The sequence below is a fragment of the Achromobacter sp. D7-1 genome, from assembly GCF_059760445.1.
Genome location: NZ_JCBAMT010000022.1, coordinates 1 through 54274 on the forward strand (window position 1 = coordinate 1; position 54274 = coordinate 54274).

General features: G+C 64.1%; 57 protein-coding genes, 1 pseudogene and 1 riboswitch (1 of these 59 cut by a window edge). Of the genes and pseudogenes, 28 read left to right on the forward strand and 30 right to left on the reverse strand.

The annotated features are described in order from the left end of the window. The first annotated feature begins 643 nt into the window (after positions 1–643). From AC6LKD_RS11980 to AC6LKD_RS12010, 7 genes are all read left to right on the forward strand, one after another. Positions 644–1285 carry a hypothetical protein gene (locus tag AC6LKD_RS11980; protein WP_498116316.1) on the forward strand — a complete coding sequence of 214 codons (642 nt, stop codon included), beginning with the start codon at positions 644–646 and terminating at the stop codon, positions 1283–1285. A gap of 134 nt (positions 1286–1419) precedes the next feature. Then, the gene (locus AC6LKD_RS11985) at positions 1420–2349 is read left to right on the forward strand and encodes a DedA family protein/thiosulfate sulfurtransferase GlpE (RefSeq protein ID WP_498116317.1); all 930 of its coding nucleotides are present in this window, start codon (positions 1420–1422) and stop codon (positions 2347–2349) included. Between the two features lie 50 nt (positions 2350–2399). Next, entirely contained in the window at positions 2400–3326 is a 927-nt protein-coding gene (gene panE, locus AC6LKD_RS11990) for a 2-dehydropantoate 2-reductase (RefSeq protein ID WP_013390813.1), read from the forward strand. A 265-nt stretch (positions 3327–3591) separates the two neighbouring features. Continuing rightward, complete coding sequence (locus AC6LKD_RS11995) at positions 3592–4203, forward strand: NAD(P)-dependent oxidoreductase (protein ID WP_498116318.1); 612 nt, start codon at positions 3592–3594, stop codon at positions 4201–4203. 134 nt (positions 4204–4337) lie between these two features. Beyond that, on the forward strand, positions 4338–4796 hold the full coding sequence (locus AC6LKD_RS12000; protein ID WP_498116319.1) for a nuclear transport factor 2 family protein: 459 nt from the start codon (positions 4338–4340) through the stop codon (positions 4794–4796). Positions 4797–4806: 10 nt separating this feature from the next. Next, positions 4807–5376, forward strand: a complete 570-nt coding sequence (locus AC6LKD_RS12005; RefSeq protein WP_088143597.1) for a flavin reductase family protein — start codon at positions 4807–4809, stop codon at positions 5374–5376. A gap of 5 nt (positions 5377–5381) precedes the next feature. Then, entirely contained in the window at positions 5382–5891 is a 510-nt protein-coding gene (locus AC6LKD_RS12010) for a nucleoside 2-deoxyribosyltransferase (RefSeq protein WP_498116320.1), read from the forward strand. A 65-nt stretch (positions 5892–5956) separates the two neighbouring features. Here AC6LKD_RS12010 and AC6LKD_RS12015 read toward each other — a convergent pair whose 3' ends face one another. Then, positions 5957–6622 carry a TetR/AcrR family transcriptional regulator gene (locus tag AC6LKD_RS12015; RefSeq protein WP_498116321.1) on the reverse strand — a complete coding sequence of 222 codons (666 nt, stop codon included), beginning with the start codon at positions 6620–6622 and terminating at the stop codon, positions 5957–5959. Between the two features lie 149 nt (positions 6623–6771). Between AC6LKD_RS12015 and AC6LKD_RS12020 the strand changes: the two genes are divergently transcribed. Further along, entirely contained in the window at positions 6772–7971 is a 1200-nt protein-coding gene (locus AC6LKD_RS12020) for an arabinose transporter (RefSeq protein ID WP_088143600.1), read from the forward strand. A gap of 40 nt (positions 7972–8011) precedes the next feature. On the opposite strand, the gene ribB is transcribed toward AC6LKD_RS12020, so the two are convergent. After that, positions 8012–8731: a 3,4-dihydroxy-2-butanone-4-phosphate synthase gene (gene ribB / locus AC6LKD_RS12025; protein WP_088143601.1), complete on the reverse strand. Its 720-nt coding sequence runs from the start codon at positions 8729–8731 to the stop codon at positions 8012–8014. Between the two features lie 111 nt (positions 8732–8842). Next, positions 8843–8997, reverse strand: a riboswitch (FMN riboswitch). A gap of 112 nt (positions 8998–9109) precedes the next feature. Continuing rightward, a complete protein-coding gene (locus AC6LKD_RS12030) occupies positions 9110–9637 on the reverse strand; it encodes an SET domain-containing protein (protein ID WP_424240781.1) in 528 nt (175 codons plus the stop codon). Between the two features lie 105 nt (positions 9638–9742). Here AC6LKD_RS12030 and AC6LKD_RS12035 point away from each other — a divergent pair, with 105 nt between their 5' ends. Beyond that, on the forward strand, positions 9743–10663 hold the full coding sequence (locus tag AC6LKD_RS12035) for a bestrophin family protein (RefSeq protein ID WP_088143843.1): 921 nt from the start codon (positions 9743–9745) through the stop codon (positions 10661–10663). Between the two features lie 8 nt (positions 10664–10671). Here AC6LKD_RS12035 and AC6LKD_RS12040 read toward each other — a convergent pair whose 3' ends face one another. Beyond that, positions 10672–11142 carry an Lrp/AsnC family transcriptional regulator gene (locus tag AC6LKD_RS12040; protein WP_013390823.1) on the reverse strand — a complete coding sequence of 157 codons (471 nt, stop codon included), beginning with the start codon at positions 11140–11142 and terminating at the stop codon, positions 10672–10674. A 93-nt stretch (positions 11143–11235) separates the two neighbouring features. Here AC6LKD_RS12040 and ilvB point away from each other — a divergent pair, with 93 nt between their 5' ends. Continuing rightward, positions 11236–13056, forward strand: a complete 1821-nt coding sequence (gene ilvB / locus AC6LKD_RS12045; protein WP_498116322.1) for a biosynthetic-type acetolactate synthase large subunit — start codon at positions 11236–11238, stop codon at positions 13054–13056. Between the two features lie 95 nt (positions 13057–13151). On the opposite strand, the gene AC6LKD_RS12050 is transcribed toward ilvB, so the two are convergent. The 5 genes from AC6LKD_RS12050 to AC6LKD_RS12070 all read right to left on the reverse strand — a co-directional run bounded on the left by AC6LKD_RS12050 (position 13152) and on the right by AC6LKD_RS12070 (position 19504). Further along, positions 13152–13931 carry an SDR family oxidoreductase gene (locus AC6LKD_RS12050; protein WP_013390825.1) on the reverse strand — a complete coding sequence of 260 codons (780 nt, stop codon included), beginning with the start codon at positions 13929–13931 and terminating at the stop codon, positions 13152–13154. Between the two features lie 110 nt (positions 13932–14041). Beyond that, a complete protein-coding gene (locus AC6LKD_RS12055; protein ID WP_332016140.1) occupies positions 14042–14896 on the reverse strand; it encodes an ABC transporter permease in 855 nt (284 codons plus the stop codon). A gap of 13 nt (positions 14897–14909) precedes the next feature. Further along, complete coding sequence (locus AC6LKD_RS12060) at positions 14910–15680, reverse strand: ABC transporter ATP-binding protein (protein ID WP_013390827.1); 771 nt, start codon at positions 15678–15680, stop codon at positions 14910–14912. Beyond that, positions 15680–16738 carry an ABC transporter substrate-binding protein gene (locus AC6LKD_RS12065; RefSeq protein ID WP_498116323.1) on the reverse strand — a complete coding sequence of 353 codons (1059 nt, stop codon included), beginning with the start codon at positions 16736–16738 and terminating at the stop codon, positions 15680–15682. Before AC6LKD_RS12065 ends, AC6LKD_RS12060 begins: the two co-directional genes overlap by 1 nt. A 141-nt stretch (positions 16739–16879) precedes the next feature. Next, positions 16880–19504 (reverse strand): DNA topoisomerase III, encoded by a 2625-nt coding sequence (locus AC6LKD_RS12070; RefSeq protein WP_498116325.1) that lies wholly within the window; start codon positions 19502–19504, stop codon positions 16880–16882. Between the two features lie 62 nt (positions 19505–19566). Here AC6LKD_RS12070 and AC6LKD_RS12075 point away from each other — a divergent pair, with 62 nt between their 5' ends. Next, positions 19567–22197, forward strand: a complete 2631-nt coding sequence (locus tag AC6LKD_RS12075) for a GDYXXLXY domain-containing protein (RefSeq protein ID WP_498116326.1) — start codon at positions 19567–19569, stop codon at positions 22195–22197. On the opposite strand, the gene gluQRS is transcribed toward AC6LKD_RS12075, so the two are convergent. From gluQRS to AC6LKD_RS12095, 4 genes are all read right to left on the reverse strand, one after another. Continuing rightward, positions 22184–23080, reverse strand: coding sequence for a tRNA glutamyl-Q(34) synthetase GluQRS (gene gluQRS / locus AC6LKD_RS12080; protein ID WP_498116327.1), 897 nt, complete (start codon positions 23078–23080; stop codon positions 22184–22186). The two genes, AC6LKD_RS12075 and gluQRS, sit on opposite strands and share 14 nt — an antisense overlap. A gap of 66 nt (positions 23081–23146) precedes the next feature. Next, positions 23147–23605 carry a Smg family protein gene (locus AC6LKD_RS12085; protein WP_042795808.1) on the reverse strand — a complete coding sequence of 153 codons (459 nt, stop codon included), beginning with the start codon at positions 23603–23605 and terminating at the stop codon, positions 23147–23149. A 239-nt stretch (positions 23606–23844) separates the two neighbouring features. Then, on the reverse strand, positions 23845–25869 hold the full coding sequence (locus tag AC6LKD_RS12090; RefSeq protein ID WP_498116328.1) for a TRAP transporter permease: 2025 nt from the start codon (positions 25867–25869) through the stop codon (positions 23845–23847). A 222-nt stretch (positions 25870–26091) separates the two neighbouring features. Continuing rightward, positions 26092–27054 (reverse strand): TAXI family TRAP transporter solute-binding subunit, encoded by a 963-nt coding sequence (locus AC6LKD_RS12095; protein ID WP_498116329.1) that lies wholly within the window; start codon positions 27052–27054, stop codon positions 26092–26094. Between the two features lie 252 nt (positions 27055–27306). Between AC6LKD_RS12095 and AC6LKD_RS12100 the strand changes: the two genes are divergently transcribed. Further along, on the forward strand, positions 27307–28446 hold the full coding sequence (locus tag AC6LKD_RS12100; protein ID WP_498116331.1) for a DSD1 family PLP-dependent enzyme: 1140 nt from the start codon (positions 27307–27309) through the stop codon (positions 28444–28446). A gap of 69 nt (positions 28447–28515) precedes the next feature. On the opposite strand, the gene AC6LKD_RS12105 is transcribed toward AC6LKD_RS12100, so the two are convergent. The 3 genes from AC6LKD_RS12105 to AC6LKD_RS12115 all read right to left on the reverse strand — a co-directional run bounded on the left by AC6LKD_RS12105 (position 28516) and on the right by AC6LKD_RS12115 (position 30582). Continuing rightward, positions 28516–28644: an entericidin A/B family lipoprotein gene (locus AC6LKD_RS12105; RefSeq protein WP_332015454.1), complete on the reverse strand. Its 129-nt coding sequence runs from the start codon at positions 28642–28644 to the stop codon at positions 28516–28518. A 56-nt stretch (positions 28645–28700) separates the two neighbouring features. Further along, positions 28701–28886, reverse strand: a complete 186-nt coding sequence (locus tag AC6LKD_RS12110) for a CsbD family protein (RefSeq protein ID WP_207467078.1) — start codon at positions 28884–28886, stop codon at positions 28701–28703. 142 nt (positions 28887–29028) lie between these two features. Continuing rightward, positions 29029–30582, reverse strand: coding sequence for a helix-turn-helix transcriptional regulator (locus tag AC6LKD_RS12115; RefSeq protein WP_498116332.1), 1554 nt, complete (start codon positions 30580–30582; stop codon positions 29029–29031). Between the two features lie 181 nt (positions 30583–30763). On the opposite strand from AC6LKD_RS12115, the gene AC6LKD_RS12120 reads away from it, so the two are divergent. Beyond that, a complete protein-coding gene (locus AC6LKD_RS12120) occupies positions 30764–31015 on the forward strand; it encodes a hypothetical protein (RefSeq protein WP_207467074.1) in 252 nt (83 codons plus the stop codon). A 93-nt stretch (positions 31016–31108) separates the two neighbouring features. Here the strand turns inward: AC6LKD_RS12120 and AC6LKD_RS12125 are convergent, their stop codons facing one another. After that, on the reverse strand, positions 31109–32074 hold the full coding sequence (locus AC6LKD_RS12125; protein ID WP_498116333.1) for a Bug family tripartite tricarboxylate transporter substrate binding protein: 966 nt from the start codon (positions 32072–32074) through the stop codon (positions 31109–31111). Between the two features lie 212 nt (positions 32075–32286). Here AC6LKD_RS12125 and AC6LKD_RS12130 point away from each other — a divergent pair, with 212 nt between their 5' ends. Then, on the forward strand, positions 32287–33480 hold the full coding sequence (locus AC6LKD_RS12130; RefSeq protein WP_498116334.1) for an acetylornithine transaminase: 1194 nt from the start codon (positions 32287–32289) through the stop codon (positions 33478–33480). Between the two features lie 75 nt (positions 33481–33555). On the opposite strand, the gene AC6LKD_RS12135 is transcribed toward AC6LKD_RS12130, so the two are convergent. Further along, complete coding sequence (locus AC6LKD_RS12135; protein WP_498116335.1) at positions 33556–34926, reverse strand: Fic family protein; 1371 nt, start codon at positions 34924–34926, stop codon at positions 33556–33558. A 316-nt stretch (positions 34927–35242) separates the two neighbouring features. On the opposite strand from AC6LKD_RS12135, the gene AC6LKD_RS12140 reads away from it, so the two are divergent. Together AC6LKD_RS12140 and AC6LKD_RS12145 are read left to right on the forward strand one after the other, a co-directional pair. Next, the gene (locus AC6LKD_RS12140) at positions 35243–36121 is read left to right on the forward strand and encodes a restriction endonuclease (RefSeq protein ID WP_498116337.1); all 879 of its coding nucleotides are present in this window, start codon (positions 35243–35245) and stop codon (positions 36119–36121) included. An 82-nt stretch (positions 36122–36203) separates the two neighbouring features. Continuing rightward, positions 36204–36560, forward strand: coding sequence for a hypothetical protein (locus AC6LKD_RS12145; protein WP_498116338.1), 357 nt, complete (start codon positions 36204–36206; stop codon positions 36558–36560). Positions 36561–36627: 67 nt separating this feature from the next. Here AC6LKD_RS12145 and AC6LKD_RS12150 read toward each other — a convergent pair whose 3' ends face one another. Both AC6LKD_RS12150 and AC6LKD_RS12155 read right to left on the reverse strand, forming a co-directional pair. Continuing rightward, positions 36628–37779, reverse strand: a complete 1152-nt coding sequence (locus AC6LKD_RS12150; protein WP_498116339.1) for a putative phage abortive infection protein — start codon at positions 37777–37779, stop codon at positions 36628–36630. 204 nt (positions 37780–37983) lie between these two features. Beyond that, a complete protein-coding gene (locus tag AC6LKD_RS12155; protein ID WP_498116340.1) occupies positions 37984–38628 on the reverse strand; it encodes a hypothetical protein in 645 nt (214 codons plus the stop codon). A gap of 156 nt (positions 38629–38784) precedes the next feature. Here AC6LKD_RS12155 and AC6LKD_RS12160 point away from each other — a divergent pair. Beyond that, positions 38785–39474 (forward strand): annotated as a pseudogene (locus AC6LKD_RS12160) (DNA adenine methylase); the annotation flags it as partial. A gap of 523 nt (positions 39475–39997) precedes the next feature. Here the strand turns inward: AC6LKD_RS12160 and AC6LKD_RS12165 are convergent. Next, on the reverse strand, positions 39998–41326 hold the full coding sequence (locus tag AC6LKD_RS12165; protein WP_498116341.1) for a hypothetical protein: 1329 nt from the start codon (positions 41324–41326) through the stop codon (positions 39998–40000). A 394-nt stretch (positions 41327–41720) separates the two neighbouring features. Here AC6LKD_RS12165 and AC6LKD_RS12170 point away from each other — a divergent pair, with 394 nt between their 5' ends. Further along, positions 41721–42053: a hypothetical protein gene (locus AC6LKD_RS12170; RefSeq protein ID WP_498116343.1), complete on the forward strand. Its 333-nt coding sequence runs from the start codon at positions 41721–41723 to the stop codon at positions 42051–42053. 41 nt (positions 42054–42094) lie between these two features. Here the strand turns inward: AC6LKD_RS12170 and AC6LKD_RS12175 are convergent, their stop codons facing one another. The 3 genes from AC6LKD_RS12175 to AC6LKD_RS12185 are packed head-to-tail and all read right to left on the reverse strand — an operon-like array spanning position 42095 to position 43528. Beyond that, the gene (locus tag AC6LKD_RS12175) at positions 42095–42652 is read right to left on the reverse strand and encodes a sugar O-acetyltransferase (protein WP_498116344.1); all 558 of its coding nucleotides are present in this window, start codon (positions 42650–42652) and stop codon (positions 42095–42097) included. 60 nt (positions 42653–42712) lie between these two features. Beyond that, a complete protein-coding gene (locus AC6LKD_RS12180) occupies positions 42713–43138 on the reverse strand; it encodes a hypothetical protein (RefSeq protein ID WP_498116345.1) in 426 nt (141 codons plus the stop codon). 15 nt (positions 43139–43153) lie between these two features. Continuing rightward, positions 43154–43528, reverse strand: a complete 375-nt coding sequence (locus AC6LKD_RS12185; protein WP_498116346.1) for a glutaredoxin family protein — start codon at positions 43526–43528, stop codon at positions 43154–43156. Positions 43529–43928: 400 nt separating this feature from the next. Here AC6LKD_RS12185 and AC6LKD_RS12190 point away from each other — a divergent pair, with 400 nt between their 5' ends. Continuing rightward, positions 43929–44135, forward strand: a complete 207-nt coding sequence (locus tag AC6LKD_RS12190) for a hypothetical protein (RefSeq protein WP_498116347.1) — start codon at positions 43929–43931, stop codon at positions 44133–44135. 60 nt (positions 44136–44195) lie between these two features. Here AC6LKD_RS12190 and AC6LKD_RS12195 read toward each other — a convergent pair whose 3' ends face one another. Then, positions 44196–45152: a GlxA family transcriptional regulator gene (locus AC6LKD_RS12195; protein ID WP_498116349.1), complete on the reverse strand. Its 957-nt coding sequence runs from the start codon at positions 45150–45152 to the stop codon at positions 44196–44198. A 148-nt stretch (positions 45153–45300) separates the two neighbouring features. Between AC6LKD_RS12195 and AC6LKD_RS12200 the strand changes: the two genes are divergently transcribed. The 5 genes from AC6LKD_RS12200 (at position 45301) to AC6LKD_RS12220 (ending at position 47913) form a co-directional block, all read left to right on the forward strand. Then, positions 45301–45618 (forward strand): DUF3817 domain-containing protein, encoded by a 318-nt coding sequence (locus AC6LKD_RS12200; protein WP_498116350.1) that lies wholly within the window; start codon positions 45301–45303, stop codon positions 45616–45618. A 3-nt stretch (positions 45619–45621) separates the two neighbouring features. Next, positions 45622–46050, forward strand: a complete 429-nt coding sequence (locus AC6LKD_RS12205; RefSeq protein WP_498116351.1) for a CopD family protein — start codon at positions 45622–45624, stop codon at positions 46048–46050. A 217-nt stretch (positions 46051–46267) separates the two neighbouring features. Continuing rightward, positions 46268–46930: a hypothetical protein gene (locus AC6LKD_RS12210; protein WP_498116352.1), complete on the forward strand. Its 663-nt coding sequence runs from the start codon at positions 46268–46270 to the stop codon at positions 46928–46930. A gap of 6 nt (positions 46931–46936) precedes the next feature. Next, complete coding sequence (locus AC6LKD_RS12215; RefSeq protein WP_498116353.1) at positions 46937–47434, forward strand: hypothetical protein; 498 nt, start codon at positions 46937–46939, stop codon at positions 47432–47434. 80 nt (positions 47435–47514) lie between these two features. Next, the gene (locus tag AC6LKD_RS12220) at positions 47515–47913 is read left to right on the forward strand and encodes a YkvA family protein (protein ID WP_498116354.1); all 399 of its coding nucleotides are present in this window, start codon (positions 47515–47517) and stop codon (positions 47911–47913) included. Between the two features lie 30 nt (positions 47914–47943). On the opposite strand, the gene AC6LKD_RS12225 is transcribed toward AC6LKD_RS12220, so the two are convergent. Beyond that, entirely contained in the window at positions 47944–48624 is a 681-nt protein-coding gene (locus AC6LKD_RS12225; RefSeq protein ID WP_498116355.1) for a hypothetical protein, read from the reverse strand. Positions 48625–48853: 229 nt separating this feature from the next. Here AC6LKD_RS12225 and AC6LKD_RS12230 point away from each other — a divergent pair, with 229 nt between their 5' ends. Together AC6LKD_RS12230 and AC6LKD_RS12235 are read left to right on the forward strand one after the other, a co-directional pair. Beyond that, entirely contained in the window at positions 48854–49327 is a 474-nt protein-coding gene (locus AC6LKD_RS12230) for a DUF2846 domain-containing protein (protein ID WP_492275737.1), read from the forward strand. Positions 49328–49365: 38 nt separating this feature from the next. Beyond that, complete coding sequence (locus AC6LKD_RS12235) at positions 49366–49680, forward strand: YdcA family protein (RefSeq protein WP_207467042.1); 315 nt, start codon at positions 49366–49368, stop codon at positions 49678–49680. Between the two features lie 23 nt (positions 49681–49703). Here AC6LKD_RS12235 and AC6LKD_RS12240 read toward each other — a convergent pair whose 3' ends face one another. The 3 genes from AC6LKD_RS12240 to AC6LKD_RS12250 all read right to left on the reverse strand — a co-directional run bounded on the left by AC6LKD_RS12240 (position 49704) and on the right by AC6LKD_RS12250 (position 52140). Continuing rightward, positions 49704–50144, reverse strand: a complete 441-nt coding sequence (locus tag AC6LKD_RS12240; RefSeq protein WP_498116356.1) for a hypothetical protein — start codon at positions 50142–50144, stop codon at positions 49704–49706. A gap of 104 nt (positions 50145–50248) precedes the next feature. Then, positions 50249–50824 carry a cysteine hydrolase family protein gene (locus AC6LKD_RS12245; protein WP_498116358.1) on the reverse strand — a complete coding sequence of 192 codons (576 nt, stop codon included), beginning with the start codon at positions 50822–50824 and terminating at the stop codon, positions 50249–50251. A 191-nt stretch (positions 50825–51015) separates the two neighbouring features. Beyond that, a complete protein-coding gene (locus AC6LKD_RS12250; RefSeq protein WP_498116359.1) occupies positions 51016–52140 on the reverse strand; it encodes an agmatine deiminase family protein in 1125 nt (374 codons plus the stop codon). Between the two features lie 148 nt (positions 52141–52288). Between AC6LKD_RS12250 and AC6LKD_RS12255 the strand changes: the two genes are divergently transcribed. Both AC6LKD_RS12255 and AC6LKD_RS12260 read left to right on the forward strand, forming a co-directional pair. Then, on the forward strand, positions 52289–53167 hold the full coding sequence (locus AC6LKD_RS12255) for a LysR family transcriptional regulator (RefSeq protein ID WP_498116361.1): 879 nt from the start codon (positions 52289–52291) through the stop codon (positions 53165–53167). 94 nt (positions 53168–53261) lie between these two features. Next, positions 53262–54014, forward strand: a complete 753-nt coding sequence (locus AC6LKD_RS12260; RefSeq protein ID WP_498116362.1) for an SDR family NAD(P)-dependent oxidoreductase — start codon at positions 53262–53264, stop codon at positions 54012–54014. A 103-nt stretch (positions 54015–54117) separates the two neighbouring features. Here the strand turns inward: AC6LKD_RS12260 and AC6LKD_RS12265 are convergent, their stop codons facing one another. After that, positions 54118–54274, reverse strand: the final stretch of a protein-coding gene (locus AC6LKD_RS12265; RefSeq protein WP_498116363.1) for a hypothetical protein. 737 nt of this gene lie beyond the right edge of the window; 157 of the gene's 894 nt are visible here — the last part of the coding sequence; its start codon lies off the right edge, out of view — the gene reads right to left on this strand; the stop codon is at positions 54118–54120.

Here is a 54274-nt window from a genome sequence, read left to right on the forward strand (position 1 = left end):
CGGCCGCAGCCCGGTTCCATATGGCGGTCGCCGGCAGGCGTGCCGGGACTAGCGTACGGAAACGAGGGCGTGGGATCGGTCATCGGATGGGGAGCGCCAGGCGACGCGCCCCATCCGAATGGTCGGGTTCGCAGCCAGTCCTGGCGAAGCAATTTGTATGCCATGGGGCATTCCCGCGACAAGTCGGGGAAACCTGATGGCCGGGCAGGATTATAGGCACCCTGGCGGGGATTGGTGGCACCAGAGCGGTGCGCGGCGTTTCAAGGGGTGGACAGACCGCGTGTCAGGTCGAAGTTCAGTGTGTCTGAATTTCACCTGGGCACGGATCGCCGGTCCTGCGGACGCTGCATCATTGAGACTTGAATTTGGTCCGCGTATTGGTGCGCAGCAAACAGAACGGGCAGGGGCGGGCCAGTCTGAGGATAGGCGGGCGCCACGGGCCGATTTGATGAACCGGTTGCTCAAATAGGGAGGCCCCACCGGAGTGGGGCCATCGTTCGGACCTAGTTGCATCACCAGCATTCACATCTGGGAGTGGCTTTGCTAGGGCAGCGCGTCGACTGTAGCGTTTTTGAGCATGGCTTTCAACCAAGTTTTCGGCGGCGCGTGCAGGACTGCCTTCTTGGAAGGAGAAATAGGACCAATGGAATGGGAACTGCGTGAAACGGTGTTCTCCGCCCCTCGAATGGGGCGCTACCTGAACAGCTATGGCGGAGACGTGTTACGGGCGGCCGTTGCCTACGATCACAATGTCCTGTTGGCGCAGGCGCTCATGCCTGCCTTGCAGACGATGGAAATAGTCCTTCGAAACGCCATCCATCGAAGCTTGAGCAGGTCGATGGGAAGCGTCGACTGGTGGAATGGTTTGCCCTCCCCTGAGTTCGAGTGGTTGCAAAGGGCGGTGGGCGACGCAGGGGTCAAGATTCAACGACGCCGGGAACGCGTCACCACCGATAAGATTGTTGCCGAGTTGACTTTTGGATCTTGGACGCGGCTGTTCAATGCCCAACATGGACGCACGTTATGGGGGCGTCTCCTCCTGGCCTTTCCCACCTGTCCCAAAGCCAAGCGTCAGCGCGGCCCCATCAGTTCGTCCCTGAACCGCATTCGCGACTTGCGAAACCGAGTCATGCACCATGAACCGTTGCTGTGGGTAGCGCCTTCGGTGAAGGATATACACGACGATATCCAGGAGGTCCTGGACTGGATCGATCCGGGCATCAACCGCTGGCTCGTCCATCACGACTCCCTGCCAGCGAGATGGGCTGAATGCGCGGCGATTTGAATGCCGCAGCCCAGGCTCGATGAAATTCGAGGCATGGAACGGCCCGTTGCAGCCGCAGGCGTGCCGATCCGGGTTTCACGAGCCTAAAATCACCTGCATGAACCGCGCGCGTGCGCGGCAAGCTGGAAGACCCCATGCAAGATATACAACTGCTGCTGGAACAGTACGGCGGGTGGCTCGTATTCGCCAACGTGCTGGTCGAGCAGGCCGGCCTGCCGGTGCCCGCCTATCCCATGCTGATCGCCGCCGGCGCGCTGGGCGGTGCGGGCGGGTGGCTCGTGCCCTGGATGGCGGCTACGGTCGCTTGCCTGCTGGCTGACAGCCTCTGGTACGCGGCCGGGCAGCGCTATGGTTCGCGCCTCTTGGGCGTGATCTGCAAGATGTCGCTGTCGCAGGATTCCTGCATCCGGCAGACGCAGCGCCTGTACCTGCGCATCGGCGTGCGTGCGCTGCTGGTGTGCAAGTTCCTGCCGGGTGCGGGCGCGCTGTCCACCGTCATGGCGGGCCTGACGGGCACGCCCTATCGCCGCTTCCTGGGTTATGACCTGGTGGGCTCGCTGATCTGGTCGGGTTCGGCCCTGCTGCTGGGCGGCCTGTTCCACAACGTGGTGAACGACTTCCTGGAAATCCTGGGCACCTATGGCGCCATGGGACTGGGCGTGCTGGCGTCGGTGCTGGCGCTGTACATCCTGGCGCGCTTCCTGCGGCGCCGCATCCTGCTGCGCAGCTTGCGCGTGATTCCGCGCCTGTCGGTGGACGAGTTGATGCAGTGGCGCCAGGACGGCCGCAACGCGCTGGTTTTCGACGTGCGTCCCGAAGCGATGCGCGAAGAGCAGCGCATTCCCGGCGCCATCGCGGTGGACCTGAAGGCGCCCTTGCCCCGGCTGGACGCCGAGGCGCTGGAATCCGACATCGTCGTGTACTGCGCCTGCCCCAACGAGGTGTCGGCCGCGCTGTTGGCGTCGAGGTTGCGCGCCGCCGGCTATCCCAAGACCTGGGCCTTGCGCGGCGGATATCAGGCTTGGCAGGAGCACGAGCACCCGCTACCCCCGCAAGGCGCATAATTCCGCCATGAGCCCGCGCAGACGGCGGGCAGCCTACAGGAGAGACAGGCATGCGGATTTTGTTCTTGGGCGCCGGCGGCACCGGCGGTTACTTCGGCGGACGGGCAGCCCAGGCGGGCGCGGACGTGACCTTCCTGGTGCGCGAACCGCGCGCCGCGCGAATCCGCGAACAGGGCCTGCGCATCAAGAGCCCGCTGGGCGACGCGACGCTGCAGCCGCAACTGGTCACGCAGCAGACCCTGCAAGGCAGTTACGACGTGGTGGTGCTGAGCTGCAAGGCCTATGACCTGGCCAGCGCCATCGAGGCCATCCGCCCCGCGGTCGGACCCGATACCGCCGTGCTGCCCATCATGAACGGCGTGCTGCAGTACGACGTGCTGGACCGCGAGTTCGAGCCGCACCGGGTGCTGGGCGGGCTGTGCCAGATCAACGCCACCCTGGGTCCCGAGGGCGAAGTGGTGCATCTGGGCAAGTACGCCAATATCGTCTTCGGCGAGCGCGCCGGCCCCGCCCGCAGCGACCGCTGCGTCGCGTTGGAACAGGCCCTGGCCGGCGGCGAATACGTCAGCCGCCTGAGCACCGACATCTACCAGGACATCTGGGAAAAATACGTGTTCCTGACGACGCTGGCCGCCGCCACCTGCCTGATGCGGGGCTCGGTCGGGCAGATCGCCTCTACCGACGACGGCATAGACATCATGAGCGGGCTGCTGCAGGAATCGCAAGCCGTTGCCGCCGCCTCGGGCCACGCGGTGCGGCCGGAGGCCGACGCCTCGGCGCGCAAGCTGATTACAGACCGTACCCAGCCCGTCACCGCGTCGATGTTCCGCGACCTGAGCCAGGGCCTGCCGGTCGAGGCCGACCACATTGTCGGCGACATGGTGCGGCGCGCCCGCACCCTGGGCGTGGACGCGACCTACCTGCGTACGGCTTACGCGCATCTGCAGGTCTACCAGGCGCAGCGGGCCGCGGCCTGAACGCCGTCCTCTCCGGCGGCCCCCCTGTTCAAGCGGGACCGCCGGGAGCACACTGGCCTGGCGGCTGCGAAAGCGCCCGGCAGACTTCCCTTCCGCCCGCCCCGTCCGGATTTGCCGGCTATTGGTGCATAAATTGCAAAGAACTAGTCCGATTTAGCGGGTTTTTTGATCGGATTTGAACGAATAGTATGGCTTTGCCTGAGCCAAAGCGCATAGCGCCGCAAGTTGCGGCGGCCCTGGCTCCCCTACCCCAAGGAGCAAGACCATGAAAGTTGCATTGATCGGAATCACCGGCCGCGTGGGTTCGCGCGTGGCTGACGAATTGCTCAAGCGTGGCCACCAGGTCACGGGCATCGCCCGCAATCTGTCCGACGTGAACCCGCAGCTCGGCCTGACCATCAAGCAGGGCGACGCCACTGATCCGGAAGCGCTGACCTCGTTGCTGACCGGCCATGACGCCGTGATCAGCGCATCGCGCTTCGTGTCGTCGGACGCCAAGCCGCTCTTGAGCGCCGTGAAGGATGCGGGCGTGCCGCGCCTGCTGGTGGTCGGCGGCGCGGGCAGCCTGCTGGTCGCGCCCGGCAAAATGCTGATCGACACCCCCGAATTCCCCGACGCCTACAAGCCCGAGGCCCGCGCAGGCGTGGTGTTCCTGGACACGCTGCGCCATGAAAAGGTGCTGAACTGGACCTTCCTGTCGCCCTCGGCGCTGTTCGAGCCGGGCGAGCGCACCGGCAATTTCCGGCTGGGCGACGATACGCTGCTGGCCGATGACGAAGGCAAGAGCTGGATCTCGATGGAAGACTACGCCATCGCGCTGGTCGACGAGCTCGAAGCGCCCAAGCATTCGCGCCGCCGCTACACCGTGGGCTATTGATTCCGGCTGTCGGCGAACTGAAGGGGCCTCGGCGAGAGGCCCCTTTTTCATTCCGGATACGGGCCGGAACCGATGTTTTTGTTTGTAAACTGGCGCACCGCCAGCCGGCGTTCCAACCCCTGAGTTTGCCCTGTATGCGTATGAAGTTGAAATCGTTGGCCCTCTGCATGCTGGTTGCCGCATCCTGTCTGGCGGCGGTGCCCGCCGCCGCAGCCGCGTCCCAGTCCAACAAGGACCTGGTGGTGGCGTTCTTCCGCATGATGTTCCAGGACCGCGACATCGACGAGGCGGTGCGCCTGTACGTCAGTCCGAACTACATCCAGCACAATCCCTACATGCAGGATGGCGTCGGGCCGCTGGTGGATTTCTTTCCCGCCTATTTCGAGCAGCATCCGCAGTCCATGGTCGAGATCAAGCGCGTGATCGCCGAGGGCGATCTGGTGCTTATCCACAACCTGTGGCGCGACTCGCCGGAAGACCGCGGCCAGGCCGTGATGGACATCTTCCGCGTGGAAGACGGCAAGATCGTGGAACACTGGGACGTGAGCCAGGAAATCCCCGAGAACCCCGCCAACAAGAACGGCATGTTCTAGGAAGCGCCGCATGTCCCCCATCGAACCCGTAGACCTGTCCCGCGCCTATCTGCTGCTGAATCACGGCCCCACGGTGCTGGTGACCAGCGCCCATGGCGATGCGCGCAACGTCATGGCGGCTGCCTGGGCCATGCCTCTGGATTTCAGCCCGCCCAAGATGCTGGTGGTGGTGGACAAGAACACCTACACGCGCGGCCTGATCGAAGCGTCGGGCGAGTTCGCGCTGTGCATCCCGTCGCGCGCGCAAGCCCGCGCCACGCTGCGGGTGGGCACCGATTCCGGGCGCGATGAAGACAAGTTCCAGGCCAGCGGCCTGACGACCTTTCCCGCCAGCAAGATCGGCGCGCCGCTCATCAGCGGTTGCCTGGGCTGGCTGGAATGCCGAGTCGTGCCCGAGCCGCACAACCAGCAGGCCTACGACCTCTTCATCGGCGAGGTCGTGGCCGCATGGGCCGAGCCGGAAGCGTTTTCCGGCAATCGCTGGCATTTCCCCGACGATGAGCGCCGCTCGGTGCATTACGTGGCCGGCGGCTCTTTCTTCGCCACCGGCGAAGCCTTCAACGTTTCCGATCCGGAGTAGTCATCATGCGCAGCGTATATCTGGCGGGTTTCGACGTGTTCCTGCCCGATGCGGCGGCGCATGGCAAACGCCTGAAGGCGCTGTGCGCCACGTATGGGTTCGACGGCTTGTTCCCGCTGGACAACGAGGCGCCGCGGGACCTGTCGGGCCAGGCGCTGGCGCAATGGATCTATCGCGAGAATGTTGCGCTGATCCGGCGCGCGGACATGGTGATGGCGAACCTGAACCCGTTTCGCGGCGCCGAGCCCGATTCCGGCACGGCTTTCGAAGTCGGCTATGCCATCGCTTGCGGCAAGACCGTATGGGGCTACACCGGCCAGGCGGGTTCGCTGATCGATCAGGTGGCGGTGGGCGCCGCGGCCGATGACGGCATGTCGCGCATGGTCGATGCGGAGGGCTACACCGTGGAAGACTTTGGCCTGAATCTGAACCTGATGCTGGCGTGCAGCGCCCGCATCGTTACCGGCAGCGCCGCCGACTGTTTGGCCGAGATGGCCCGGGATCCGGGCCGCTAGTTGTCCGGCATCGGGGGTATGTCACCAGCAGCCTGGGCCAATCGCCGCTGGCCCGAAATGCGCGGTTAGCGGCGCACGGTCCTTGCGGTCTTCCGTGGCGCCGGGCGGGCGGCTGTCGCCGGCGCGCCCAAGTATCCCATCACCGCGTCGACCACCGCCTGTTCCAGCTGCTGCGTCGAGAACCCCGCAGGCGGCTCCAGCGCCGCAGCGTGCACCAGCGACTCCATGATGCGCAACACCACATAGGTCGCCAGCTCGCGGTCCTGCTGCGCGATTTCGGCGCAGTGCAGTTCCAGCAGATGGCGCATGCGCCGGTGGATATCCTGGTCCGCGCGGCTGTGCTCATGCGGCTGGTCGAACAGCGGGAACTCCCTTTCCAACACGCGATGCAGCGCGGGCTCCAGCATGTGGGCATGCAGCATTGCTTCGACAATGGCCGCGACGCGCTCGCGCAGCGTGGCCGCGGGATTGCTGTCCAGGACCCCGTCGATCACGTCCAGCATCTGGTTGTCGTGGCGGTTGTGCAGCGCCGCGATCAAGGCGTTCTTGTTGGGGAAGTACTGGTATAGCGAACCGACGCTGACGCCGGCCGTCTCCGCGATCAGGTTGGTGTTGGTGCCCGCGTAGCCGTGGGTGGCCAGAACGCGAGCCGTGGCTTGCAGAATCGTCTCTACGGTGTGCTGGGATCTGAGCTGGCGCGGCGATTTCCGGGGCTGTGGGATGGCGGTCATGGGTACTGTGAAAGGCGAGTATCGAATATGAGCAACGGCTCATAAAATTTCCGGCAGGCAATCCGGTTCATCGCCCGCACACGGCGATTATGCCATCGGCGGTTTTCAAACTGGTTCCGGTTTGCGCATCTCTCACTTAAGGAAATTCAATGTCGCATTCATCGACGGCCGGGGCCATGCCCGCGGCCCAGGGGCCCGTGCGCTCCGTCTTCGCGCAAGTGCTGCCGCTGGCGCTGGCGGTGTTCGTCGGGTTCTTCATGATCGGCCTGCCCATGCCGGTGCTGCCTCTGTATGTGGATGGCACGCTGGCGCTGGGCGCGCTGGTCGTCGGCGTGGTGGCGGGCCTGCAGTTCGCCGCCGCCTTGCTGTCGCGCGCCTATGCGGGTTCGCTGGCCGATCGTCGCGGCGCCAAGCGCGCGGTGGTGGGCGGCTTCGTGCTGGGCTCCATCGCGGGCCTGTTCTATCTGTTGGCCGACGACCTGTCGGCGCGGCCGCAGGCGGCGCTGGGCGCGCTCTTGGCCGGACGCGCGTTGATGGGCTGCGCCGAAAGCCTCATCGTCACCGGTGCACTGAGCTGGGGCGTGGGCCGCGTGGGGCCGCAGAATGCGGGCCGCGTGATGGCCTGGGTCGGCGTGGCGATCTACGCCGCCTATGCGCTGGGCGCGCCCGCCGGCATGCGGCTCTACGGCGTCACAGGCTTTGCGGGCATTGCCTGGGCCACGGCGCTGATTCCGCTGGCGGCCCTGGCGTTGGTGTTGCCTTTGCGCGGGGTGCGCGCGGCGGGCGGCGTGCGTACGCCTTTCTACAAGGTGCTGGGCCTGGTGCTGCTGCCCGGCGCGGGCCTGGCGCTGGCCAGCGTCGGCTTCGGCGTGATCACCGCGTTCGTGAGCTTGCTGTTTTCGCAACGCGGCTGGGACGGCGCCGCGTGGATGTTCACCGCGTTCGGCGTGGGCTTCATCCTGGCCCGCGTGTTCTTTGCCGGCCTGCCGGACAAGCTGGGCGGCGCGCGTGTGGCGCTCGTGTGCGTGCTGATTGAAGCCGCAGGGCAATGGCTGATCTGGACCGGAACCACACCGGCCTGGGCCTTTGCAGGCGCGCTGCTGACGGGTGCGGGCTACTCGCTGGCATTCCCTGCCTTCGGCGTCGAAGCCGTGCGCCGCGTGCCCGCGGCAAGCCGGGGCGCAGCCATGGGGGCGTATGTGGCCTTCCTGGACGTGGCCTTGGGGCTGAGCAGTCCGGCAGCCGGCTGGCTGGCCGGCGAGCAAGGCTATGGCGCGGTGTATGCGATGGGCGGCGCATGCGCGCTGGCGGCGATGGTCGTCGCCATGGCGCTCAGGACGCGGAGGTAAAAAAATGGCGGCGCCGGACCCGGCGCCGCCTGCGCAAGGATCAGACCGTCGCGGCCATCTCCAGCACTTCGTCGTCGATCGCCTCGGCCTGGCCGTCCTTCAGCTGTTGCAGATGGTCGGCCAGTTCCGCGATGGTCAGCGCCACCAGCCCGTGCTGGGCGGCGTAGCGTTCCAGGGCGGCGCCGCGCATCATGGTGCCGTCGGCATTCATCAGTTCGCACAGCACGCCGGCCGGGCGCAGGCCGGCCAGCACCGCCAGGTCCACCGAGCCTTCGGTGTGGCCGCGGCGGGTCAGCACGCCGCCCGGCTGGGCGCGCAGCGGGAACACGTGGCCCGGGCTGACGATGTCCTCGCTTTGCGCCGACGGCGAAATGGCGGCGCGGATGGTGGTGACGCGGTCCACGGCCGACACGCCGGTGCTGACGCCTTCGCGCGCTTCGATGGAAACCGTGAAAGCCGTGGCAAAGCGGCTCTGGTTGCGCTGGACCATCGGCGGCAGTTCCAGCCGGTCCAGGGTTTCGCCGGGCAGGCACAGGCAGACGATGCCGCTGCCGTCGCGGATCAGTTGGGCCATGACAGGTACCGTCAGCTTGTCGGCGGCCACGATCAGGTCCGCCTCGTTCTCGCGGTCGAAGTCGTCCATGAGGATGACGGGACGGCCCAGGCGCAGATGATGCAGGGCGCGCTGCAAGCGGGCGGCGAAAGGCTGCGAAGCCAGGCTGGGGATGGGGGACTGCGGGGTAAGGGTAACGTTGGACATTTGAAACGCTCTCGCAAGTTAAAAGGGGCGAAAAACGTTTCAGGGCTACTCGACAGCCGAACGCAATACAGCAGTCCAGGCGCGGGTGCGCCCGGTGCTACCGTTGTGCCGGCACATCTTCTCTCATCCGGACTATGACCGTCGGCCCTGGCATCTCACCAGATCTGCTGACCCCGGTATCCGTGAAGGACGCCGGGCGCTCGCGGGCTCGCCACATTGCATGGCATACCGCCGGTGGGGAATTGCACCCCGCCCTGAAGACGTACTGCATGTCGTGTTAACGACCTGGGGGATTGTACGCCTGTCGGGGGCTGGGGCCGGAATACGCCCGCTGCGACCGGGGTCTTAGGGACACGGCGGGGTCCGACCCCGCCAGAATCAGGAGGCTGCTTCGACAGTTTCGGGTTGGTCGGCCGTTTCCTTCTTCTTCTTTTTGGCCGGCAGCGCCAGCATCGTGCCGCGGCACGGCGGCGTGCCGCAGAGGCAGCGGTAGCCTTCCTTCAGTTTCTTGGTGATGCGGCCGTCCAGCACCAGGCCATAGTCGTACGACAGCTCAGTGCCGCGCGGGATGTCCTGCAGCGCGACGATGTAGACGCGCTTGCCGTGCTTGCCTTCCTGCGCCTCGCAGTTCGGTTCGCAGGAATGGTTGATCCAGCGGGCGTCGTTGCCGTTGTCGCCGCCGTCGATCACGCGGCCGGAGCTGAGCGCGAAGAAGAAAGTGTGGAAGGGATCGTCCGGATTGGTCGGATGGCGGCGGTCGGCTTCCTTGGCGCTGATGCGCTCGCCGCCGTACTCGACGATGCGCGTGCCTGCGGGAATCTTGCGCGCGGCGAAGACGCCGTTGCCGTGCAGCTTGGAGCGGCGGACGGCATACCAGGGCTTGATCGGAGTGTCTTCGTTGGTCATTGCTCGGTGGAAGTGGCGGTGAGACGAAACAGAATTATATCGGCGCGTATTTGACAGCTTGATGGGCGTATAGTGTGCGCCGCCCTGTTCCTCCTGGTTAGCACCATGATTGTCCGTCCGCGTCCTTCCGCGCTGGCTTTGTTCTTTGTCTTGCGCGGCTCCATCATTCCCCGGATCTTGAGCCGCATCCTGGTCATCACGGCGCTGTCCTGCCTGGTGGTATGGATGTACCACCAGGAGTGGTTCTCGCCCGCCCACCTGTCGGCGGTGCCGTTTTCGCTGTTCGGCCTGGCCCTGTCCGTGTTCATGGGCTTTCGCAACAACGTCTGCTACGACCGTTGGTGGGAAGCGCGCAAGCAATGGGGCGAGCTGATCGTGCAGGCGCGCAGCCTGGCGCGCGAAAGCGCGGTGCTGTTGGCAGCCAGCACCGCCAACCCGGTGCAGGAGCGCATCGTGCGCCGTTGCATCGGCTTCGGCTACGCGCTGGCGGCGCGGCTGCGGCAGGAAGACATGGTTTCTGCTGCGCGCCCCTGGGTGCAGCAGGACGAGGCCGAGACCCTCAACGGCTGCCGCAACGTGCCCGACGCCCTGCTCATGGCCATCAACCGCGATCTGGCGGCCTGCCTGCGGCGCGGCGAGCTGAGCGACATCCTGTACCAGGCGCTGACCCAGCGCGTGGCCGCCTGCGCCGCCATCCAGGCGGCCTGCGAGCGCATCAAGTTCACGCCCTCGCCCTTCGCCTATTCGCTGCTGCTGCATCGTACGGCCTGGCTGTTCTGCCTGCTGCTGCCTTTCGGCCTGGTGGGCACGCTGGAATACATGATGCCGGCGGCCGTCACCATCGTGGCCTATACCTTCTTCGGCCTGGACGCGGTGGGCGACGAACTGGAAGACCCTTTCGGCTCGGATGAGAACGACCTGCCGCTGTCGGCGCTGGCCCGCGTGATCGAGATCGACCTGCTGGAGGGCCTGGGCGTGCGGCCGCTGCCCGAGCCCGCCGAGCCGGTGGACTTCGTGCTGCGCTGAAGACGCGCCTATTCCGCCAAACCGGTCAGCGGCAGCTTGGTTTCCTTCAACCGGCGCAGCACGAAGCAGGATTTGCTGTGCCGGATGCCGGGGATGCGGTAGAGCTGTTCACGCAGCAGCCGTTCGTAGTCGCGGGTGTCGCGCACGGCGATGCGGATGTAATAGTCGTAGTCGCCCGAGACCAGGAAGGCTTCCAGGACCTCGGGAATCTGCGCCAGCGCCCGGCCGAACTCGTACAGCGTTTCCTCGCTGTGGCTCTCCAGCGTGACGTGGACGATCACCGTGTCCATGAAGCCCAGGCTGGCTGGGTCGATGTCCACGGTATAGCCGCGGATCACCCCGGCGCTTTCCATGCGCTTGATGCGGTTCCAGCACGGCGTGGACGACAGGCCCACGGCCGCGCCGATGTCGTTCAGGCTGGCGCGCGCGTTGTCCTGCAGCACCTTCAGAATGGCGAGATCAAACTTGTCCAGGTTCATTTTCTTTGATTCCTTCAAATCAAAGATAAATTTACTCTGTCCAGCCGTTATTCGTGGAAAAGAAGATAAATATTCTTCCGATCTACGAATAAGATGGATAGCATGAACGATCGCCTGCACCCCACCGCCGCCGCCGCGCTTGCCGCCACTGAACGCCCCGCTCATAACGGGGCGAAAATTCTGCTCGACACGCTGATTGCCCACGGCGTGGATACCGTCTTCGGCTATCCCGGGGGCGCGGTGCTGCCGCTATACGACGCCCTCTACGCCGAGCCGCGCCTGCGTCACGTGCTGGTGCGCCACGAACAGGCCGCCGTGCACGCCGCCGAGGGCTACGCCCGCAGCACCGGCCGCACGGGCGTGGTCTTCGTTACGTCCGGCCCCGGCATGGCCAACACCACTTCCGGCTTGCTGGACGCCATGTGCGATTCGATCCCGGTGCTGTGCATCAGCGGCCAGGTCGCCACGGCCGCCATCGGCACCGATGCCTTCCAGGAATGCGACGCCATCGGGATTTCGCGTTCGGTGACCAAGTGGAATACCCAAGTCCGCTCGGTGGACGACGTGGGCGCCGTGGTGGCCCGCGCCTTCGAACTGACGCGCCAGGGCCGTCCTGGCCCCGTGCTGCTGGATTTTCCCAAGGACGTGCAGTTGGCCGTGCCGCGCGACGCGGACGACGATGCCATGCCTTCGCAACAGAAGCTGGCCGCGCTGCGCGCGCGCCGCCAGGCGGGCAAGCTGGCGCCCAAGCTGCCGCAGTCGGCCGTGCGCCGCGCCGCCGCGCTGATCGCCCAGGCCAAGCGGCCCATCTTCTACGGCGGCGGCGGGCTGGTGAACGCCGGCCCCGAGGCCTGCGAGGCCTACACCGATCTGGTGCGCCACACCGGCGCGCCCTGCACCCTGACCCTGATGGGCCTGGGCGCGTTCCCCGCGTCCGACCCGCAGTTCGTCGGCATGCTGGGCATGCACGGCACGGTCGAGGCCAACCTGGCCATGCACAACGCCGACCTGGTGGTCTGCATAGGCGCCCGTTTCGACGACCGCATCACCGGCAAGCTGTCTGAGTTCTGCCCGCACGCGCGCAAGATCCATATCGACATCGACCCCGCCTCCATCAACAAGGTGGTGCGCGTGGACGTGGCGCTGGTGGGCGATTGCCTGCCGCTGGTGCGCGCGCTGCGCGCCGAACTCGGCGACGAACCGATGGACGCGGCGCGGCTGGCGCCCTGGTACAAGCGCATCGCCGCCTGGCGCGCCCAGGACTGCCTGGGCTACACGCCGGCCGCCGACGCGATCCTGCCGCAGCACCTGATGTCGCGCCTGAACGCCGCGCTGGCGGACCGCGATGCCATCGTGTCCACCGACGTGGGCCAGCACCAGATGTGGGCCGCGCAATACCTGCGCTTCGACAAGCCCAACCGCTGGCTGACCTCCGGCGGCGCCGGCACCATGGGCTACGGCGTGCCTGCCGCCATCGGCGCGCAAGTCGCCCATCCTGACAAGACCGTGGTCTGCGTCAGCGGCGACGCCTCGGTGCTGATGAACATCCAGGAACTGTCCACCGCCATGCAGCACCAGACGCCGGTCAAGGTCGTGCTGTGCAACAACGGCTACATGGGCATGGTGCGGCAATGGCAGGAGCTGATCCATGGCGGGCGCTACAGCCACAGCTACAACGCCTCGCTGCCCGATTTCGTGGCGCTGGCGCGCGCCTTCGGTTGGGGCGCGGCCCGGGTGGACGATCCGGCACAGCTGGATGCGGCGCTGGCCGAGTGCCTGGCGCATGACGGCCCCTACTTTTTGGACGTGGCCGTGACGGCGCAGGAGAACTGCTTCCCGATGATGCCGGCCGGGCATGGGCATCAGAAGATGATGCTGGCGGAAGGCGTCTGGTATCAGGACGAGACGACTTAAGCGTCGCTGTCGGGCGCGCGGGGCGGCAGCCGCTTGGGTTCACGGGCACCGGTGGTATGCGCGCTCCGGCTTTCTCGCGCTTCGCCCTGCCACCCTCAAAACTGAATCGACAAGCCCCCGTCCACCACCAGCACGTGCCCATTCACGTATGACGCCGCGGGCGACGCCAGGAACACGGCGGCGCCCGCGATTTCCTCGGGCTCACCCCAGCGCCCCATGGGATTGCGTTCGGCGATCCGCGGACCGACCGCCGGGTCAGCCACCATCTCCGCATTGGTTTCGGTAGCGAAGGTGCCCGGCGCGATGGCGTTGCTGGTGATGCCGTAGCCGCCGAACTCCGCCGCCAGCGCGCGCACCATGCCCGTCAGGCCCTGCTTGGCCGCGGGATAGACCGCATCGCCCGAACGCGCCAGTTCCCCCACCACCGAGGTGATCGCGATCAGGCGGCCGCTGCCCTGGCGCACCATGCGCTCGGCGGCGAACTTGGCCAGCAGCATGCCGGCGACCATATCGGTGTCGATCAGCTCGCGGATCTCGGCGGGGCTGGTGTCGCGCAGGGTCTTGCGGTTGCGCGCTCCCACGTTGTTCACCAGGATGTCCAGGCGGCGATGGTCGCGGTCTATGTCCAGGAACGCGCGCTCCATGGCGGCGTCGTCGCTGATGTCGAACGGCAGCGCATGCGCGTCCAGTCCTGCGGCAGTCAGTTCACCCGCCGCGGCCGCGACGGCCTCGGCGTTGCGGCCGTTGATCAGCACGCGCGCGCCACAGCCGGCCAATGCGCGTGCGATACAGAAACCCAGCCCGCGGGCAGAGCCTGTGACCAGGGCGACCTGTCCCGTCAGGTCGAAGTTGCGCAGATACGGCAGCGTATTCATGTCAGTCGTCCAAAATGCTTCGTCTCAATCAGGGCGGCGCGGATCTGGCTCCGCCAGTCCGCAGCGGCGCCCTCCTGGGGCGAAGGGCGCGGCGCTGCGGGGGGATCTACCTATTCCCGGAACTCCGGCGCCCAGTGCAGCAGCCGGCGTTCCAGCCAGGTCACACAATAAACCAGCGCGATGCCGACGATGGACAGCAGCGTCACCGCCGCGAACATGTCGGTGGCGTTCAGCGTCGCCAGCGCGGTGATCATCAGATAGCCCATGCCCGTGGTGGAACCGACGAACTCCGCCAGCACCACCCCGATCAGCGCGAAGCTGATGGCATTCGGCAGCGCCGCGAAGGTCCACGCGGCGGCGGTCGGGATGCGCACCCGCCACAGGATCTGGCGCGGCGAGCCGCCCAGCGTGCGGCAGAAGTCCACCAGTTCGCGCTCCACGCTGCGCCCGCCCTTGTAGGTGTTGAAGAACACCAGGAAGAACACCACGAACCAGGACGTCACCACCTTGGAGGCCAGGCCCAATCCGAAGAACATGGTGATGAGCGGCACGAAGGCGATGCGCGGCATCGAGTTGAACGCCACGATGAAGGGGTTGAACACATCGGCCAGGAAGCGGCTGCGGCTGAGCGTCATGCCCACCACGAAGCCGCTGCCCACACCCACCAGCAGCCCCACCATGGTGGCCTGCAGGGTCAGCCACAGGTGCGGCCAGACCGAGCGCGGGCCGGGCTGCAGCCATTCCCACAGCCGCACGGCCACGCGCGAGGGCTGGCTGATGAAGAAAGGATCGAACAGCGTGTTCTGGGTGAACCAGGGGATGCGCGTGAGCGTTTCCCAGGAGCCCAGGATGATGGCAAGGATCAGCACCTGCCACAGCGTGATGCGCAGCCGGCGCGCGATGCTGGCGCGGCGGTCCAGCCGCAGCTGGTCCTGCAGGGAGTCGGCGGAATCAGTGGTGGTCATGACGCGTATCGGTTCAGGCGGCGGCGCGGAACTGTTGTCCCAGCACGCTCCATAGGCTTTGCACGTGAGTCACGAACTGCGGCGTTTCGCGCAGCGTGAAGACGTCGCGCGGATGCGGGATCTCGATGCGCTCGTCCAGCAGCACGCGGCTGGGCGGGCCGGACAACACCACCACGCGGTCGGACAGCAGGATGGCCTCGTCCAGGTCGTGCGTGACCATGACGATGGTCTGGCCCAGCTTGCGCCAGATCTCGATCAGTTCGCGGTGCAGGTGCGTCTTGGTGTGGGTGTCCAGCGCGCCGAAGGGCTCGTCCAGCAGCAGGATGCGCGGCTCGACCGCCAGGCTCATCAAGAGCGCCACGCGCCGCCGCATGCCACCCGACAACTGGTGCGGAAAGGCGTCGGCGAATTGGCTCAGGTGGCCCATTTCCAGCAGTTCGGCCACGCGGCGCTCGATCTTGTCGGCGGACACGCCCTGGAACTTCAGGCCCAGCGCCACGTTCTTCCGCACGCTGAACCAGGGCAGCAGCGTGTCCTTCTGGAAGATGTAGCCCAGCGCCGGCGGCACCTGCCCATCGACCACGCGGCCGTCCACGCGGATGGTGCCGGTGGTCGGGCGCAGAAAGCCCGCGATCATGTTCAGCAGCGTGCTTTTGCCGCAGCCCGAGGGGCCGACGATGGAGACGAACTCGCCCTCCGGGATCGTCAGGCTGACCTCGCCCACCGCGTGCGTGGTGGCCTGGCGCGTCTGGTAGGCCTTGCCCACCTTGTCCAGCGTGATCATCAAAGGCCCCGGGCGCGGCGCACGAAGCTCATGTTCACGCAACGGTCGTAGGGCACGGTCTTGATCTCGTCGTTGGAGAACTGGCGACCGTCGCCCATGATGGCCGTCATGCGGTCATAGGCGTCCTGGGTAATGATGTTGTCCTTCAGGAACACCGTTTCCTTGTAGACGCCCAGCGTCTTCTCGATGGCAGCGCGCGGAAAGGCGTTCAGGTAATCGTCGTAGATCGCGTCGGTGACGGCCGCGGCGCTGTTGGCGCTGATGAAGTCCTGCGCGCGGACCAGACCGGTCACGAAGGCTTGCACCACTTCGGGACGCTTCTGGATGGTGTCCTGCAGGGTCAGGGCCGCGATGCCGGGCACGTCGCCGCCCATGAATTCGTTCCACGAGCTCTCAGTGGTGGCGTCGAAGATGGGCACGCCCCAGCCTTCCTGCTGGGCCTGTTCCATCATGGACATGGTGGCCATGCTGGCGGACACGGAGCCGGTCTTGAGCGCGCCCAGCATGGTCGCCAGGTCGCCCAGCGGGCGGATGTCCACCTTGTCGGCCACGCCGGCCTTCTGCATCAGGTACAGCGCCATGAGCCAGGTGCTGGACTGCGGCTGGGTGGCGCCCACGCGCTTGCCGGCCAGGTCCTTCAACGACTTGATCTTGCCGCTTTCGAAGTCTTCGCGGCGCACGATGACGTTGGCGTAGGTGAGCTTGCGGTCAAAGCCGAACACCAGCGTGGCGGGCTTGCCGGCCAGCGTCAGCGCGGGGGCGGCCGTGGCCGCCGTGGCGCCGAAGACGATCTGACCCGCGGCCAGCAACTGGTTGGTGCGTGGACCGCTTTGCGAATTCAGGTACTCGACTTCCAGTCCGCCTTCGCCGAAATAGCCCTTCTTCAGCGCGACATAGCCCGCGGCGAAGAACGGGTCGATGCTGCCCTGGCCGTAGACAATACGGCCCAGCTTGGGCTGTGCGAACGCGACGCGGCCGTTGATGAGGCTGATGCCGGCCAGCGCGCCTGCGGCGGCCAGCACACGGCGGCGGGTGGTGAAGTCGGGGCTGTTGCTCATGTCTTCCTCGGGTTTGGTCTGGTTGCTGCTGTTTGGCGTAGACAATACCCCAGCAACTGGCGTCCAACAATGGAAAACGCCCGGTTGCCCGGGCGTTGTGCGCGATGGTCGGGTGGCGGCGCGCCAAGCGCCGCGCCCGTTTTACGCGGCGGTCTTTTTCGGCGCAGCCTTCTTCACCGCTTTCTTGACGGCCGTCTTCGTGGCCGTCTTGGTTGCGGTCTTCTTCACCGCGGCCTTCTTGGCCGGCGCCTTTTTCGCAGCGGTCTTGGTCGCGGTTTTGGCAGCCGTCTTGGCCGGCGCGCGGCCCGGCTTTTCAGGACGCGGCTCGAACTCGAAGCCGATCTTGCCGTCCGGCTGGCGGACGAGGAAGGCCTTGAACTTGCGGTTGGTGCGGCTGGAGACAAAGCCGTCGAGCAAATCGGTGCGGCCGTTGGTCAGCAGCTTTTCCATTTGCTCGCGCGAGATTTCCTGCTGCAGGATGACCTTACCCGAACGGAAATCGCAGCTCTTTTCGGGGCCGACGGATTTCTCGCAGACATAGCTCATGCCGTGCTCGAACACGCGCGACTGGCACTTGGGGCACGAACCCACCGGCGTGTGGCCGGAGAAGTCCACGGCTTCGCTGTCGTCTTCATCGTTCTGGCCGAAGTCGAACTCCAGCTTGAATTCATCGCTGATGCGCAGGATGGCGGCGAACGGCCGGCCCATCTTGCTGATGAAGCCTTGCAGCGGGCCGATCTCGCGCTTGGCCAGCAGCTCTTCGACTTCCGGCAGCTCGAAGGTGCGGCCGCCCGGGTGCTTGCCGATGGAGAAGTCGCAGGCAGTGCAGGCAAAGCGGCGATAGTTTTCCTTCACCACGGCGCCGCACTTCGGGCACGGCGTCTGCAGCGTGGCGTAGTCGCCCGGCACCGTGTCGCGCTCGTATTCCTTGGCGCGCTTGACGATGACCTGCGTCATCTGCGCGATCTCGCGCATGAAGGCCTCGCGGCCCAGGCCGCCCTGCTCGATCTGCTTGAGCTTGTGTTCCCATTCGCCGGTGAGTTCCGGCGAGGTCAATTCGGTCACGTCCAGGCCGGACAAGAGCGTCATCAGCTGGCGCGCCTTGGCGGTGGGCACCAGGTCGCGGCCTTCGCGGCGCAGGTAGACCTCGTTGAGCAGGCCTTCGATGATGGCGGCGCGCGTGGCCGGCGTGCCCAGGCCGCGCTCGGACATGGCTTCGCGCAGTTCCTCGTCGTCCACCAGCTTGCCGGCGCCTTCCATGGCCGACAGCAGCGTGCCTTCGTTGAAGCGCGCCGGCGGCTTGGTGGTGAGACCCACGGCCTCGACGTCCTCGGTGCGCACGGTCTCGCCGTCCGCCACGGGCACCAGGTTGGCATCTTCGCCCTGGGCTTCCTTGCCGTAGACGGCCAGCCATCCCGGGCTGACCAGTACCTTGCCGTCGGTGCGGAAGCGGTGCCCCTGCACTTCGGTCATGCGAGTGGTGACGCGGTATTCCGCGGCGGGGAAGAACACCGCCAGGAAGCGCTTGAGCACCAGGTCGTACAGCTTGGCCTCGGCCTCGCTCAGATCGTGCGGGATCTGCAGCGTGGGGATGATGGCAAAGTGGTCCGACACCTTCTTGTTGTCGAAGATGCGGCGGTTCGGCTTGACCCATTGATTGCCGACCACGGTTTCCGCGTGGCGCGACAGGCCGCCCACGGCGTTGGAACCGCCCTTGGCCAGCGCGCGCATGGTTTCCTGCACCGTGGCGATGTAGTCCTCGGGCAGGTAGCGCGAATCGGTACGCGGGTAGGTCAGCGCCTTGTGGCGTTCGTACAGGGTCTGGGCCAGCGCCAGCGTGGTCTTGGCCGAAAAGCCGAAGCGGCCGTTGGCTTCGCGCTGCAGCGAGGTCAGGTCATACAGGGCCGGCGACATCTGGGTCGACGGCTTGGATTCTTCCGTGACGTTGCCGGGTTGTTCGCGGCAGGCGGCCACCACGCTTTGCGCGGCGGCTTCCGACCACAGGCGCGATTCGCGCTTTTCCGGGTCGCGGTCGTCTTTCTTGAACTGCGGGTCGATCCAGCGGCCTTCGTAGAGGCCGGCGGCCGCCACGAAGGTGGCGCGCACTTCCCAGTAGTCGCGCGGCACGAAGCGGCGGATGCGCTCCTCGCGCTCGGCCACGATGGCCAGCGTGGGCGTCTGCACCCGGCCGACCGGAGTCTTGAAGAAGCCGCCGTCCTTGCTGTTGAAGGCGGTCATGGCGCGCGTGCCGTTGATGCCCACCAGCCAGTCGGCCTCGGCGCGCGAACGGGCGGCGGCTTCCAGCGGCTTGAGCTGGGAGTCGTCGCGCAGGTTAGCGAAGGCTTCGCGGATGGCGGCCTGGGTCATCGACTGCAGCCAGAGGCGCTGGATCGGCTTCTTCACGCCCGCGTACTGAATGATGTAGCGGAAGATCAGTTCGCCCTCGCGCCCGGCGTCACAGGCGTTGATGATGGCGTCGACGTCCTTGCGCTTGGCCAGGCGGACCAGCAGCTTAAGCCGTTCGGCGGACTTCTTGTCGGTGGGGCCCAGTTCGAACTCGGGCGGAATCACGGGCAGGTGCGTGAAGCTCCACTTCCCCTTGACCGGATCGTTGGGCGCGACCAAGCTGAGCAAATGCCCGATACTCGATGCGAGGACGTAACGTTCGCTTTCAAAATAGTCGCCCTCCCGCGCGAAGCCTCCCAAGGCGCGTGATATATCAAGGGCCACCGAGGGCTTCTCGGCAATAATCAGCGTTTTATTCATGTGTATCCAGTGGCGGCAGTCCCGCCGTAGTAGCGCGGATAATAAGATCGGAGATTCGCCAGATGCAAGTCGGCACTGAAAGACAAGCGGGATCCGAACTACACGCTTGGCGTCAATTTCTGGCGCGCAGCACCCTCTGGCTAGGTGTTTTGTTGCTGGGAAGCGCCGCAGTTTGCTGGGTCGCCGCCAACTGGCAGGACATGACAAAAGTGCAGCGCTTCGCCGGCGTCCAGGGGTTGCTGGCGGTTTGTGCGCTGGCCGCCGCCTGGGCCGGATTGCGCCTGCGGGCCAGTCCCGGCGTGCGCCGCACCATACCGGGCGCCCTGCTCGCCCTGGCCGGCATTCTGCTTGGCGCGCTGCTCGCTTTACTAGGCCAAACTTACCAGACTGGCGCCGACACCTGGGAATTGTTCGCCTGGTGGGCGCTTTTGCTGCTGCCCTGGGCGCTGGCCGCCGGCAGCCAGGCCGTCTGGCTGCTGTGGGCGCTGGTGCTGAATGTCGCCATGGCCTTGTGGCTGGGCGAGCGGGTGTTCTCCTGGATGCTGATATTCGGCGGCCCGGGCGTGCCCGGTCTGATGATGGCCGGCTTGAACCTGCTGCTGCTGCTGGGCTGGGAGCTGGCTGCCCGCCGCTGGCGCGCCAGCACCCTGGTCGGTCCGCGGGTCCTGGCCGCCCTGGCGATCAGCGTGCTGGTGCTGACCCAGATGCTTGGCGACTTCCTGGGCCGCGGCCTGGGCCTCTATAACGGCATCGCCTGGGTCGCGGTGACCCTGGGCCTGGGCTTCTATTATCAGAAGGGCCGGCGCGACCTGATCATCCTGGCCATGCTGGCCGCCGGCGTCATCTGCGTGTCGCTGCGGGTGGCGGGCGAATGGCTGCTGCGCCTGGAGCCCGGCGTCTGGGCGGCCTTGCCGCTGGCGGCGCTGCTGATGGCCGAGGCCGTCTGGGCCGCGCGCTGGCTGCGCCGGCTGGCCGGCGATCCCCAGGCCGCGGTGGCCGTAGCTGCGGACGCCGAGCCGGCCGCAGCCTCGGCAGGCAATTCGGTGGACCCGGCCGAAACCGGCGCGCCGGTTGCGCAACTGGCGGCGGCTCCGGCTCCCCAGGTGGATCCGCCCTGGTATGTGCAGTGCCTGCTGGGCCTGAGCGCCTGGCTGGCGACGCTGCTGCTGCTGGTGTTCGCCGCCTTCTCGGGCTTCATCACGTCTGAAAGCGGCGCGCTGGTGGTCGGGCTGGTGCTGTGCGCCGCCGGCGTGGCGGTGCTGCGCAGCGATGCGGGTCCGTTCTGGCGCCAGTGCGGCACGGCCATGGCCTTTGCTGGGCAAATTTTGATCATCTTCGGGCTATCCAGCTCGACCTCGTTCGCCAGCGCCTGCGTATTCGTGCTGCTGATGGCGGCCACGGTCTACGCGGTGGGTCCCGACGTCATCCTGCGCTTCCTGAGCGGCCTGCTGATAGCGGCAGCAGGGGCGGGCTTGATCTGGCGCGGCCTGTCGCCCGACCTGGGCGGCGAAGACCTGCTGGACGCCTGGCTGGGCTTCGACGTCATGCGCGCCACCTTCGTCTGGCTGCCCATCGCCGTGACCGGCGCCTGGGCCACCGCCGTTATTTTCAGCGTCAGCCATCGTCTGGGCGGCAAGCGCGCCCATGCGTTGCAGCCACTGGCCTGGGCCTTCCTGCTGTCGGTGCAAGGCATGGTGTGGCTGGCGGGCGGCCTCTCCGCCCAGCAGCTGCCCGCCATGTGGCAGCTCAATCCGCATACGGCGGTGCTGGTTATCGCAGGCGCGCTGCTGCCCGTGGCGGCTGCCTTTGCGGTGCTGTGGCCCCGCCGCCACGTGCTGACAGCGGGCGTCACTTGGGGCGTCCCGATAGCCCTGTTGATCCTGGCACTGTTCTGGCTGCCCAGTCCCGGCGTGGGTTTCGCGCTGGCCTGGCTGCTGCTGGGCTTCGGCTTGAACCAGTCGCGCCTGGTCGTGTTCGGCGTGATCAGCCTGCTGGCCTACCTGGGCGTCTATTACTACCAGTTGGACGTGCCGCTGCTGCAAAAAGCCTTGTGGCTGGGCGGCGCTGCCCTGCTGCTGTTCGTGCTGCGTGCCCTGGTGTGGCTGGTGCCGCGCCTGATGCGCACGCTGCCGCCCAGCCGCCGCGTTCCCCTGCCGCCGGTCTCGGCGCCCTTGCGTTGGCGCACGCTGGCCATTCTGGGCGGCCTGGCGCTGGTGCTGGTGGTTGCCAACGGCGGCATCTGGCAGCGCGAAAAGCTGCTGGCGTCCGGCAAAGTGGTCATCCTGGAACTGGCCCCGGTGGATCCGCGTTCGCTGATGCAGGGCGACTACATGGCGCTGAACTTCGCGGCCAGCCGGGAAGTCACGCGCCTGCGGCTGGGCGGCGAGCGTCCGGAGGCCGAGGACTCCATCATGGGCTACGAGCCGGACGGCTATGTGATGCTGCAGACCGACGCGCGCGGCGTGGGCCAGCCGCTACGCATCCAGCCCGACACGCATCCGCATACGGACGGGGAAGTGCCGTTGCGCTATCGCATCCGCGACAACAGCGTGCGCATCGTGACCAACGCCTATTTCTTCCCGGAAGGGCAGGCCGAGCGCTATCAGGTCGCCAAGTACGGCGAACTGCGCGTGGCGGATAACGGCGAGGCGCTGCTCGTGCGGATGCTGGATCAGGACCTCAAGCCGCTGTAAAGGCGGGCAGCGGGAAGCGCCGCGCCCATTGCGCGGTGGCTTCCCGCAGGAAATGCCCGCGGTCCGTGGTGTCGATGGGGCCGAAGCCCAGGGCGCGCCAGGCGGCCATCAGCGCCGCCAGGGGCGCGCCGGTGTCGATGGGTGGGGCGCCGTTCTGCTTGGACAGTTTCAGGCCGCTGGCGGGGTCCAGGATCAGCGGCACGTGCAGGTAACGCACCGGCGGCAGCCCCAGCAGCCGGCCCAACACGCGCTGGCGCGCCGTGGAACTCAGCAGGTCCGCGCCGCGCACCACGTCGGTCACGCCTTGCGCGGCGTCGTCCACCACCACCGCCAACTGGTAGGCCCATAGGCCGTCAGCCCGCCGCAGAGCGATGTCGCCCACGGCCTGCGCCACGTCCTGTTCCTGAGGTCCCAGCCAGCGGTCCACGAAATGTTCCACGCCTTCCGGCATGATCACGCGCCAGGCGCGGGCCACGCGGCCTTCTGGCAGGCCATGGCGGCAGGTGCCGGGATACGGACGCTCGCCATCGGCGCCGGGTGCGGTCTGGCCGCGCAACGCCGAATCGGCGATTTCGCGCCGGGTGCAGCCGCAGCCGTAGATCAGGCCGCGCGCGGCCAGGGCGTCGAAGGCGGCCTGATAGGCGTCGTTGCGGCGCGATTGCCACATGATGTCGCCATCCCAGGTCAGGCCTAGCGCATCCAGCTGTCCCATGATGACCTCGGCCGCGCCCGGCACCGTGCGCGGCGTGTCCACGTCTTCGATGCGCAGCAGCCAGCGTCCGTTCTGGGCGCGCGCGTCCAGCCAGCTGGCCAGCGCGGCCACCAGCGAACCCGCATGCAGCGGGCCGCTGGGACTCGGGGCGAAGCGGCCGACGTAATTCACGATGGGATGCCCGCGCGGCCTTGCGCGCGGGGTGGGGGCAACGGCATCAAGCGAGGCGGATGCCGGTCAATGCAGCAGGCGCGTGCCGTCCTCGTCCAGCAGCTCTTCCAGGACCAGATTGTCGATCTCGGCTTCCTGGCTCCAGAGAACCATGAGGGCGATGATCTTGATCTTGGACAGCGGCACGGGCGTTTCCGGCGAAGCCAGGCCCCGGTCGATGACGATTTCGCGCAGCGGCGCGGGCAGCACGCCGGCCGATTCCAGGAAGGCGATGAAGCCGATGGATTCGGTGCCGAGCTGCTGGTATTCGTTGTCGGTGTAGATCCGGGTACCGGTAGCGGGGGCCTGGGCGAGATCGACGCAACGTTCGGTGGTTTCGGCCAGGCCGTAGAGCCAGCCGAGGGCGTCGTCGATGTCTTCGTGCTCGAAACCGGCGGCGGCAAGCCGCTTTGCGAGCACGTCGGCCGCAGGACAGGCTTGCGGCGTGTAGTAATTCTCGTACAGATAAACCAGGATATCGAACATATGGCGCAGTTTTGTGCCTGTGTGCACAGTCGGCCCGGAGATCGGCAGACCAGCAAACATGAATTTTACTTTACGCTGATTTAAATAGCCCGGCAACCGGCGGGAAGGTGGAATGTTGTATGGCGTCACCTTGCGACAACACGCGCACATTTTCAGCCTAAATGCTGCCAATATTCATGATTCGGAGCAAAAAGGGGCGGACCTCATAGATCCGCCCCTTTTTGTTTTCACGTCGCTGGTCAGGCCGCCTTGGGGGCGTTTTCCAGCTTGAGCTGCGCCAGCTGGCGCATGAATACCGGGATGCAGATCGCCAGCCCGATCAGGCCGCTGGTCAGGCCCGGCAGGATCGTCAGCAGGGCGCCGATGGTGCATAGCCAGCGCTCCCAGCTCTTCATGCCCACCAGCATGTAACGCGAGAAAGCCGCCGACAGCAGCACCAGGCCGACCATGCAGCCGAACAGCGTCACGAAGAAGTCGTACCAGGTGAAGCCCTGCACCGAGATCAGCAGTGACGGCGAAAACACGAACACGAAGGGCACGATGAGCTTGGTGATGCCCAGCCTGAAGGCTGTGTTGCCGGTCTTGAATGGATCGCTGCCCGCCATGCCGGCCGCCGCATAGGCCGCTAGCGCCACGGGTGGCGTGATGTCCGCCAGGATGCCGAAATAGAACACGAAGAAGTGCGCCGCGATGGGCTGCACGCCCAGCTGCACCAGCGTGGGCGCGGCCACCGCCACCATGATCAGGTAGTTCGCCGTGGTGGGAATGCCGCAGCCCATCAGGATGCAGACCAGGCCGGTCATGATGAGCGCGGCGACCAGCGTGAGCGTCTGGGTATTGGCGATGGCATCGGGGATGACGGTTGCCGCGCCGCCGGCGATAGCCTGGGCCGCCGAGATCACGATGTACGAGATCTTGAAGCCCACGCCCGTCAGCGTGACCACGCCGATCACGATACCCACGGTGCCCGCCGCGGCGCCCACCGCCAGCGCGTACTTGGCGCCGGTCTCGAAGGCCTCGTACAGGTCGCGCAGGCGCAGCCGTTGGAACGGATTCAGCAGGCCCACAATGATGCAGCCGGTAATGCCCGCGAAGGCCGCCAGGTACGGCGTGCGGCCGCTGGCCAGCACGCCGATCAGCAGGACCAGCGGGATCAGCGTCGGCCAGCGCATCTTGAACGACTGCTTGAGCTTGGGCATTTCTGCTTCGGTCAGCCCGCGCAGGCCCTCGCGCTTGGCCTCGAAGTGCACCTGCATGAACATGCCGAAGAAGTACAGGAAGGCCGGGAAAATGCCCGCGATCGCGATCTGCTGGTACGGAATGCCCAGGAATTCGATCATCAGGAACGCCGCCGCGCCCATGATGGGCGGCGTGATTTGCCCACCCGTGCTGCTGGCGGCCTCCACGCCGGCGGCGAAGTGCCGCGGGTAGCCGATGCGGATCATGGCCGGGATGGTCAGCGAACCCACCGTCACCGCATTGGCGACCGAGGAGCCCGACAGCATGCCGAACATGGCCGAGCCGAATACCGACACCTTGGCCGGCCCGCCGGCATAGCGCCCGGCGATGGTGGAAGCGACGTCCAGGAACAGCTGGCCCAGGCCGATACGGGTGGCCAGCACGCCGAACAGTACGAAGTGGAACACATAGGTCGCCACCACGCCCACCGCCACGCCGTACACGCCCTGGCTGGTCAGGTACATGTGGTTGACGATCTGGGGCCAGGTGTTGCCCGCATGTTGCAGCAACCCGGGGAAATACGGACCGAACATGGCGTAGGCCATGAACACCAGCGCGATGATGGGCAGCGGCCAGCCCATGGCGCGCCGCGTGGCTTCCAAGAGGCCGATCAGCAGGATCGAGCCCATGAACACGTCTATGGGCAGGGGATTGCCCACGCGGAAGGCCAGGTCCTCGAAGATGTAAGGGATATACAGCACCGACAGGGCCAGTGCGACCGCGATGATCCAGTCATACAGCGGAATGCCGCCGGGCGCGTACCAGGTGGACTTGGGCTCGCGCGTGTAGTGCGATTTGGAAAAACCGAAAACCAGGAAGATCAGGCTGAGCACGAAAGCCAGATGCACCCCGCGGTGCGTGGCTTCGCGCAGCAGGCCGAAGCCGGCCGTGTAGTAGTGGAAGATGGAGAGCGTTACCAGCAGGCCAGAGACGATCCAGGTCGCCGTCTTGTCCAGCGGCCGGAAGCGGATTTCCGAATCGTACTTCTCCGCCAGCTGCTGGGTTTTTTCGTGATCAATTTCCATCGCAGTAATTCTCAGGATGATTCAGCAAGCAGGGCCGCTCGTGGCGGCCCTACTCAAGCGCGGCGCGTTGCTCCGCGGACATGCACTTCTATCCCTTCGCTTCCTGGCCACCCGGCACGCTAGCCGCATGACCCCGACGCCACCGATCAGGGCCGCGTGGATCCGGCTCCGCCGGTCCACTGCGGCGCCCCTGGGGGAAGCGCCGAAGGCGCTCGGGGGGGCCTACTTCAGCAGCCCGATTTCCTTGTAGAACTTTTCAGCGCCCGGGTGGAACGGAATGCCGGCGCCCTTGACCGCGTTGTCGCGGGTGATGAGCTTGCCCTTGGCGTGGCCGTTGTCCAGGGTCTTGCGGGTGGCGTCGCTGTACAGCGCCTTGGTGACGTCGTACACCACCTGCTCCGGCAGCTTGGCCGAGGTGACCATCTGGGCGTTGACCGAAATCGTCTTCACTTCACCCACGTTCTGGTAGGTGTTGGCGGCAATGGTGTCGGGCGTGAAGAATTCCTGCTTGGCGCGCAACGCGTCGATCTCCGGGCCAACCAAGGGCACGATCTCGATGCCGGCGCCGCTGGACGCCAGTTCCGCGATGGCGCCTGCGGGGGCGCCGCCCACGAAGAAGAAGGCATCCAGCCCGCCATCCTTGAGCTTGTCGCCGGCTTGGTTGGGCTTCAGGTATTCGGCCTTGATGTCCTTGTCGGTCATGCCGTAGGCGCCCAGGATCAGGCGCACGTCCACCAGGGTGCCGGAACCCGGCTCGTCCATCGACACGCGCTTGCCTTTCAGGTCGGCCACGCTCTTGATGCCTGAGCCCTTGCGTGCCACCAGGTGGATGCTCTCCGGGTACAGGGTGGCGATCAGGCGTAGGTCTTGCGCCTTGGGCTTGCCTTCGAAGGTGCCGGTGCCGCTGTAGGCCCAGAAAGCGACGTCGGATTGCGTGAAGCCCGCTTCAAAGGAGCCGCCCAGGATGCCGTTGATGTTGGCAACCGACCCATTGGAGGCGACCGCCGTGGCGACCAGCTTGCCCGGTTGGGACACCGCGTTGGCGATGATGCCGCCGATGGGATAGTAGGTACCGGCCGTGCCGCCCGTGCCGATGCGGAAGAATTGTTGCGCTTGCGCGGTGCCAGCGGCGCCGACGGCGGCGGCCGCGATGGTCAGGGCGGTGATCCAGGTCTTGAGTTTCATGCGAGCTTCTCCGAATTCTTGCTGACGGGTATCAATAATGTGATTTCTGCCGATGGGCGAATTCCCCCGGCAAAAACGTGCCTCCCCTCGGGGGCTTCTTTATGATGAAATTCTGTCATGCCCGTCCCCTGTAGCCAATGATTACAGGGCTATGGTTTTCCAGGGGGTCGCATCGCCCAAGGTTATGGGCGGTCCCGCTTTGGTTATGGTTTGCGCTTACATCCCTGCAGTGCTGATAACGGAGTTTCCAAGATGTCCCAGGAAGTCATACGCGGCATTGCGCTGCCCCCCGCCGCCCAGCCGGGCGATCCCCTTGCCCGCGTCGACACGCCCAGCCTGGCGCTGGACCTGACCGCTTTCGAAGCCAATCTGCGCGCCATGCAGGCCTGGGCCGATCGCCACGAAGTGGCCCTGCGGCCGCACGCCAAGGCCCATAAATGCCCGCAGATCGCGCTGCGCCAACTGGCCCTGGGCGCGCGCGGCATCTGTTGCCAGAAGGTCAGCGAGGCCCTGCCCTTCGTGGCCGCTGGCATCCATGACATCCACATCAGCAATGAAGTGGTCGGCGCGGCCAAGATGGCGCTGCTGGGCCAGCTGGCGCGCGCGGCCAAGATCAGCGTGTGCGTGGATAACGCCCAGAACCTGGCGCAACTTTCCGCCGCCATGGTCCAGGCTGGCGCCGAGATCGACGTGCTGGTGGAAGTGGATGTGGGCCAGGGCCGCTGCGGCGTGTCCGACGACGCGACTGTCTTGGCGTTGGCGCAGCAGGCGCGCGCGCTGCCGGGCCTGAACTTCGCGGGCCTGCAGGCCTATCACGGCTCGGTGCAGCACTACCGCACGCGCGAAGAGCGCGCCACCGTCTCCCGCCAGGCCGCGCGCATCGCCGCGTCCTATGCGCAGCTGCTGCGCGAAAGCGGCATCGCCTGCGACACCATCACCGGCGGCGGCACCGGCAGCGTGGAGTTCGACGCCGCCAGCGGGGTCTACACCGAATTGCAGGCGGGCTCTTATGCCTTCATGGATGGCGACTACGGCGCCAATGAATGGGACGGCCCGCTCAATTTCCAGAACAGCCTGTTCCTGCTGTCCACCGTGATGAGCACGCCCACCCCGGAGCGCGTGGTGTTGGACGCCGGCCTGAAATCGGCTTCCGCCGAATGCGGCCCGCCCGCGGTCTATGGCGAGTCCGGCCTGACCTGCATTGCCATCAACGACGAGCACAGCGTGGTGCGGGTCGAACCCGGCGCCACGGCGCCCGCGCTGGGCAGCGTGCTGCGCCTGGTGCCTGCGCATGTGGACCCGACCTTCAACCTGCACGACGGCCTGGTGGTGTTCAAAGACGGGGTGGTGCAGGACATCTGGGAAATTTCCGCGCGCGGCTTCTCGCGCTGAATCAGGACGCCCGAACGCAAAATGGCCGGCGCGCCATCAAGCGCCAGCCGAGCACGGGTTCCTGCAGGCCTACTGGGCCTTTTGCTGGATCTTTTCCCCGCCGCGTTCGATGTCTTTGCCGGCGCCTTCCATGGTGTTGCAGCCGGCCGTGATGGCGGTTATTGCAAGCATCAGCACAAGCCAGATTCGATGCGTCATTTTTTTCTCCTTTCGGCGTTCATGAGCGTAGCGGGTCATGCCGAAGGGCAGCCGCGCTATTTCTTGTTCAGCAAGTCGCGTGCCTGATCCTTGGCTTCGCCTACATTGCGTTGCACCTTGCCCACGGTTTTCTCCGCCTTGCCCTCGGCTTCCGTCTGGCGGTTGCCTGTCAGCTTGCCGGCCGTTTCCTTGATCGAGCCTTTGACTTCCTTGGCTGCGCCCTTGATGCGGTCGTTATCCATGTTGTCGCTCCTAATTCCAGGTTGCGTGAAACCGCGCCGGAGGACCCCGTTCGGGCCCAGACTCCAGCGGCGGACGAACCCACTATAGGAAGCGCATGGCGCGCGCGTAAGAAGCGCGCGCATCAGATCGGCTGGTACTTTTCTACCGAATCTTGTGGACTCGTTTGTCGGCTTGCTTGCCAGGCTGCTTGTCTGGTTGCTTTTGCGCCTGCTTGCGCGCCGGTTTTTCATAGCCCACGATGCCGCGCTGCCGCGCCCAGATGATGGCGGCGCTGCGCCGGTGCACGTCCAGCTTGCTGTACAGCGCCGCCACGTGATTGCGCACCGTGTTGCGCGACAGATGCAGGGTGGCCGCGATCTCCGGGTCCGTGTGGCCCTGGCACATCAGGCCCAGGATCTCGCGTTCGCGCGGCGTCAGATCGGCCAGTTCGCTCTGCCCCTGCGGCGTACCCTGGGGCGTGCGGATTTGCGCCAGCTTCTCGATGACGGTGCGGCTGAACCACGAGGTGTCCTGCATCACCGTCTCGATCGCCTCCATCAGTTCCACCTCGTTGCGCTTGCGTTCGGTGATGTCCTGGATCGCCGCCAGCACGCAGGGCTGGTCCTGGATGGATACCGGCGCGGCCGACACCAGGCAGTCCAGCAGCGCGCCCTCACGCGTGCGCAGCGCCATTTCCTGGCTGCGCACGCTGGCGCCTTGCTCCAGCGAGGCCATGGCGCGGTCATAGGCTTGCGGGTCGGTCCACAACTGCGCCAGCGCGTCCTCGTCGCGCGCCAGCGTCTTGGCGTCATAGCCCGTCGTGGCAACGAAGGCATCGTTGACCTCCAGCAGCTCGCCCGTCGTGCTGCTGAGCGTCATGGGTACCGGCGCCAGCCGGAACGCCGTGGCGAAGCGTTGTTCGCTATCGCGCAGCGCCGTCTCGGCCTTGCGGCGCGGCTCCAGATCGTTGAAGGTGAACAGCATGCAAGGCTGTTCCGCGACCTCGATGGGCTGGCCCGCCACGATGACGAGCTTGGTGCCGCCGCCCTGCACCGTGATGATGGTTTCCGTCTGCGGAATGGTGGTTCCTTCCGCCAGCCGGTGCAGCGCATCCTCGCGTTGCGGCGTGTCGCCCAGGACGTCCAGCTGGCGCAACGTCTTGCCCAGCACTTCCTCGCGCTTGTAGCCGGTCATCGCCAAAAATCCTTCATTGACCTTGATGTGGCGCAGGTCCGCCAGCGAGCAGATCACGGCCGGCGCGGGATTGGCGTTGAAGGTTCTTTCGAAGCGCTCTTCCGCGTTGTAGCGCTCGGTCACGTCCAGCAGCACCAGCACCATGCCTTCCGCCACGCCCTGCGTATCGCGCAGCTCCAGATTGCGCACCTGATGCATGCGGCTGAACGCCGGATCGCGCCGGCTGGTCACTTCCACCACCACGTCCTTGTAGGCCTCGCCCGCCAGCGCGCGGTCCAGCGGATACTGCGCCGCGCGTAGCGCGCGATGGTTGCGATAGTGCAGCGTAAACGCCTTGCGGTAGCCGGCGGCGGTGCCGCCCAACGCGGCCAGATCCGTCACGCCGTGCATGGCCAGCGCCGTGTCGTTGGCCCAGACGATGCGGCGGTCCTGGTCCAGCAGGATGATGCCTTCGATCAGGCCGTCGATGATTTCCAGCAGATGGCGGCGTTCCGTCGTGAACGCCGTGGCGGTCTTCTTCATCCTGACTCCTCGGTGCGCAAAACCGGGCCGCTGGCGCGCGGCCGCAAGATAGGAAGAAAGTACTAGATAAAGTCGTCCCGCGTGATCTGGGCGTGCGCGGACCAGGCTTCTATCGTGGTCCTGCACCGATACGCGTGCTGCTTCGCGTGAAACGCTTTGCGTGAATCTTCAGGAGATATCCATGAACACGAACCAGAAGCCCGGCGATCCCTCCAACCAACCCGGCATCGATCCGTCCCAGCGTCCCGGCCAAGAACCCGGCGGCGCGCCGGAGAAGCAGGCGCCCGGCCAGGTGCCGGGCCAGCCCGGTCCCGATGACGTCGACCCGGGTCGCATGCCGCCGGAAGTGCCCGGCAATCCGGGGCAGCCTGCGGAAAAGCCCAGGCAACCCGGCGAACCCGGACGGCCGGGTCAGCCGGGTGATCCGGCCTAAGCCGGCCCACCCATAGCTTCAACTCTGTCCATCATGCAAACCGCCCCGGCGATGCGGGGCGGTTTGCTGTGGGCATGGCGTCTTGCGCGTCCGTCAGTCGACCTGCGCGCCCGACTGCTTCACCGCCTCGCCCCACTTCTTCACTTCGCCGGCAATGAAGGCGCCGGTCGCATCAGGCGTCAGCGGCATCGGCTCCGCGCCGCGGTCGCGGAAGAACTTCTGCATGTCCGGCGAATTCAGCACCTGGCCGATCTGCTTACTCAGATAGCCCGTCACCTCGGCCGGCGTATCACGCGGCGCCAGCACCGCCGCCCAGCCGATGGCCTCGAAACCCGGATAACCCGATTCCGCCACCGTCGGCACGTCCGGCAGCTGCGGCAGGCGCTTGGCCGTCGTCACCGCCAGCGCCACCGCCTTCTTGCTCTGCACATGCGGCAGGCCGGCAGTCACCGAGTCCACCATCAACGGCACCTGATGCCCTAGGAAATCCGCCTGCGCCGGGCCGCTGCCCTTGTACGGGATGTGGCGGATGTCGATTTTCGCCGCCGCCTTGAACATCTCGGCCGACAAATGCTGCGTGCCGCCAATGCCCGCGCTGGCATAAGCCAACTCGCCAGGATTGGCGCGCGCCTGCGTCACCAGCTGCTTGAGCGAGGTAATGCCCGAAGCCGGCGTCGCCAGGAACATCAGCGGCACCGAGAACACCCCCGACACCGGCGCAAAATCCTTGGTCAGGCTGTAATTGATGGTCTTGTACAGCGTCTGGTTCACCGCCGCGGCAGAGCCCGCGATCACCAGCGTGTAGCCGTCCGGCGTCGCGCGCGCCGCCTGCTCCATCCCGATATTGCTGCCCGCGCCCGCGCGGTTCTCCACCACGATGGGCTGCTTGACGGCCGCGCCCAGCTTTTCGGCCAGCGCGCGCGCAAAGATATCGGTCGCCTGCCCGGGCGGGAACGGCACGATCAGGCGGATGGGGCGCTCGGGAAAATCGGCATGAGCGGTGGTCGCGGCCGTCGCCAGCGCCAGGCCGGCGGCAAGACTGGAAAGAATACGTTTCATGATTGGTCAGTAAAAAGCGACAAAGGGCTGCGCGCAGGGGCGCGCCTGTTGCATAAAATGTAGCTCCCGCGCTGGCGGCCCTTTTGAGGCGGCCCCGGGCGGATCGGCAGGGGGTGTGTCACGATAGCATCCCCCCGTCGGTGCTAAATTCGCCTATTGGCATCGTCCAATTACTTTCTCACCCCCTGTTCTCTCATTCCGCAGGAACCGCCATGGAATTCAGCCAGTTCAAGACCAACGCCCTCATGGAGATCACCTCCCGCCCGGACCTCGTGTTCGTGCGCGGCCAGGGATCCTGGCTGGAGGATCACGCGGGCAAGCGATACCTGGACTTCGTCCAGGGCTGGGCCGTCAACACCCTGGGCCACAGCGCCCCGGAAATGCAGAAGGCCCTGCTGGACCAGTCCAAGCTGCTGATGAACCCCTCGCCGGCGTTCTACAACCTGCCCTCCATCGAGCTGGCCGAGCGCCTCACCGGCGCCTCGGTCTTCGACCGAGTCTTCTTCGCCAACAGCGGCGGCGAAGCCAACGAAGGCGCCATCAAGCTCGCCCGTAAATGGGGCCAGGTGCACAAGAAAGGCGCCTACAAGATCATCACCATGAACCACGGCTTCCACGGCCGCACGCTGGCCACCATGTCCGCGTCCGGCAAGCCGGGCTGGGACAAGATGTTCGCCCCGCAGGTCGAAGGCTTCCCCAAGGCCGAAATCAACGACCTGGAGTCGGTGCGCAAGCTGATCGACGACCAAACCGTCGCCATCATGCTCGAACCCGTGCAAGGCGAAGCCGGCGTCGTCCCCGCCAGCAAGGAATTCATGCAAGGCCTGCGCAAGCTGGCCGACGAGCACAAGCTGCTGTTCATCGTTGATGAAGTGCAGACGGGCATGGGGCGTACGGGCACCATGTTCGCCTACCAGCAATCCGACGTCGTGCCGGACATCATGACGCTGGCCAAGGGCATCGGCGGCGGCGTGCCGCTGGCTGCGCTGCTGGCTCGTCAGGAAGTGTGCGTGTTCTCGCATGGGGACCAGGGCGGCACGTACAACGGCAATCCGCTGATGGCTGCTGTTGGCGTTGCTGTGTTCGACGCCCTGGCTGCGCCGGGCTTCATGGAATCCGTCAACGCCCGCGCCAAGCAATTGTCCGAAGGCCTGCTGGCCCTGTCGGCCAAGTACGGCATGAAGGGCGAGCGCGGCATGGGCTTGCTGCGCGCACTGGTCATGGACCGCGACGACGGCCCCGCCATCGTCGAAGCCGCGCGCAATCTGACGCCTAACGGTCTGCTGCTGAATGCGCCGCGTGGAAATCTGCTGCGCTTCATGCCGGCCTTGAATGTGACGGCTGAGGAAATCGACACGATGCTGACGCAGTTGGATGGGCTGATTGCGCAGGTGCGCAAGGCGTAATCGAAGCGATACGTTAAGCAGTGACGACAAGGGCCGCGTTCGCGGCCCTTGTACTTTTTGGCGGGCGAGATTCCGCTACTGCGGCCGTCCCGCCTCGACCCACTCCTGCACCAGTTCCATCGGCAAGCGAAATCGCGCGCAGTTGTACAGATCCAGCACGAGCAGCTCTTCCACCAACATCGACCGGAACGCATGCACATCGTCCTCCGACAAGGCCAGGGCCGCCACCGCTGCGTCGGCGGTTTGCCGCGCTCGCACCACGCGGCTGATCGCCTCGTTCAGCTTTTCTCGGAATCTCAGGCGAACGGGATCCGGCACACCTGCCGCATCGAGCTGAATGGCGTATTTGCGGATCGAGCGCCGATAGGACCAGGTGAACAGATCCACCGCCAGCGCCACGTCGCCGCGTTCGTAGATGCCCATCATGGCGTAGGCATAGTCTTGCGCCTCCACATCCAGGAAGGACAGCGGCGAGGAGTTGTAGAGCATCAACGGAATGTTGGCCGACAAGCGGCTGGTGCGCTTGTTGCCGTCCTCGAAGGGGTGCGGATAGGCAAGGTTCACCCAGAGAAAGAATGCCGCTTCCACGGGGTTCTTGATCAGCCGCGCCTTCTCCAGGATGTGATCGAAAATATCCTGCAGTAGCGCAGGTGCCTGGATGGGCAGGTAAGTCGCGCCGCTGATGTTGACCACGGTCCGACGGATATGACCCAAGCCTTTGGTGTTGGGCAACAGGTGCTGCATCAGGATCGCGTGGAGGTTGCCGATGATTGCGGACGTCAGGCCGTGCATGGGCACCGCATCGATCATGAACTCGATGGCGGCCTTGTGGTTGAGCAGCATGATCGCGTCCAGATCAGTGGCTGCCGCGCCGCGCTTGAAGAGCTCTTGCGCGGCCAGCAGCGAGTACCGATTGCCTTCCAGCCGCGAAGACGACCAGGACAGGTCCAGCAACAGCGGTTCCAGCACGCGGCGCGCGTATGTGCCGGCAGGCTGCTGACCCTGCATGCGGCCTTCGTCGGCCAAGGCCTGGGCCAGGGTGGGAGGCAGAAGGGAACTGTGATTTGGAACATAGTCGTCCACGAAGCTGCGCTGATAGCCCACCGGTGCGCGCGATGCTAGCGGTTGCTGGAGGTGGGCGAGCAGTGCCAGCCCATGTTCGGACCAGATCATTTCGTTGGTATCGGGCGCCGGTTCCGCCAGCCGGGTGGCGATATTGGTCGCGGCATATGCCCAAGCGGGCGCCTGGTCCGCGACTCGGTAGCGTGTGGCCCGGCCCCTTCCCTCGCGTAGCACCAAGCCGGCTTTGAGCAGGACGTCTGGCTGGCGTTTCACGGTGGACCAACTGGTATCGATACTGGCGGCCAGCTCACTGGAACTCAGCCACGGGCGGGCTTCCCGCTGTCGGGTATGGAGTATCTGGAGTATGTCTTCGCGGACGGGCATCGCGTGCTCGTGGCAGGTCGAATCAGCTCAATTTAGTAGTAATCAGCTCATTGAATAGGCTGGTTCTGAGCTTAAATGAGCTCAAATGGTCTGATTTTGAGCTGATTGGAGATCCAACCATCCGGGAGAAGGCGGCTGTACCAACGTCTTCCGGCCGTGCGCGACCGCATGGGCGCGCCCGGCACGACGTTCGTCTGACTGTCGCGATAGCGCGACGCGATTTAGCCGTGGCGGTTGGAAAAATATGGTGCCAGGCTGCAATTTCTCTGGGTAAATTGTAGTCTGACACCATATTTTCTCGAGATGTCGAAAAGCTATGTGGCATCACCTGGCAACTACACAGGCCGCCGAAATTCTCTTTCCCCGGCCAGAATGCATATTCTGTAATGCGGATATGCTCTCCTGCCCGGTTGATAATTTGTGGGACTTGAACGAAGACGCGATTCGAAAAGAGCATGATCTGCAAGTTAGGCAGAACGCAATCTATGTGGATGGCTCTTTTTTATTGCATCGCCCCATTATGTCGGTACCTGAAGTCGTCGGGACGGCTTTTCATTGCTGCCCTGTTTGCGGATGGTGGTGCGTTATCCGGGAGCTTCAATATGAGACGCCTGCTAAGGGGTATTCTGCGTACCAGTGGGCTGCCGGAGCGCTCACTTCAGTGTTGCCATTGCCAATTGATAGCCCGGTTGAGGAGCTAAGGAGCAATCTTTGTGCCAGATACAGCGACCGCTTTTCAATAGAGCCATATCAATTTGAAAAAATCGTGACGAGCATCTTGAAGTCTTACAGGCTCGATGTGCAAATAACGAGTCGCTCGAACGACGGTGGGTTGGACGTAATCGGAATCGACGGGTCGGGCGAAGCGTTTGGGGTCCAAGTGAAGCGTTATCGTGGTGTCATCGAAATTGAGCAGCTACGTTCTTTCGTTGGTGCGCTGGTTTTGCATGGTCTTCCGCAGGGAATGTTTGTGACGACGTCGGGCTTCACTGCCGGGGCAAAGTCAGTATGTCAAAAAGCGGAGTTGCAAGGAATTAAGCTGAGTCTAATTGATTCGGAGAGGTTGCTTGAAATGTTAAAAATTGCACAAATAAAGGATTTTGACAAAGAGCAATTGCCGGATCTTGCCGATAGCCATTCTAAGAAAATCAAGGCTCTCAATTACGGATACTCTCATCACCTCGGGTCTTTGTAGACATCTTTCCATAATTTGCAAATATGGTGTCAGACTGCAATTTCATTGGTTAAACCGTAGTCTGACACTATTATTGCAGGCCGTGTTTACCGTGAAAGTGCTGGAGCGCACGCTGGGCGACAACATCGGCTTTCACATCCTGCAGGCGCAGTACGGCACGGGCGAGGAGGGCGCCGTCAGCGCGCGGCGAGTGTCGGAATGGCTGAACCCGGAAGCGCCGGCCGACAGCCGGGAGCGCGAGCTGGTGGACCTGCTGGTCACCAACATCTTGCGCGGCCGGCCGAGGATCCGAGACCTGTCGGACCGCTTCGACTTGCCGAAGTCCAACATCGGTCGGCTGGCGTCGGCATACCGGGTCTTGGTAGGGGGGGCGCGCCGCGCGGCGTTGAAGCGCCTGGACGTGCAGATGGGGGACGCGGGGATCATTGGTGATTTGTAGAAAGCCCAGTTCGCGTTGAGAGAAAAATAATCTATGCCTCCCAAATAAACCCGGTTTCTACGCGCGTTTAGGTGTGGGGGGGAGTGAGCGGCTGTGGCTGCGTTTGCTGGCCGCTCCAGCGAAATGCAGAAGCCTCTAGCCGCTTTTCGACCATGAGCACTCGTCTCGCCAGTTTCTGAACCGGGTGATTTTGCTTACTCATCAGCGCGAAGAGTCCATAACGGTTGGTAAGGTAGAGCTCCTTCCGAAAATCTTCAGTTAATAGGTGGAAATGCCACGCTACTACTTCTCCTCGCGTCAACTGCGCTCGAATCGCAGCACTGTAAGAATATTCGTCATCCTCGGATAAAAATGTCTGCCGGTCTATCCATCGGAAGAGTTGCATCTGTTGAGATAAGAGACTGCGGATTTGTGTATCCCGCAGAAGGAAGTCATGCCAGTGGCGTATGAGACAAGATTTGACGCCTTCTACCGCTTCGGGGGACTCGCGAGCCTCCCTCAATGACCCGGGGATATCGAGGCCTTTGTCCGTTATTTCTTTTTCTGCAGGGTCAAAAAAATGCTCAAACAGTAAATGTTCTAATGCCGGAGGACCTTGGAAATTCGTGGACTCTTTCGTCGCAGTAACCAAGGTTAGATTTGTTCGATAAGCTGCATTCATTGTGAAAAGACTCTGTTCAAACGCAGCTTTTGCTTGAATTTCAAGCATTTGCAGTGTTCGCGCGTCTGCCGCTGCTGCAGCCCGTTCCTGGAGTGCTGCAGATTGAGCTTGAATGCGTAATGTGTCGCGTTGCAACTCTAGCATCTCCAAGTTTCGGGCGTCCGCGGCGCGCATCGCCTCCTCCTGTAGCGTCAGCGAAGATGTCTGCGTTTGGAGCGTGTTGACCAAGAGATAGACGGTTATTAGGCCGACCAGCGGGTTTAACCAGCCGCCCAAGAAGTCGCCAGACTGGCCGAGGGTCTCCACATCAACAGTCTTCGTGCCAACAAGAAGTGCTCCTGTGACAAAAAGGCCGCCACCGGCGAGTACGAGAAGTCGTAGTCCGCGGGTTGCAGAATTCCATAGCGATAGAGCGCGCTCAGTCAGCGACTGGTACCTTGAACGTACATATTCCCTTGCGCTGACTAGCGTGGCTTGATGGAAGTGTAGTAGCAGATTCAATATGCCAACCGCGACTGGAATGAGTCCTGCGATCAAAACACTGAGGTGAATCGACATAGCAAATCTTGATGGATGAAATTGATTGTTATAACTCGTTTCGATGTGTTGTGCATTCGCCGAGGAATGCTAATGACGCGGTTAGACCGCTTGACAATGTGGGACAAGGTGAGCAGAATTCGCCCAGGCTCGTAGCAAATGCGACCTGATGAAACGCCCCGGCCAAAACCGGGGCGTTTTGCATTCCAAGTTCTTCGATTGAACCTAGGTAGGAGAATGTTGCGGGATTGACTTCACTGCAATTGCAAGAACGATCATCGACCAACCTGCGAACAGCCACCACCAGGCCAAGCGCATAGAGAAAAGCGAGTCAAATTTTCGCAATTTGGGATTCGGTGAGACCAATCCCACTTCAACTTGGTCGTCTACTTCGCTACCAATGGCGGCTTGGGCGCAAGTACTTGCTTGCATGAAGTAGGTATGGCTCAGTTGGAACTGGCTCAGCGCGCAAAGCGCGACTACTAGAAACAGTATGCCGACGGAAAAATAGAGCAAAGTTGCGTTGAATCCCGCTGTCGCTAGTAGTGTTGCGCTTGCTGCAATCCCCAGCCCTCCGGCCGTGCCTATCGCCCTGGACATCGAGGCGCGTGCTTCCAGATAGCGCCTGGAATCTTGATACCAAATGTCCAAGGCCTGGGCAGCAGAGATTCTGACGATTTGGATTGAATCGTACCTACTAGCTTTGCGCGGATGCGTCCACAAGACCCAAATTATCGGCACGACGACCTGCACAGTCGCTAGTATGGTGAAAACTGTGTTGCTGGCCGCATGGAGATCGAGGTTACTCCAATCAAATTCCCTTAGGCCAGCGAACTCCAACACGCTTTCTTTCAGTGCGTTCCAGTCCATCGACGGCTGCTTGAATATTGCTGAGTTGAAAGAAGACGGCGACGGCCGAGCAGCTGTAACTGCGACCGACAGCCGACCCACGGTTATAGCCGCGAGCGACCCGAGGCCGTCCCACCTGTACAGGCGGGGGCAACGGTAACACATCCTCACGCAAACATGGCATCCCCAATCATTCCCTGGCTGGGCGGCAAGCGCCGCCTGGCCGATCGCATTTTTCCCTTTTTCCCTGTCCATGACTGCTACGTTGAACCGTTCGCGGGCGGGGCGGCGCTTTTCTTCCTGCGGCCGACGCCGGCCAAGGTCGAAGTACTGAACGACGTCAACGGCGAGCTGGTGAACCTGTACCGCGTGGTGCAGCACCACCTCGAGGAGTTCGTCCGACAGTTCAAATGGGCACTCTCCAGCCGCGACGTGTTCAAGTGGCTGCAGATCACCAGGCCAGAGACGTTGACCGATATCCAGCGCGCAGCCCGGTTCTACTACCTCCAGCAGAACGTCTTCGGCGGCAAGGTGGATGGGCAGACCTTCGGCACCGCCACCACGGCGCCGCCGGGCCTGAACCTCCTGCGCCTTGAGGAAAATCTGTCAATGGCGCATCTGCGTTTGGCGGGCGCCTACATCGAGAACCTGCCCTGGCAGAAGTGCCTGGATATGTACGACCGGCCGCACACGCTGTTCTACATGGATCCTCCCTATTGGGAGACCGAAGGCTACGGGGTCGGCTTCGGCTTCGAACAGTACGAGGACATGGCGGCGCGTATGCGCAAGCTGCAGGGCCGCGCCATCGTCAGCCTGAACGATCACCAGGACATTCGTCGGGCGTTCGATGGTTTCCACATCGAGGCCACAGGAGATCTTGACACCATATAAATCAAACGCTTAATCAAATTTGACTCATCCAATCTGGCCGCAATGGTTCATTGAACATGGCATTCTTTCCCAGAAAGATCATTTAACTTGGATGCTGAATCAGTCCATCACATTGGGAGGTCTCCGATCCCGGCCCCCACGCCTGCCCTACAACTGCGGTGAGCTAGACGCGCTTGACGAACGACGGCCATCGGCCATGAGCGGTCGACCGCCAACGGCGGCTTTGCAGCGAGTCAACTACTGTCTGATAAGGATGGCTATCTCCACAGGCCGCTGTGCATGGGCCACCTCTGCCGACCCACCACCATCTCCGCGAGGTTACCGCCCGCAGCATGGCAGCGCGAGGCCAGATCTGCGCAGAATGGGGGCCCTTGCAATCCGAGGCGTCGCTGCTTACGCTGGCCGGATCTGGCCGGGAATCCTTCCGAGGACTGGAGGTGGCCTCCGCTGCCAGTCAGTTTCCGAGCGGCGCTTGTCGCCCGTCAGCAAAACCACATCCTCATGATGGCGTGGTTTCACAGCCGAGCGCGTCAACCGATGCGTCGATGCGCTGGGAATACGCCTTGATCTCAGCTGGCGTTTGATAGCCATATTCGATGAACGAGAGCGCGTTCAGCAAAAGCTGGCCCGCGAGTCGGCTCAACTCTGCGACGTCGCGAACGTTCACGTGATTCCGTGAGGCTCGATGGACGGCTTGAGATCGCAAGGCGTACAACTTCGCGACCCGCTTCTTCAGACCCTGGTAATCGTCCACCTTGGCAAACCCATAGCCACCGTACACCAGGACTGACGCCACACCCACTGACAGCGAGCGCGTGATGCCTTCCTGGTCCGAGGAGAACAAGGCCTCGATGCAGCTCCAATACTTCACCAGTTGCATGACCTGCGTAGGGTCTCTATGCGCATCGGCGAACCAGTGGAAACCACGGGTAACCGCATCCTCAAGCGGGGTACGTTTTTCACTCTGGAAAATCCGCATGGCTGTCGTGATATAGCTGGCATCGACGAGTTGGTTACGCAGATTGGCATCGATGGGAAGCGGCGAGCCGCGCAACCCGCTGCTGTGAAGGGCAAAGTCCGAGCCGGCCTCTCCCCAGGAAAACCATGTGGCGCGTCCATCTGTATCGTGGCCGGTCATGTTGGGACTGATGAAGAGCTGGGTGGCCCCATTCGGAAGCATGGCCGCTGCGACTACGGCAATTAGACCTGCGACCAAGACGGACTGGGTCCGAATGCGCGACTCAGCAACTCGATGCGTTCCCAGCGCTGAACCGGTTAGCCACAGCTCCCAGTGCCTGTAGCTCTGGAGCTTACTCGGCACGTCAGTCCAGCTGTGGTCGACACCAGCCTGATTCAGGAAACTGATGGAAGGGCGGATGATCTTGTAAGGACCAAGTGCGAGCTCGTCGATACCCTTCAGCTCAAGCCCCACGAACGGAACAACAAAGGTCCGGGAGCGGATCTCAGGTGCCAACCTCGCGGATAACAATCCGAGCCACTCTTGGGCAGTCCCTGCCATGAGGTTTGCCGCAGACAACTCTGCAAAGGTCTTCTTGGAGGCATCCCAAAGGTCCGCGTAGTCAGCAAGGCCGCAGAACGAGTCTGCGTCGTGCACGGTTGATACAAGGATCTCAAGCTGCTCAAGCCCGGAGTCACTGAGCATCTTCATGCGGCCATCAGGAAGATGAAGTTCGTGCGTGATCGACACGCCCTTCAGATCCTCAACCGATCTGACGTCGATAAACGATTTATCCCCAACGAGGCGGGACAGCGCGCGCCTGATGGTTCGAGCCTGCTTGCGACTCAAGGAAAGTGGTGCTTCGATCATGTTACAAGCTTGGCATAGATAGCGGTTCAGCGCCAACGTCGACCGACCGCTTCCTGTCTTTAAGCCGATGGTTGCGACGCCCGCTCAGGGTCGAAAGCAGACGCGTGAGTAGTCGGTGGCGAAATTGTCATTCACCCTGCGGATAGCATCAGACCACCTCCCGTATACTCCATTCACTACCGCCACCACCGGTAGCCCGGAATGGAAGCCGGTAAATTCGTCGGTGCTGACTCCCCAGTCAGCACGCCTTCGCACGTCCCAATGGGCGGGCCTTGGCAGGGGTGCGCTAGCCGCACGCCGGTTCCGACGATCCGGTCTTCCAACCTTGTCCTGTGCCCGCCCGCCTCATTTGGAAGTGGGGCAGCGGGATTTCCCACATCGCCGGAGGAAGTCCATGCAATCCCACCCCCTCACCCAAAACCCCTGGTCCGTCGAATCCGACCCCGAACTCGGCCCAGTCCCCCTCTCCCATCTCCACCACATAGACCGGGCCCGCCACGCCATCGAGGCCATCGCCCGTATGGTCGGCAACAGCGCCTCCGAACCCGACGCAACTGGCGGACAGCCGTTAGACACGTGGACGGTGGCGGCGTTGATGGGTGGAGTAGAAGGCTTATGCGATCACATGGGCACCTTGACCGACGCCATGCTGGCGCAGGCGCGCTTTTGCGAGGTGAATGCGGATCTCGGCGACGTCACGCACGGCGCGCCGTCGTCGATCCAGTAGCCAAACTCAGCAGCCAGAGGCGAGGCGCTTACGCGCCCGCCCTATTCAGCAATCGACCGAATCACCCTTGCCGGATTCCCACCCACCAGCGTATTCGCCGGCACATCCTTGGTGACCACCGAACCCGCCGCAACCACCGAGTTCTCGCCCACAGTCACGCCACCAATAACGGTCGCACCCGCCGCAATCCAGACATTCCTCTCGATCACAATGGGCTTCGCAGTGACGAAATCACGACGCCGCGAAGGCTCGATCGGATGGCCAGACGTAATGAGGCTGACGTTCGGCCCAATCATCACATCATCGGCAATGCTCAACCCACCCAGGTCATAGAAGGTGCAGCTCTGATTGACGAAGACGTTGCGCCCGACACTGATGTCAGGGCCGCCGGTCGTATAAAACGGCGGTATCAACAGAAAGCTCTCATCGACCGTCTTGCCGATCAGTTCGCTGAACAAGGCGCGGACTTCGGCGGCGTCGTTGAAGGTCAGGCGGTTGAGGGCGGCGGTGATCGTCATCGCGCGTTTGACGTTGGCTGTCATGGCCGCTGATTCGGGCGTTCTTCTGGGAATGATCAGGCTGCGGTCGTCATTTGCCATCTGCGGCTTTCCTTTGGGGTACGGCGTAGTCAGCGCGGGCGAACACAAAAAAGCCCGCACTCAACGCGGCTTCCAATTCACCCCGTCCTTGGACCGATACTCCGGCGTCCCGGTGCAACACCCACCCGCGCCAAACGCCTGCCGCCCCAAGAACGCAGTCACCACCCCCTTGTTCTCGGTCAGCCGCTGCTGGACGCAGATGGTCGGTAGCAGAGAGAAGTCGCCTTCAAGCACCAGCGTCCACTTCACGTTCTCGCCTTCGGCCGGCTCGACCTTGTACACCTTGCATTCATGCACCAGCAGATGCACGGGCTGCCCGGCCAGCACGCCCTTGAACTGCAGCTCCGGCGGTGTGTCGCGCGTGGCGATGGCTTCGGCGTTGAGTTTTGACCCGGGCGGCGCGGGTTTCAAGGACGAGGAATCGCAGCCGGACAGTGCACCCATGGCGGCCAAGGTGATGAGAAACAGGCGAGCCAGGCGGGGCATGCCCATGTGCTTCCGTCAGGCCACGCTGGCGAAGCGTTGTTCAAGGTAGGCGATGATGTCGCTGGACTCATACATCCAGCGCGTGCCCGCTGCATCGTCGATGCGCAGGCACGGCACCTTCACTTTGCCGCCGCCTGCCTGCAGTTGCGCGCGCGCTTCGGGATCGTTCTTGGCGTCGCGCAGCGCGATGGGCGCGTTGAGCTTGTGGATGGCGCGCCGCGTCTTGACGCAGAACGGGCAGGCATGGAATTGGTAGAGCGACAGCTTGGCCGCTTCGGTGTTGACCGTGGCCTGGCCTTGCGCGGAGCGCTGTTGCGGGCGGGGCCGCGTGAGGGCGTCGCCCAGCACGATGATTTGACCCAGGCCGACACGTAGGGCTTTGACTAGCATGGAGTAGGACTCGATACAGATGGACAGGCGGCCAGTCTACTCTGTGCGGCGTATTCCGGTCTTGCGGATACCTTCAGCCACGCCGGCCGGCTTTCACCCTAGGTCAGGTCGCGATTCGGGATTCGAAGCTGGCGCGCTATTGAAACCGCAGCAGGTAGCCGCAGCCGGGATAAGCAGGCCTTGCAGGCGGCGTGACGTTGCCGATGATCTGGCGCCTGCGCATGGAGCCAGGAATTCCCGCGCAGAGTCTGATTCGGCCGCCTGCACACGTGCAGAGAGGGATCGCATGCGAATCAATGTGGCGCTCCCGGTCAAAAAAAAGTAAACCGTAACCCTGCAGCCCACCCGTCATACGCGGACTACATCCGCCAATCTCACGCCGCGCTCTCAGGAGACTTCCTTGCGCTACGCCCTGATCTTCGTCTGCATCGTAGTGGCCGCCGCCGGGACGGCTTGCTCGTCCCGCCAGCTGTATGACACTGGCCAATCCTGGCAACGGAATGACTGCAATAAGATCGTCGATAACCAGGAGCGACAGCGTTGCCAGAGCGACGCGTCCAAATCCTACGACACGTACCAGCGTCAGCGGCAGGACGTCCAGAAATAGAATCGCCCGGCACGTTTTTAGAGACGACAAGGCAACGGCGCGCCTGGCACCACGACCTCGTTAAGCCACGCGCCGGAATGCCCTTCGATACCCCATCGGGCTCGTCCCTACGATGCCCGTGAAATGTTCCCGCAGCGATACCGCTGACCCAAATCCCACCTCCATCGCTACCCGCTCCACCGGCAGGTCCGTCGTCTCCAGCATTCCGCGCGCGCGGTTCACCCGTGACTGGATCACCCACTGCAAGGGACTGACGCCTAGCAGTTCCTGAAACCGCCGGTTCAAGGTGCGCACACTTACCGCGGCCTGCGCGGCCAGCGCGCCTACAGTCAGGTTGTGCGCCAGTCTGCTCTCGATCCAGTGCAGCAGCGGCGTCAGGTCGGTGTGCGAGGCCGGTGTGGACCGGACGATGAACTGCGCTTGGCCGCCAGCGCGCTCCAGCGGCACCACGGCCAGCCGGGCGCTGTTGGCGGCCACCGCGGCGCCGTGGTCGCGCTTGATCATGTGCAGGCACAGGTCCATGCCGGCGGCGGCGCCGGCGGAGGTCAGGATCTGGCCGTTGTCGACGAACAGCACATTGGGGTTGACGTCGATGGCGGGGTAGCGGCGAGCCAGTTGGTCGGCGGCTTTCCAGTGGGTGGTGGCCTTGAGGCCGTCGAGGATGCCGCTGGCGGCCAGGACGAAGGCACCGGTGCAGATGGAGGCGATGCGGGCGCCTGCGGCGTGGGCGTGGCGGATCAGGTCCAGGATGTCGCGGGGGACGTCGCGGCTCGGGTCGGCGAGGCCGGGCACGATGATCGTGTGCGCGTGGCGCGCCACGTCAAGGCGGGCGCGAATGTGCAGGTCATAGGCGTGGGTCTGGACGCGGGGTTTGCTGGCGCAGACCTGTAGTTCGTAGGGGCGGCGGCCATCGAGGGTTTCAGCGAGCTGGAAGATCTCGCAGGGCGCGGCGAGGTCGCCCGCGACCAGGCCGTCGAAGGCGAGCACGGCGATGCGATGGGGGGCTTTCTTGGGCATGGCTGCGGTTCCGGCGGTGGCGAAGGGCCAGATCTGCCCGATCGCACGGTTGGCGGATTTCTTTCGAAGATTGGCATTTTGGCCAATGGCGGGCGATTGCGCCAGCCCGGACAATGCCGGTTCCCTTTGCGTTGCGGTGGCCATGTCCATGAAAGATTCCGGCGGTTCGACACACTCCCTGTTCAAGTGGGTGGCGGTCCTGGAGGGGACGACGCTGCTGGCACTGGTTGGCGTCGCGGTGCCGTTGAAGCATCTGGCCGGGGTGCCGGCGCCGGTGTCGTGGATCGGGCCGATGCATGGCGTGGCGTTCATGGTCTACATCGCGCTGGCGTGCAATGTGGCGTCGGCGCAGGACTGGCCGCGCAAGCGGCTGCTGCTGACCTTGCTGGCGACGCTGGTGCCGTTCGGCGGCTATGTGATCGCGCGCAGACTGGACCGCGCCGTGGCACCCGCCAGAAGGGCGTGAGCGATGGGGTATCTGCTGATCAAGTCGCTGCACATCGCGCTGATGCTGTTTTGGGTGGCGGGGATGGTGGTGCAGGGGTTCGTGTTGGCGGCAGCCGCGAAACTGCCCGGGCCCGCATTGCCGCAGGAGCTGGCGCGATTGCGTTTGCTGCGCAGGTGGGAGCGCACGCTGACCACGCCGGCGATGGTGGGGGCGTTGGCGACGGGCGCGTATCTGGCGGCCAGCGCGGGGTGGTTTGGCAGCGGCTGGCTGTCGGTGAAGCTGGCGTTGGTGTTGGGGCTGGCTGCGGCGCATGGAATGCAGGCCGGGCGGCTGCGGCGGACGGTTGAGGCTGCGGGTGGCGGTGTGGGAACGGCGCGCGCAAACCTGTTGCCGCTAGTGGCGATTGCGCTCGTGCTCATCATCTTTCTGGTGGTGTTGAAGCCGTTCTGAGGTATGAGCCCTGAACGGAGGCTGCCAGCCAATATAGGCGCAGCAGCGACAGCGCCGACTACGATTTCGCACGGGAAGTCGGGGTCCACACACAGGGAGCTCAATCTTGGATTACTCCTGATGGATTAAACCTCGCCCAGGCCGCGCGGTATCGTTATTAAATGTGCGGCAAGTTCCAGTGTTTCGCTCAGGTGGTTGAATAAAGCGAGGTGTACCCATGCCGCACTCTCGATTCACCCTGCATGCCCTGGCCGCCATTGGGGCCTGGTTCATGGCGCTGGGCGCCACGGCTCAAGGGCAAGGCACTGGCCAGAACGCTCCGCCCACAATGCCGCTCGCGCCGGCGAAATACTGCGAATGCCGTTTCTCATCCGGGCAATACGAGACCTATAGCGTCAACGGGACATGCACCGTCCAGCGGTATGCCGCCGGACGCAAGTGCGAGTACGGCTTCTCGGGCATCGGGGCCAATCCCACGGTGCTTACTTCCATACTTGGACAGAACGCGTACCAGGCGCAACTGCAATCCGCGGCGCAGATATTCGCCCGCTATATGGCGTTTGCGCAGTCAGGAGATACGGCCGCTCTGAGCGAGAGCAGTTTCATCGAGAGCGCTCTGCCTGTGCTGGCGCGAGCCAGCCTGTTTCGAGCGACGGTCGCCAGCGCGGAACTGCCGATCAAACAGATCGATAACGAGATTGCCATTTTTTCCACGAAGTACAGCCACGTCATATCGGAAGTATTCCTAGGAAAAAAGCAGCCCTTGTCGGTGAAGTGGACGGACGACTTCCAGTTCGAGATCGGGCGGGGCTATGTGCTGATGGACTACAAGCAAGCGTCGCAATTACTGGTGCTTTTCTTCTCTGATGCGAAGAGGTGATCGGCCATGGATCTGACCTGCATGCGAGAGCTGCCCGGATTGGATTGGGCCGTGCTGCTTGTTGCCGTCGTGGTGGCCCTGATCTTGTTTGTGCTTGGGATCTACTTGTTGCTGCGACCCAGGCCCTCCCCTACGCCAAACACCAAGCATGAGGTGGAAACGATCTTCGACAAATATGGCTTGAAAGGGCCTGTCGGCGTGTTCTTGATACTGCTCTCCATCGCCTTGCCTGGAGGGCTTTACTGGCAGTTGAACAGCCGGTTCCCCGCCAACGCGGAAGAATTCTCAGGGGCGCCTCGCTCACTCGGTTCCATCGCCGAAGGGCTGCGCCAGAACTCCGGCGCCGATATCCTGTTGAAGGGGGGAGCCGAGACCGTGATGATTTCTCAGCCAGTCAGCGGCGGCTGCTGGTCCGCGTTGGTGGACAAGCTGTGCGCGGCGTATCGGGATACGTTGACGTGCAGCCGGGATGGCGATCGGATTGTCATCGACCGCAAGCCCTGAGGCAACGCGCCGCAAGAGCGGAATAGGTGTGTCAGACTACCGCCATTCATGGCCATTGGGTGCGAACACCCGCTTTCCGCATGAACGTCAGCGATCGCCTGAAAGCCTGGGCCAAGCGCATCAAGCGCGACGGCCTGACACTATGGTTTGCCGGCAAGCATGCCCGCACGCCCTGGTACGCCAAGGCGCTGGGCCTGTTCGTGGTGGCGTACGCGCTCAGTCCCATCGATTTGATTCCCGACTTCATCCCCGTGTTGGGTTACGTCGACGACGTGCTGTTATTGCCCGGCCTGATCTGGCTGGCCATCAAACTGTTGCCGCCCGATGTGCTGCAGGAATGCCGAGGCCAGGCGGACGCCTGGATGCAGGCGCAGGGAGGCGCGAAGCCGCGCAGTCTGGCGGGTGCGGTGATGATCGTGGCGCTATGGTTGGGGATAAGTGTTGCGGCGTGGTTCTGGCTTGCGCCGTACTTTCGGTAGCCTCGCTGAGCAGCGGGCTTGCGCGCAGGATTACGCCGAACTCTCTTCCACAAATCCCAAGGTCCTGAGTTCGCTGATCGCGCCCTTCTCCTCGTCCCGTCGCGCCTTGGGCGCGGCCAGCGAGGCGGTCAGCAGCATGGATGGATTGGGCGATTCGTCAAAGCCATGCAGCACGCTGGCAATGCCCGGGAATGCCCGGACGAAATCCGCTCCCAGGGCCTGGTACCCCGGATAACGCCCCTGCTTGTCCACGATGACCTGCGTCTGCGGATCGCGCCGGATCAGGTGCAGCGGCACGCCTTCGCAGCGCAGGCCCAGCAGCTTGGCTTCGCTGATGTCCAAGGCCCAATCGGTTTCGGAGTAGAAGGCGGCGCGCGCGGTTGCAAACTGATCGAGGACGCGCTCGTCCTTGCAGAAGGCGGTGGGCGTCAGGTTGAGATTGAGCTTGCCGATCTTGCCCACCAGCTTGACCCTGCGAAAGAACGAGGCCCACACCAGCAGGATGGGGTTGGTGGACAAGTCCTCGATCAGCACGTCTTCAAACATGCAGGGCTGGATCATCGAGTTGACCGCTCGGCATTTAGAGAGGCGCACGTTCTGCACGCGCGACATGCGCTGTGGGATCTTGACCATGGACAGGGCGCAGTTGTCGAAGGTGCAGTCGTGGAAGTGCAGATCCCTGAAGTGCGAGCTGCCCTTGTCGTATGCCATTTGGAAGGTTGCGCCTTCGGTCTTATTCATGGGCGAGGGAGATGTCAGGCTGCGATGTCGCCGGGGAGTCGTAGTCTGCCATTTCTAATCCGGGAACAGCAGTATTTCCTACTGCGAGATAGCTTATTTGGTATTCATGTGACATTATTAGAATATCTTGGATACATTTACCCGTTCCCCTGCGGAGGGCAGGAAGCGGCAGATAACTAAGCTGAAGAAGATGAATCACATGAATAAAAAGATGTTGAAGCTGGCGGCCGCTGCCGCTTGCGTGATGACGATCGCGGGTTGCGCCAATGTGCCGATGGCGCCAGCTGAACAAAACAAGCAGGCCAAATCATTCCCGGCGCCGGACGAAGGAAAGTCCGGCCTGTATGTCTACCGCGACAGCTTTGTGGGCAAGGCGCTGAAGAAGGACGTGTACGTCAACGGCAAGTGCCTGGGTGAAACGGCCGACCGCGTGTTCTTCTACACGCAGGTCGCTGGCAACGAGCAGCACAAAGTCTCCACCGAATCGGAGTTTTCGCCGAACGATCTGATGGTGATGATGGAAGCGGGCAAGAATTATTTCGTGCGCCAATTCATCAAGGTGGGCGTATTCGTGGGCGGCGCCGGCGTGGAGCAGGTGACGGAAGAGGAAGGCAAGCGGGTGATCTCCAAATCCGAAGTGAACCTGGCGGCCGAAGGCCGTTGCGATAGCTGATCGCCTACGGCTTCCGCCGCTCTTCCAAGGGGATGATGATGCGTCTTGGTCTGTTGTTGGCGGCCCTGCTGTTTGCCGCAACGGCCCATTCGGCGAACTATCCCTGTTCCGGAAAGAAGGGCGGCGTGGAGCGTTGCGTCGGGGAACAGTTTCTGTGCCGCGACGGTTCGATCAGCGCATCCAAGCGCGTGTGTTCAAGTCCGGATTCCAACGCACAGCCTCTTGTTTCCAAGCCCTCGGCGTCTGGCTCGAATGGCGCGTGTAGCTGCCGCGATGGCCAATACTGCACCGGGCCACGGGGTGGAACGTACTGCTACACCGATAGCGGCAAGAAGTCCTATCTCAGGAAATAAGCGCAGCGCTGTTTGAGGCCGTCTCAATAGCTGCCCGCAGGCAGCACGTCGTCCACATACGCGTTGATATCCGGCGTCTCTCGCAGCACATGCCGCATCCACGCGCCGCGCTCGTGCGTGGTCACCTCCAGCTCCCATACGCATGCAATGAACGGCCCCTGCACGGGCTGAAACTGCTCGGGCTGATGCAGCGGCGCGGAGTACATCTGTTGGCACAGGATGCCGCCGGAAATCCACCAGTCCACCAGCAGCCAGACGGCTTCCTCGCCCACGTGCACGATGCAGAAACCCAGGCCGGTTGCGCGCGGATCGCTTGCGGCGTCATGTACTGCGCTCATCGCGGTCTTGCGGGCGGCCATGGCTATCTCGGCAGGCAGCAACGGAACAGCTGGATCGGGATTGCGCTGTATCGCGTACGCCTTGATGGCCTGGTCGTCTTCGCGCCATTGCTCGATGAATGCCATGCGGCGTGGCGCGTAAGGTTCTGCGGGTATGGTTCGAAAAGACATGATGGACGGCGAAGATGAACCTTCAGGGGGCATGGAGGCAGGTTTTTTTTAGCAGTCCGCTACGCCAGCAAGGACAAGGCATCGTCCAGCGACAGCACGGTGGTGCGAGATTCAAACGCCGTCGCAAACAAATGCTCATGCACGATCGGGTCCGGGTCGTAGCAGCAGTCCTTGACCGTCAGCAGGCGGTAGTCCGCGTCGCTGGCGTGCGCAATCGATGACAGCATCACGCCGGTGGACGCGACGCCGACCATGATTAGCGTGTCTATGCCCTGCGCGGAAAGCCGCACTTGCAGGTCGGTGCCGAAGAACACGCTGGCGCGGTGGGCGATGATGATCGGCTCGTCTTCGCGGCGGTCGAGCTCTGGCGAGATGCGGTCGTGGACGAAAAGTCCAAGCTGCTTGATGCCCTGGCCGTTCTTGTTCAAGGGGCTTACTTCAGGATATCCGGGGCTGAAATGGATCTTGGCGAAGTAGACGCTGACGCCGGCGCGCCGCGCGGCGTCGCACAGTTGCCGCGTGTTGTTGAGCAAGGCGGGGGCGACCGACGGGAACAGTTCCATGATGTCGGTCTGGTAGTGCATGACCAGCAAGGCGGTACGCGCCGGGGTGATAGCCGGGGTCTGTGTGTTCATGCTCCGCTCCGCAATAGGGTTGCCACGCGTGCCTTGTGGGTTCCGGCCTGCTGCCGGATGGGCCAGCCTGGTTGTGATGCGTGGCGACGTGATGGAGTGCGACAGGAAGGACGCACGACTCTACCACGGCCGCCACAGCATGACGGTGTCTGGATTGCGACCCCGCGGGACCTCTCGCGGACTCGTGTGAACTAGGCCGCTGGCAACTGATTCGTCACGCAATGAATCCCGCCGCCGCCTGACGCAATGGCGTCGATGTCCAGCTGCACCACCTTGCGTCCCGGATACAAGCGCGCCAGCAGATCGCGCGCCTTCGCGTCCGCTTCCGCATCGCCGAACTCCGGTGCGATGACGGCGCCGTTGATGACGAAGTAGTTGATGTAGCCCGCCGCGAAGTCGAGGTTGTCGTCCATGAACTTGCTGCGCCGCGGATTGAGCGGCGGGCTCATGGTGTGGATTTCCAGCGGCTTGCCGTCGGCGTCCGTCGCGCGGCGCAGGATCTCCAGGTGCTTGCGGGTCAGCGCGTAGTCGTAGGAGTCGGGGTCCATGTCGAGATTGGCGACTACGACGCCGGGTCGTGCGAAGCGGGCGTAGAAGTCGACGTGGGCGTCGGTGATGTCCTTACCTTTGATGCCGGGCAGCCAGATGATCTTGCGCAGGCCCAGGCAGCGTTTCAGTTCTTCCTCGACTTCCGCTTTGCTCCAGCCGGGATTGCGGTTGGCATTGATCCAGCTGCTCTCGGTCATGATGCCGGTGCCGCGGCCGTCGACTTCGATGCCGCCGCCTTCGCCGACCAGTTCGCTTTGCAGGTATTCGGCGTCAACCACTTCGGTGGTTTCGGCGGCGATCTTGGCGTCGGCGGCGTGGCGCTGCTTGTTGCCCCAGCCGTTGAAGTTGAAGTCCACGCCGGTGACTGCACCCTGGCCGTCGAGCACGAAGTTGGCGCCAATGTCGCGCATCCAGACGTCGTCCAGGCGGGTTTCGACGAAGCTCACGTTGTTGGCGCCGCAGTGCCGTTCCGCCAGGCTGCGTTCGCGGCTGCGGCAGAACACGGTGACGGGCTGGTGCGCGGCGATGGCGCGGGCGATGCGGCCGAGCGCTGCCTGGACGTCGGCGGTGAAGTCTTCCCAGATGGCGTCCTGGGCGCCGAAGGCGATGAAGGCGCGGGCCTGGGGGGCGCCTTCGTCCGGCATGTGCCACCGTGGCGCGGACGCGGCCCGCGCGCCGGATGCGAGCAGACCCAAACCCAGCGAGGCGGCGGCGTGGACGCCCATGAGCGTGGCGGTGTGTTGGATGAGTTGGCGGCGGGTGGGCACGTGGGGCTCCTGGAATTCTGGATGATCGATAAAAAATGGTTATGTCGGAGTCAAAGGTGCGCACCTCATGAATTGCAGTGTATTTCCCGCCAAATCGCCTGGACAAGCGATATATTTAGCGGAATTGTGATTAGCAGGGCTTATCGATATGCTTAAGCAATGGCCTCCCCTGAATGTGTTGCGCGGCTTCGAGGCGGCCGCCCGGCTGGGCAGTTTCCACAAGGCGGCCGACGAGTTGCATCTGACGCAGTCGGCGATCAGCCAGCAGGTGCGCAGCCTGGAGGACTATCTGGGCCAGCCGCTGTTCTTCCGCCAGGGACGCGCGGTGTCGTTGACGGATGCGGGCTGGGATCTGTTGGGCACGACGCAGGCCATGCTGCAGCAGTTGGCCGCGGGCATTCGCAGGCTGGACCAGTACCGCAAGCCGAACCAGTTGATCGTGAACACCAGCCCGGCGTTTTCACGGCACTGGCTGCTGCCTCGGTTGGAGGCCTTCCGCGCCCTGCATCCCGAGGCGGACCTGTGGCTCTACACCAGTGATGCCGCGCCGGACATGGCCAAGCAGACCATAGACATCGCGCTGCGCGACGACCTGGGCCCGCAGGCCGATTGCGCGTTCCGCGTGCTGGTCGAGGACCGCCTGTATCCGGCCTGCCACCCGCGGCTGCTGTCGGCGGACACGCGCGCCACGCTGCATGGCGAGCGCGAGATGGATTGGAGCCATTGGGAAACGCAGGGCGGCGCCGACGTGGGCCAGCGCGGCCAGGGCATGAATTTCTCCGACCCGGGACAGTTGTTGGACGCGGCGCGTGAGGGCCTGGGCATGGCGCTGGTCAGCAGCTTGTTGGCCGAGCGTTCGCGCCGCGACGGTTCGCTGGCGGCATTGACGGAGCAGACCGTGCGTGGCCCCAAATGGGCTTGGCTGGTGCATCGGGACAGCGAAGACGATCCTCTGACGCGTGAGTTCTGCGAGTGGGTGTCTGGCGAGCTCGGCGCGTCGCGCGAGGACGTTGGCTCGGCAGTCTAGGCACGGCCTCGCCGTCGCGCTGCGTTTTTCAGCACGGTGTTAAGTTGTCGCCTTCCCGCCGCATGCGGCGCATTTCTGAGCAAGAGATTCCTCGATGTCCAATCTGCCATGTACGCGTCCAGTCGCGCTGGTCACGGGTTCCACCTCCGGCATAGGCGAGGCGATTGCCCGCCGCCTGTCGCGGGACGGTTATGCGGTGGTCGTGCATTCGCGGCGCTCGGCCGAAGCCGGCCATGCCTTGGCGAGCGAGCTGGGCGAGGCGGTCTACGTGCAAGCGGATCTGGCGAACGATGCCGACCGGATCCGGTTGGTCCGGGAAGCCGTCGCGGCGTGGGGGCGGCTGGACGTGCTGGTCAACAACGCCGGAATCAGCCGCGTCATTCCCCACGCGGATCTGGCCGCGGCCACGCCGGACATCTGGCATGCATTGCATGAGGTCAACGTGGTCGCGCCGTTTCGCCTGGTGGCCGAGGCGCAGGCCGCGTTGCAAGCGGCGGCGGCGCATGGCCGGCCTGCCTGTGTGATCAATGTGAGTTCGCACGCGGGCATCCGGCCCAAAGGCGCTTCCATTCCTTATGCGGCGACCAAGGCGGCGCTCAATCATGTGACGCGTCTGCTGGCGCTTTCACTTGCGCCGGATATCCGGGTGAACGCGGTTGCGCCGGGCCTGGTGGACACGCCTTTGACCGCCGATTGGACACAGGCCCAGCAGTTGTGGCGCGACAAGGCGCCGATGCGCCGGGCGGCCAGTCCCGATGATATTGCGCAGGCTGTCTCAATGCTCGTCGCGTCGGACTATCTGACCGGCGAGATCCTGCTGTCTGACGGCGGATTGAACCTGACCTAGCTGCGCGGACTGGGCGGCAGGCCACGGGATCCACCGCCGATGACGTAGCCAAGGCGCCCATGGTGCCTACCGCGCATGGCTGCGCTCAGGCATCGACGCCGCCTTACTTCTGCACGTACTTCTTGCCCGCAGCGTCGTAGGCGTAGATGACCGTATCGCCCGCGCCGAGTTGGCGGGTCTTGTCCGGTCCGGAGATTTCCGTGCCGCTGCGCTTGACGGTCACGCGGGGCATATCGCTGCCGCCGTGCGCGGAGAAGACC

Coding starts and splice junctions, on each gene's coding strand:
- AC6LKD_RS11980 (WP_498116316.1), top strand. CDS start 644: ATGGAATGGGAACTGCGTGAAACGGTGTTCTCCGCCCCTCGAATGGGG.
- AC6LKD_RS11985 (WP_498116317.1), top strand. CDS start 1,420: ATGCAAGATATACAACTGCTGCTGGAACAGTACGGCGGGTGGCTCGTA.
- panE (WP_013390813.1), top strand. CDS start 2,400: ATGCGGATTTTGTTCTTGGGCGCCGGCGGCACCGGCGGTTACTTCGGC.
- AC6LKD_RS11995 (WP_498116318.1), top strand. CDS start 3,592: ATGAAAGTTGCATTGATCGGAATCACCGGCCGCGTGGGTTCGCGCGTG.
- AC6LKD_RS12000 (WP_498116319.1), top strand. CDS start 4,338: ATGCGTATGAAGTTGAAATCGTTGGCCCTCTGCATGCTGGTTGCCGCA.
- AC6LKD_RS12005 (WP_088143597.1), top strand. CDS start 4,807: ATGTCCCCCATCGAACCCGTAGACCTGTCCCGCGCCTATCTGCTGCTG.
- AC6LKD_RS12010 (WP_498116320.1), top strand. CDS start 5,382: ATGCGCAGCGTATATCTGGCGGGTTTCGACGTGTTCCTGCCCGATGCG.
- AC6LKD_RS12015 (WP_498116321.1), bottom strand. CDS start 6,622: ATGACCGCCATCCCACAGCCCCGGAAATCGCCGCGCCAGCTCAGATCC.
- AC6LKD_RS12020 (WP_088143600.1), top strand. CDS start 6,772: ATGTCGCATTCATCGACGGCCGGGGCCATGCCCGCGGCCCAGGGGCCC.
- ribB (WP_088143601.1), bottom strand. CDS start 8,731: ATGTCCAACGTTACCCTTACCCCGCAGTCCCCCATCCCCAGCCTGGCT.
- AC6LKD_RS12030 (WP_424240781.1), bottom strand. CDS start 9,637: ATGACCAACGAAGACACTCCGATCAAGCCCTGGTATGCCGTCCGCCGC.
- AC6LKD_RS12035 (WP_088143843.1), top strand. CDS start 9,743: ATGATTGTCCGTCCGCGTCCTTCCGCGCTGGCTTTGTTCTTTGTCTTG.
- AC6LKD_RS12040 (WP_013390823.1), bottom strand. CDS start 11,142: ATGAACCTGGACAAGTTTGATCTCGCCATTCTGAAGGTGCTGCAGGAC.
- ilvB (WP_498116322.1), top strand. CDS start 11,236: ATGGATAGCATGAACGATCGCCTGCACCCCACCGCCGCCGCCGCGCTT.
- AC6LKD_RS12050 (WP_013390825.1), bottom strand. CDS start 13,931: ATGAATACGCTGCCGTATCTGCGCAACTTCGACCTGACGGGACAGGTC.
- AC6LKD_RS12055 (WP_332016140.1), bottom strand. CDS start 14,896: ATGACCACCACTGATTCCGCCGACTCCCTGCAGGACCAGCTGCGGCTG.
- AC6LKD_RS12060 (WP_013390827.1), bottom strand. CDS start 15,680: ATGATCACGCTGGACAAGGTGGGCAAGGCCTACCAGACGCGCCAGGCC.
- AC6LKD_RS12065 (WP_498116323.1), bottom strand. CDS start 16,738: ATGAGCAACAGCCCCGACTTCACCACCCGCCGCCGTGTGCTGGCCGCC.
- AC6LKD_RS12070 (WP_498116325.1), bottom strand. CDS start 19,504: ATGAATAAAACGCTGATTATTGCCGAGAAGCCCTCGGTGGCCCTTGAT.
- AC6LKD_RS12075 (WP_498116326.1), top strand. CDS start 19,567: ATGCAAGTCGGCACTGAAAGACAAGCGGGATCCGAACTACACGCTTGG.
- AC6LKD_RS12085 (WP_042795808.1), bottom strand. CDS start 23,605: ATGTTCGATATCCTGGTTTATCTGTACGAGAATTACTACACGCCGCAA.
- AC6LKD_RS12090 (WP_498116328.1), bottom strand. CDS start 25,869: ATGGAAATTGATCACGAAAAAACCCAGCAGCTGGCGGAGAAGTACGAT.
- AC6LKD_RS12095 (WP_498116329.1), bottom strand. CDS start 27,054: ATGAAACTCAAGACCTGGATCACCGCCCTGACCATCGCGGCCGCCGCC.
- AC6LKD_RS12100 (WP_498116331.1), top strand. CDS start 27,307: ATGTCCCAGGAAGTCATACGCGGCATTGCGCTGCCCCCCGCCGCCCAG.
- AC6LKD_RS12105 (WP_332015454.1), bottom strand. CDS start 28,644: ATGACGCATCGAATCTGGCTTGTGCTGATGCTTGCAATAACCGCCATC.
- AC6LKD_RS12110 (WP_207467078.1), bottom strand. CDS start 28,886: ATGGATAACGACCGCATCAAGGGCGCAGCCAAGGAAGTCAAAGGCTCG.
- AC6LKD_RS12115 (WP_498116332.1), bottom strand. CDS start 30,582: ATGAAGAAGACCGCCACGGCGTTCACGACGGAACGCCGCCATCTGCTG.
- AC6LKD_RS12120 (WP_207467074.1), top strand. CDS start 30,764: ATGAACACGAACCAGAAGCCCGGCGATCCCTCCAACCAACCCGGCATC.
- AC6LKD_RS12125 (WP_498116333.1), bottom strand. CDS start 32,074: ATGAAACGTATTCTTTCCAGTCTTGCCGCCGGCCTGGCGCTGGCGACG.
- AC6LKD_RS12130 (WP_498116334.1), top strand. CDS start 32,287: ATGGAATTCAGCCAGTTCAAGACCAACGCCCTCATGGAGATCACCTCC.
- AC6LKD_RS12135 (WP_498116335.1), bottom strand. CDS start 34,926: ATGCCCGTCCGCGAAGACATACTCCAGATACTCCATACCCGACAGCGG.
- AC6LKD_RS12140 (WP_498116337.1), top strand. CDS start 35,243: ATGTGGCATCACCTGGCAACTACACAGGCCGCCGAAATTCTCTTTCCC.
- AC6LKD_RS12150 (WP_498116339.1), bottom strand. CDS start 37,779: ATGTCGATTCACCTCAGTGTTTTGATCGCAGGACTCATTCCAGTCGCG.
- AC6LKD_RS12155 (WP_498116340.1), bottom strand. CDS start 38,628: ATGGACTGGAACGCACTGAAAGAAAGCGTGTTGGAGTTCGCTGGCCTA.
- AC6LKD_RS12165 (WP_498116341.1), bottom strand. CDS start 41,326: ATGATCGAAGCACCACTTTCCTTGAGTCGCAAGCAGGCTCGAACCATC.
- AC6LKD_RS12170 (WP_498116343.1), top strand. CDS start 41,721: ATGCAATCCCACCCCCTCACCCAAAACCCCTGGTCCGTCGAATCCGAC.
- AC6LKD_RS12175 (WP_498116344.1), bottom strand. CDS start 42,652: ATGGCAAATGACGACCGCAGCCTGATCATTCCCAGAAGAACGCCCGAA.
- AC6LKD_RS12180 (WP_498116345.1), bottom strand. CDS start 43,138: ATGCCCCGCCTGGCTCGCCTGTTTCTCATCACCTTGGCCGCCATGGGT.
- AC6LKD_RS12185 (WP_498116346.1), bottom strand. CDS start 43,528: ATGCTAGTCAAAGCCCTACGTGTCGGCCTGGGTCAAATCATCGTGCTG.
- AC6LKD_RS12195 (WP_498116349.1), bottom strand. CDS start 45,152: ATGCCCAAGAAAGCCCCCCATCGCATCGCCGTGCTCGCCTTCGACGGC.
- AC6LKD_RS12200 (WP_498116350.1), top strand. CDS start 45,301: ATGAAAGATTCCGGCGGTTCGACACACTCCCTGTTCAAGTGGGTGGCG.
- AC6LKD_RS12205 (WP_498116351.1), top strand. CDS start 45,622: ATGGGGTATCTGCTGATCAAGTCGCTGCACATCGCGCTGATGCTGTTT.
- AC6LKD_RS12210 (WP_498116352.1), top strand. CDS start 46,268: ATGCCGCACTCTCGATTCACCCTGCATGCCCTGGCCGCCATTGGGGCC.
- AC6LKD_RS12215 (WP_498116353.1), top strand. CDS start 46,937: ATGGATCTGACCTGCATGCGAGAGCTGCCCGGATTGGATTGGGCCGTG.
- AC6LKD_RS12220 (WP_498116354.1), top strand. CDS start 47,515: ATGAACGTCAGCGATCGCCTGAAAGCCTGGGCCAAGCGCATCAAGCGC.
- AC6LKD_RS12225 (WP_498116355.1), bottom strand. CDS start 48,624: ATGGCATACGACAAGGGCAGCTCGCACTTCAGGGATCTGCACTTCCAC.
- AC6LKD_RS12230 (WP_492275737.1), top strand. CDS start 48,854: ATGAATAAAAAGATGTTGAAGCTGGCGGCCGCTGCCGCTTGCGTGATG.
- AC6LKD_RS12235 (WP_207467042.1), top strand. CDS start 49,366: ATGCGTCTTGGTCTGTTGTTGGCGGCCCTGCTGTTTGCCGCAACGGCC.
- AC6LKD_RS12240 (WP_498116356.1), bottom strand. CDS start 50,144: ATGGCATTCATCGAGCAATGGCGCGAAGACGACCAGGCCATCAAGGCG.
- AC6LKD_RS12245 (WP_498116358.1), bottom strand. CDS start 50,824: ATGAACACACAGACCCCGGCTATCACCCCGGCGCGTACCGCCTTGCTG.
- AC6LKD_RS12255 (WP_498116361.1), top strand. CDS start 52,289: ATGCTTAAGCAATGGCCTCCCCTGAATGTGTTGCGCGGCTTCGAGGCG.
- AC6LKD_RS12260 (WP_498116362.1), top strand. CDS start 53,262: ATGTCCAATCTGCCATGTACGCGTCCAGTCGCGCTGGTCACGGGTTCC.